The sequence below is a fragment of the Modestobacter excelsi genome, from assembly GCF_005930495.1.
GTDB lineage: Bacteria > Actinomycetota > Actinomycetes > Mycobacteriales > Geodermatophilaceae > Modestobacter > Modestobacter excelsi.
On sequence record NZ_SJEX01000022.1, the window covers coordinates 1 to 55,513 of the forward strand.

A 55,513-nucleotide genomic window follows, 5' to 3' on the forward strand; every position below is an offset into this window, starting at 1 on the left:
GGGGTGGACGGGGCGGGGGTGACCGTGCACCTGCGGCTGCCCACGTCGTTCTGCGCGCCGAACTTCGCCTGGCTGATGGTGTCCGACGCCCGGGATGCCGTCGTCGCGCTGCCCGGTGCCGGGCGGGTGGTGGTCGAGCTCGACGACCACCACGACTCCGACCTGATCAACCGGGGCCTGGCGGCGGACGCCGGCTACCGCGGCACGTTCGGGCACGAGGCCGACGACAGCCTCGACGAGCTGCGCGCGACGTTCCAGCGCAAGGCGCACACCGCCGCCATGGAGCGGGCGCTCACCGGCTGGCTGCGGGCCGACCCGTCCCGGACCGAGTCCGCGGTCCTCGACGTCACCCTCGGCGACCTGCCGGCCGGGCCGGTCACCGAGGCGCTGCGGCACCGCCGCGCCGTCCTCGGCCTGCCGGTGGAGGACACCGCCCCGGTGCTGCTGGCACCGGACGGCTCCCGGCCGACGGCGCAGACCGCAGCGCTCACCCTGCGCCGGGCCCGGTCGGTGCGCATCTCGGTCGACGGCAACGCGCACTTCTGCCGCGGGCTGCTGGCCACCCGCTACCCCGGCGCCGAGGGCGACCAGACCCCACGCGCCGACGACACACACCCGTTGCTCCCCCTGGAGGTCAGGTCGTGAAGGCAGTCCGCGTGCACGAGTACGGCAAGCCCCCCTCGGTCGACGACATCCCGGAGCCGACGCTGCAGGGCCCGCTCGACGTCCTGGTGCACGTCGACGCGGCCGGGGTGTGCCGGACCGACCTGCACATCATCGAGGGCCAGTGGGCCGAGGCGAGCGGCGTCGGCCTGCCCTACGTGATCGGCCACGAGAACGCCGGCACCGTCGTCGAGGTCGGCGACGCGGTGCGCAACGTCGCCGTCGGCGACAAGGTCATCCTGCACCCGCTGGTGACCTGCGGGCTGTGCCCGCCCTGCCGGCGCGGGGACGACGTGCACTGCGAGAACGGCGAGTTCCCCGGCATCAGCCGGGACGGCGGGATGGCCGAGCTGCTCCGCACCAACGCCCGGTCGGTGGTGACGCTCGCCGAGGGGCTGCAGCCGGTCGACGTCGCCGCGCTCGCCGACGCCGGGCTCACCGCGCAGCACGCCGTCCGCAAGGCCGTGCCGCTGCTGCCGGCCACCGCCCGGGCGGTGGTCATCGGCGCGGGCGGCCTCGGGCACATCGGCCTGCAGTGCCTGCTGGCGATGACCCCGGCCGAGGTCACCGTCGTCGACCGCTCGGCCGAGGCGCTCGCCAAGGCCGCCGAGCTCGGCGCGCACCGGACCGTCCAGGCCGGGGACGACACGGTGGCGGAGGTGCTGGACGCGCTGGGCGGCACGGGCGCGGAGGTCGTCTTCGACTTCGTCGGCGAGCACGGCACCGAGGCGGAGGGCGTGGCGATGACCCGGGACACCGGGTCCTACTACGTCATCGGCTACGGCGGCGCGGTCGAGGTGCCGACCCTGGAGATCATCAACCGGGAGATCAGCATCGTCGGCAACAAGGTCGGCTCGTACACCGACCTCCGCGAGCTGATGGCACTCGCTGCCCGCGGCCTGGTCACGCTGTCGACGAGGACGTACCCGCTGGCGTCGGCGCTGGAGGCGCTCGACGACCTCGACGGCGGCCGGCTCCCGGGGACCCGGGCGATCCTCGTGCCGTGAGGGGTGTGCGCCCCGCCCCCGGGCGGGGCGCACGCCCCCCGGCCCGAGCCGGCATCAGCCGAGGGGCGGTTGCACCCGGTCGACCCGGCGCTGCACCACCAGGGCGCGCTGCTGCCGGCGGCGGCGCTCGGCGACGGCCCGGCCGAGCCCCCGCGGCCGGCGCGGGTGCCGCGCCGCCTCGTCGGAGAGCTGCTGGGCGGCCAGCAGGACGGCGGACGGGCGGGCGGGGACGACGGGGAGGCCGACCACCACGAGGCGGTCACCGCCACCGTCGGTCACCGGCTCGGGCGCGGCCGGCAGCGCCGGACCGGCCGTCGTCGTCACCGGATCGGCGGTGCTGCCCGGCAGGGAGACGGGGACCGTCAGCACGGGCGGGGGTCCGAGGAGGTCACGGGTGCGGCAGCTCGCTGCCGGCGTCGGTGTCCGGGCCGGTCGCGCCGACCGGGCGGGCCACCAGCGGCGTCCGCTTCGGCACGTCCCGCGGGGTGGGACGCCGGGGACCGGCCCCGGGCTCGCCGGGAGCTGCTGCCGGAGCAGCGGGGGGACGTGCAGGGGTGGCCATGGAGGACGCGCCGATCTCCCGAGGGGCTGGACGCCGAGCGGCGCCACTGACGACGCTACCCAGCAGCGGGCCCGTTCATCCGTCGACGGGCCGGTCCGGGGTGTGGACCTCGCCGAGTTCCGTCACAGCCACCACCTGGGCGGTCGGGAACAGCTCGATGGGCCGGCCCGGGTCGGCACCGTCGGCGACGGTGAGCCAGCCGGGCGGCCCGAACCGGACCACCCGGTCGACGAGCTCGACCACCACCCCGGGGAGCGCGGGGTCCCGCAGCCGGACGGTGCCGGAGTACAGGTGCCGGTCGTTGACGGTCGTGATGTCCATCGCGCCAGCCTCCTCCCGGCATCGCCCCCGCGATGCGTCAGGCCGACGAGGCGGCGTCCGGCGGGGGCTCCCCGGCCGGCGGCTCGGCGTCCTCGTCGACGGCCGGCTCCTCCTCCACCAGCTCGTAGCCGTGCGCGTAGGTCTCCAGGACCGCCTGCACGGCGGCGACCACCGGGATGGAGACCAGCGCGCCCATCGGCCCGAACAGGGCCGCACCGGCGATGACCGCGCCGAAGGCCACGGCTGGGTGCACCGAGACCGTCAGCGCGGTGATCCGCGGTGCCAGCAGGTAGTTCTCGACCTGCTGGTACAGGGTGCCGAACAGCACGACCCACAGCGCGTCGACCGGCTGGTCCGACAGGGCGATGAGCGCCGGCAGCGCGATCGCCAGGTAGGTGCCCACGGTGGGGATGAACTGCGAGACGATCCCGGTCCAGATGGCCAGCGGCAGCCAGAAGGGGACGCCGATGGCCCACAGCAGCACCCCGGTCGCCGCGGCGTTGACCAGCGCGAGCACCAACCGCGACAGCAGGTAGCCGCCGGTCTTGTCCACCGCGATCTCCCACACCGTGGCGATCACCCGCTGGTGCCGCGGCGGGAACCAGGTGGAGACGATCGCCCGCAACCGCGGGCCCTCGGCGGACATGTAGAAGGCGAACAGCAGGAACGCCAGGAGCTGGAACAGCAACCCGACGAGCGAGGAGAGGATGCCGACCAGCCCGGGCGCGAGGTCCTGGACCAGCCCCTGGACCCGCTCCGACGTCAGGTTCAGTGAGTCCACGACGTCCGCGGCCCGGAAGTCGGTGTCGAACGTCCCGTTGACCCAGCGCACCACGTCGGCGACCGCGTCGGGCAGGACCGTCACCAGCTGGCTGAGCTGGTCGACCAGCAGGGCACCGAACACCGCCAGGAAGCCGATGGCGGCGGCGACGAGGCCGATCATCACCACGCCGGTGGCCGCCCCCCGCCGCAGCCCGCGGCGGACGAGTGCCTCCACGATCGGCTCGATGCCGACGGCGAACAGCCAGGCCAGGAAGAGCAGGCCCAGGAAGCCCCGGAGGTGGCCGAACAGCCACAGCGCGAGCTGGTAGCCGGTGACGACGGCGAGCACCAGCAGCACGCCGCGCCGCAGCCACGGCGGTTCCTGCCGTGGCCAGCCCGCCGAGTCGGTGGGCGCCCGCTGCAGGACCTTGGGGACGACGGGGCTGGGCACTGGCCGCGGGCGACGCAGACCGGGCACGGGGCCACCGCCTCTCCCCGGCGCCCCCGGGCGGGGCGGCCGGCTCAGCCGCGCAGCGCGCGCACCACCCGGCGCGCGCCCAGCACCATCACAGCACCACCGGCGACCCACGGGCCCGCCACGACCACCGGGTCGAGCACCTGGTGCCGCCGGTCGGAGCGTCCGCTGCGCGCCGTACCGCCGGCGGTCAGCTCGGTCCGCACGCCGGTCTCGGTGATCGGGTTGTCCGGGTGCAGCGAGGCGAACGACCGGAGGTGGCTGCCCCACGCGTCGACCCGGTCACCGGCGATGAGCAGCAGCCAGTGGGCCAGCCGGGCTTCGCTGAACCGCACGTAGGCGAGCCGGCGGATCGCGCCGGAGAGGCCGTGCAGCGGCTGCGCGGTGCCGAACACCGGGGTGACGAAGGCGTGCTCGATGGAGTGCTCGCGGCCCTCGGACCCGGGCTGCCGGTCGGGGAAGTCCCAGTGCGCGCCGGTGGTGCCCGGCGAGTACTGCAGCTTGGGGGAGGACGGCCGGTCGGCCGGGTCGAGGTCCGCGCCCCACCCGGGGATGCGGGCGCGCAGCTCCTCCCGGCTGGGCGGCGGGGTGCGCTTGTCGCTCACGTAGGCGCTGGGGATGTCGTCCTCGGCCATCGGGATGTCCCCTCTCAGGACGCGCTGGGCACGATGAGCGGCTTGATGCAGCCGTCGAGCTTGGCGGAGAACACGTGGTAGGCCTCGGAGATGTCCTCCAGCGGGAACCGGTGGGTGACCATCTCCCGCGGCGTGAGGTGGCCGTTGCGCACGTGCTCGAACATCCGCGGCCACTGCCGCTTCACCGGCGTCTGGTTCATCCGCAGCGTCAGGCCCTTGTTGAGCGCGTCGCCGAACTTGACCATGTTCGGGATCGGCCCGTAGGCGCCGACCACCGAGACGGTGCCGCCCTTGCGCACGCCGTCGATGGCCCAGTTCAGCGCGATCGGCGAGCCGCCCTGCAGCTTCAGCTTGGTGCCGGTCACGTGCATGAGCAGGTTCCCGTCGGCCTCCGCGCCCACGGCGTCGATGACGACGTCCGCGCCGAGGAAGTCGGTCTGCCGCTTCATCTCGAGCACCACGTCGTCGATCTCGTCGTAGTCCCACACCTCGGCGTGCGCCATGGTGCGGGCCTTCTCCAGCCGCTCGGTGAGGTGGTCGATGACGATCACCCGGCCGGCGCCCATCAGCCACGACGACTGCGCGGCGATCAGCCCGACCGGCCCGGCGCCCAGGACGACGACCGTGTCCCCCTCGGCGATCTCCCCGAGCTGCGCGCCGAAGTAGCCGGTGGCGGCGGCGTCGGTGAGCAGCACGGCGTCCTCGTCGTGCATCCAGTCCGGGATCCGCACCGGGCCGACGTCGGCGAAGGGCACCCGCACGTACTCCGCCTGCCCGCCGTCGTAGCCACCGGTGGTGTGCGAGTAGCCGTAGATGCCGCCCACCGCCGTGGCGTTGGGGTTGACGTTGTGGCAGTTGCTGTACAGCCCGCGGGAGCAGTACCAGCAGCTGCCGCAGAAGACGTTGAAGGGCACCATCACCCGGTCCCCGACCTGCAGGTCCTGCACGGAGGAGCCGATCTCGTCGACGACGCCGATGAACTCGTGGCCGAAGGTGTGGCCGACCCGGGTGTCCGGCATCAGGCCGTGGTACAGGTGCAGGTCCGAGCCGCAGATGGCGGCCAGCTGCACCTTCACGATCGCGTCGTTGGGGTGCTCGATCCGGGGCTTGTCCTTCTCCTCGACCCGCAGCTTGTACGGGCCGCGGTACGTCATGGCGCGCATGGGACCTCCTGGGGAACGGCTCGACTGCTGGCCAGTGCCCCGGGCCCGGCCCGGGCAACCCCGGCGGCGGCCGCGGCCGCGGGTCAGGGCAGCTGCACGGTCGTGGTCACCCGCACCACCGAGGGCCGCGGGGGCACCGAGCCGAAGCCGAAGGTGACCGGTGGCCGGACCGGGGTGAGGGCGCCCAGCGGCTCGCCGTCCCAGCGGGCGTCGACCTCGACGAGGGCGTGCAGGTCCTGCACCCCGTACCACTCGGTGCGCCCGTTGCCGGCCGACCCCGTCGTCCGCAGCCCGGTGGTGACCCGGGCCGGCAGGTCCAGCAGGCCGATCCAGGCCGGCCTGCGGGCCAGCCGGGCCGGCACCGCGTGCAGCAGCCGGCCCAGCACGGGCCGGGGCCCGGTCCGGGTCCGCAGGTCCAGCGGTCCGGCCTGCACCGACCACGTCCGGTCGTCCGGCCGGGCCACGGTCACCGGCACGATCCGCACCTCGTCGAAGGTGTACGTCGCGCCGACGAAGTCGGCGACCTCCGGGCCGGGCGCGAGCAGCACGCGGGAGCCGCCGGGCCGCTGCACCATCACGTCCGAGATCGGGCCGAGCGGGGAACGCGGCCAGTGCCCCACCACCACGCGGGTGCCCGAGACGGTGCCGAGCCCGAGGATCCAGCCGTCGAACGTCAGCCGCGTCGTCACCGCCGTCCTGTATCCGGCCGCCGTGCGGCCGAACCCGGGGCGCCGCCGTGACACGGGTGGGGCGCAGGGGGTGCGTCGGTGCGCGGACAGGGCGTGGCAGCCTTGATCACGCTCGTCGTGCTGCAGTACGAAGACAGCATCGTCCTCGACACCCCGGAAGGGGCAGCGTGTTCCGCGAATCGGTGTTCGGCACCCCGGACCGGTCGCACCGCCTGCGCACCGACCCGACGGCCCACGGCCGCCGGCAGGGCCACCGGGTGGCACCCGCGGTCAGGGCCCGCGCCCGTGCGCTGGCCGGCCGCCTGATCACCCGGCGCATCCAGCGCAAGGGCATCGACCTGTCGGCGATGACCTTCATCCCGGAGCGCTCGAAGGTCCCCCTGCAGCGGATCGGCACCGACCCGGTGCCCCGGCTGGCCCAGCTGCGGGCCACCGACCCGGTGCACCGGCTGAGGTTCCCGTTCGACTTCCGGGTCTACCTGGTCACCGGCCACGAGCAGGTGCGTGCCGTGCTCGCCGACCGGGAGAACTACAGCAACGACATCCGGCACCTGCTGCCCGGCACCGGCCCGGGCACCGGGGAGGACGTCGGCGGGCTGGGCTTCACCGACCCGCCGGTGCACACCCGGCTGCGCAAGATCGTCACCCCGGAGTTCACGATGCGCCGGCTGGCCCGGCTCGAGCCGATGATCGAGCGGATCGTGGCCCAGCAGCTCGACGAGCTCGCCGCCGCCGGTCCGACCGCCGACCTCGCCAGGCTGGTGTCCTTCCCGGTGCCGTTCCAGACCATCTGCGCGCTGCTGGGGCTGGACCTCGACGACCGCGAGGCCTTCGCCCGGCTCGGTGTGCAGCGCTTCGACGCCACCGGCGGCGCCGCGGGCGCCTTCGGTGCGGTCTCCGAGCAGCGGGAGTTCCTCTTCGACGCGGTGGCCCGGCAGCGCAAGGAGCCCGGGCCCGGCCTGATCGGCCAGATCATCCGGGACGAGGGTGACCTGATCTCCGACGTCGACCTGGCCGGGCTCGCCGACGGCGTCTTCACCGGCGGGTACGAGACGACCGCCGGGATGATCTCGCTGTCGACGATGGTGCTGCTGCGCGACCCGGCGCACGCCGAGCTGGTGCGCACCGGCAGCCGCGCCGACGTCGACCGCGTGGTCGAGGAGCTGCTGCGCCACCTCTCGGTCGTCCAGCTGGCCTTCCCCCGGTTCGCCAAGCGCGACACGGAGATCGCCGGGCAATCGCTGCGCGCCGGGGACGTCGTGCTCGCCTCGCTCAGCGGCGCCAACCGCGACCCGGCCACCGCAGGCGCCGACCCCGACGCCTTCGACCCGGCGCGGGTGCCCATCAGCGGTCACCTCGCCTTCGGGCACGGCATCCACCGCTGCATCGGCGCCGAACTGGCCCGGATGGAGCTGCGGATCCTGCTGCCGGCGCTGCTCCGGCGGTTCCCGGACCTCGCCGTCGCCGTCCCGTCCGAGCAGCTGGCCTTCCGGCCGCTGTCGTTCGTCTACGGCCTCGACGAGCTGCCCGTCCGGGTTGGCCCAGCGCTGACCGGGTAGCCGTCCGTCGACACGTCCACGTCGAGGAGGACCACATGACAGCGAGCACTCCGGGCAGCTCGACGGCCGACCTGGTGCAGTCCCTGACCAACGACGTCGGCGCGCTGGTGCGGCAGGAGCTGCGCCAGGCGCAGCAGGAGCTGGCCGACAAGGCCAAGCAGGTAGGCAGGGCCGGCGGGCTGCTCGGTGCAGCAGCGGTGCTCGGCACGCTGGCGGTCGGGACGTCGGGCGCGTTGGTCCTGCGGGTGCTCGAGCGGCGGTTCTCCCCCACCACGTCGGCGCTGCTGGCGACGGGGCTGTTCGGAGGTGCCGCCGGCGGGCTGGCGGTCACCGCCCTGCAGCAGCTCCGCGAGGCGGCGCCGCTGGTGCCGACGGGGACCGTCGCGAGCCTGCGCGAGGACGTGCGTGCCGCGACGGCCGCGACGCCGCCTGCGGACGGGACACCGCCGCAGCCCTGATCGGCGCGGACCGGCTCTCCGTCAGTGGGCGCCGGTGAGCTGCAGCTCCCGTGTCACGCGCCCGATCGCTGCGTCCAGCAGTGCCCGGACCTCCTCCAGCGAGCGCCCGGAGGTGTCGTTCCACCGGGTCAGGTCCTGCACCTGGAGCGTCCGGAGGGCGGGTGCGGGGCACCACCGGACGGGGCCCGGGTCGGTCGCCCGGTGGAGGGTGTGCCAGAGCAGGTCGAGGCTGCGCTGGGCCCGTTGCCCGCGGACGGCGGCCCGCCCCCCGGCAGCCAGGACCACCGCACCCACGAGACAGGCCGCCGGCTGCGCACCGGCACGCTCCTCCCCCGCTGCGGCGACCGCGGCGAGCGGCTGGGCGGTGAACCACGTCCCCTGCACCCAGCCTCGGCCGAGCAGGGCACGTGCCTCGACCAGGACCTCGAGGATCCCGTGCAGCTCCGCCCGGGCTGCCGCCGTCCGGCCGGCGCGCGCGGCGGCCCGTCGGTGCTGCCGCGCTCCCCGCCGGCCGGGCGGTCCCGGGCGCGCCGCAGGGAGGGCTTCGTCGACGCCCGGGTGGACAGGGGGCACCGCGACGATGACGGTCATGACAGGTCCTGGTGGCCGCTGGGAGGTCCGGGCAAGAACCGTAGGCCGCGTCCCGCCCGGGAGGAAGGGCCGCCGTCGCGTCAGCTCGGCTGGACGCGACCGGCGTCGATCGGCGTCCGGGGCCCCGGGCTCAGGGCAGCCCGGGCAGCAGCTCGTCCAGGGTGATCGGCAGCGACCGGACCCGGACGCCGGTGGCGTGGTGGACGGCTGGTGTTGCCCAGCCGCTCACGGAGCGCGTCCAGCAGCGTGGTGCGGGTGTCCACGGTGAGCCGGTGGCTCTCCCCGTCGACCCGCAGGGAGATCTCGGCGTCCATGACCCCCCCCCCGGTGCCCGCCGGATCGCTGCTGCCCAACGCACCCCGCGGTGCCCGGCCGACGTGACGGAACCAACACGCAGGTGGACGGCGTGCGGCATACCGGGAGCCGAGCCGGGTACTGGCTGGCGGAGCAGGGCGGCGTACGTGGAAGAGTCGGCCCTCCCGACGACTGGACCGCCCATGAGTGGCAATGCCACGCACCGTTTCCGCAACACCAGCGTCCTGACCGTGCAGACGGCCGACGCGTCGCAGGTGGTCACCTCCGACGACCTGGACGACCAGCTGGTCGACACCTACCGCCGGGTCGGGCTGCGCCCCGGCCTGCTCGAGCGGCTCTGCGGCATCCGCGAACGCCGCTGGTGGGCCGACGGCGTCACCTTCGTCGACGGCGCCGCGATGGCCGGCGCCAAGGCGATCAGCGAGAGCGGCGTCGACCCGGCCGGCATCGGCGTCATGATCAACACGTCGGTGAGCCGCAAGTACCTCGAGCCCTCCACCGCCGTCGCCGTGCACGACGCGCTCGGCCTGCCCCGCTCGGCGCAGAACTTCGACGTCACCAACGCCTGCCTGGGCTTCATGAACGGCATGGAGCTGGCCGGGGCGATGATCGACTCCGGGCTGGTCGACCACGCGCTGATCGTCAACGGTGAGGACGCCCGGTCGGTCCAGGAGCGCACCATCGACCGGCTCAACCGCCCGGAGACGGTGGCCCGGGACGTGCTGTCCCAGTTCGCCACGCTGACCCTCGGCTGCGGCGCGGTCGCCATGGTGCTCGGCCGGACCGACCAGCACCCCGAGGGCCACCGGATGGTCGGCTCGGTCAGCCGGGCCGGCACCGAGCACCACGAGCTGTGCGTCGGCGACAACGACATGATGCGCACCGACCTCAAGGGCCTGCTCGACGCCGGGATCGGGCTCGGCGTCGACATGTGGACCGAGGCCGGCGAGGAGTTCGACTGGCACGGCGGCATGTCGCGCTACGTCATGCACCAGGTCTCGAAGGTGCACACCGCCGCGATGTGCGAGAAGTTCGGCATCGACGAGTCGCGGGTGCCCAAGACCTTCCCGACCCGGGGCAACCTGGGCCCGGCGTCGGTGCCGTTCACCCTGGCGACCGAGTCCGACGCGCTGGACGACGGCGACCGGGTGCTGCTCATGGGCGTCGGCTCGGGGCTGAACACCGCGTGCCTCGAGATCGAATGGTGACCGCACCCTCCTCCGTCCCGCCGGGTCTGCCCGGGCTCGACCCCGCCTGGTCGCGGCACCTCACCGTCGCCGACGCCACCGGCACCAAGCACGAGTGGCACCTGCTCGACAACGGGGTGACCGAACCGGTCGGCACGCTGCTGTGCGTGCACGGCAACCCCACCTGGTCCTACCTGTGGCGCCGGCTGCTGACCGCCGCACCCCCCGGCTGGCGGGTCGTCGCCCCCGACCAGCTCGGCATGGGCTTCTCCGAGCGGCTGACCGGACCGCGGCCGCTGGCCCAGCGGGTCGCCGACCTCGGCGACCTCACCGCGGCCCTGGGCGTCACCGGCCCGGTCATCACCGTCGGCCACGACTGGGGCGGCGTCATCTCCCTCGGCTGGGCGCTGCAGCACCGCGAGCAGCTGCGCGGCGTCGTGCTCGGCAACACCGCCGTCGCCATGCCCGAGGGCGACCTCGGCCCCGCCCTGATCCGGCTGGCGCACGCCCCGGGTGTGCGCGCCGCCGTCACAGTCGGCACCCCGGTCTTCGTCCGGGCGACCACCGCACTGTCCTGGCCGTCGCTGCCCGCCGCCGTCCGGGACGCCTTCGCCGCTCCCTACGGCACGCCGGCCCGGCGGCGCTCGGTCGGCGACTTCGTGGCCGACATCCCCTTCTCCCCCGGCCACCCGTCGCGGGCGGCGCAGGAGCAGGTCGCCGCGGGGATCCGCGACCTCGACGTCCCGGCGCTGCTGATGTGGGGCCCGCGTGACCCGGTCTTCGGCGAGCGCTACCTGGCCGACCTGCGGGAGCGGCTGCCGCAGGCCCAGCTGCACCGCTTCGAGGGCGCCTCGCACCTCGTGCCGGAGGACGCACCGCAGTACGCGGACGCGATCGCGCAGTGGGTCACCGACCTCGGCACCGACCGCAGCGCCCCGGCTCCGGCCGCCGGGCTGCCCGGGCACCCCTGGTCGGCGCTGACCGAGCGGGCCGGTGACGACTCCCCCGCCGTGGTCGAGGTCGGTGGCGGCACCGTCAGCTGGGCGCAGCTGCACCGCCGGGTCGAGCACCTGGCCGCCGGGCTCGCCGACGCCGGCATCCGCCCCGGCTCCCGGGTGGCGCTGCTCGTCGAGCCCTCGGCCGACCTCACCGCCTGCGTCTACGCGGTGTGGCGGGCCGGCGCGGTCATCGTCGTGGCCGACAAGGGACTCGGCCTGCGCGGCATGCGCGGGGCGCTGCGCAGCGCGGACGTCGACGCCGTCATCGGCAGCGCCCCCGGCCTCGCCGCCGCCCGGGTCATGCGGCTGCCCGGCCTCCGGATCGCCACCGGCCGGGTGCCGGGCGCCCGGCACACCCTGTCCGAGCTGGAGGCGCGCGGGGCCACAGCACCTCCGCCGCCGGAGTCCCCGGCCGACGCCGACTGCGCCGTGCTGTTCACCTCCGGGGCGACGGGGCCGGCCAAGGGCGTCGTCTACACCCAGCGGCAGGCCCTGGCCCAGCTGGACCTGGTGCGCAGCACCTACCGGCTCTCACCCGAGGACCGGCTGGTCGCCGCCTTTGCGCCGTTCGCGATCCTCGGGCCGGCGCTGGGCATCGGCTCCGCGGTGCCCGACATCGACGTGACCCAGCCGGCGTCGCTCACCGCCGCGAAGCTGGCCGACGCAGCCGCGGCGGTCGGCGGCACGGTCGTCTTCGCCTCACCGGCCGCACTGCGCCGGGTGGTCGCCACCGCCGCGGAGCTGACCGCCGAGCAGCGGACGGCGCTGGGCCGGGTGCGGCTGCTCATGTCGGCCGGCGCACCGGTACCACTGCCGTTGCTCACCGAGCTGCGGGCGGTGCTGCCGGCCGCCGAGGCGCACACCCCCTACGGGATGACCGAGGCGCTGCCGGTCACCGACGTGACCGCCGAGGAGATCGCGGCCGCCGGACCCGGCGACGGCGTCTGCGTCGGCCGGCCGCTGACCGGGGTCGAGGTGCGGGTCAGCCCGCTCACCGCGCTCGGCGCCGCCGACGGGCCGCTGACTGCCGACCCGGGCACGACCGGCGAGGTGTGCGTGCGCGCCGCCCACGTCAAGGACCGCTACGACGCGCTCTGGATCACCGAGCGCGCCTCGTCCCGGGACCCGGGCTGGCACCGCACCGGCGACGTCGGGCACCTCGACGACGCCGGCCGGCTGTGGATCGGGGGCCGGTTGCCGCACGTGGTCACCACCGCGGCGGGCGTGGTCACCCCGGTCGGGGTGGAGCAGCGGGTCGAGGCGCTGGACGCCGTCTCCGCCGCGGCCGTGGTCGGCGTCGGCCCGGCCGGTGCGCAGGTGGTCGTGGCCGTCGTCGTCCCGACGGCGGGTGGTCCCCGGCGCCCGGCCCTGGCCGACCCGGACCTGGCCGACGCGGTGCGGGCGGCCGCGGGGTCCGAGGTCGCGGCGGTGCTGGTCGCCCGCCGGCTGCCGGTGGACATCCGGCACCAGTCGAAGGTCGACCGGCGCGCGGTGGCCGGGCAGGCGGCCCAGCTGCTGGCGGGCGCCCGCCGGTGAGGGTGCTGGTCACCGGCGCCAGCGGGATGCTGGGCCGGGCCACCGCGACCGCGCTGGCCGACCGCGGCGACGACGTCACCGTGCTGCAGCGGCGGCCGGCCGGGCTGCCCTGCCGGGAGGTGCTCGGCGACGTCGCCGACCCGGCGGTGGTCGGGGCCGCGGCGGCCGGGCAGGACGCCGTGCTGCACCTGGCCGCCAAGGTCGACGTGACCGGGCGCTGGGCCGAGTACGCGCGCGCCAACATCGAGGGCACCCGCACCGTGCTCGCCGCCTGCCGGCGGGCCGGGGTCCGCCGGCTGGTGCACGTCTCCTCGCCCTCGGTGGCGCACGGCGGGTCGGCGCTGGTGGGCGTGGGCGCCGGGCCCGCCGACCCGGAGCGGGCCCGGGGGCACTACTCCCGGTCCAAGGCGGTCGCCGAGACCGAGGCGCTGGGCGCGGACTCCGCCGACCTCGCGGTGCTGGTGGTCCGGCCGCACCTGGTCTGGGGGCCAGGTGACACCCAGCTCGTCGAGCGGGTGGTGGAGCGGGCCCGCGCCGGGCGGCTGCCGGTGATCGGCTCCGGCGCCGCCCTGATCGACACCACCTACGTGGACAACGCCGTCGACGCCCTGGTCGCCGCCGTCGACGCACCGGCGCACGGTGAGGCGCTGGTCGTCTCCAACGGCGAACCGCGGCCGGTGGCCGAGGTCATCGCCCGGCTGTGCCGGGCCGCCGGGGTCCCCGCGCCGCGCCGCCGGCTGCCCGTCCCGGTCGCCTGGGCGGCCGGGGCCGCGGTCGAGGGGGTCTGGGCGGTGACGCAGCGCCGCGACACCCCTCCGCTGACCCGCTTCCTCGCCGAGCAGCTGTCCACCGCGCACTGGTTCGACCAGCGCCGCACCCGCTCGGCGCTGCGCTGGACGCCCCGGGTGACCCTGGACGAGGGCTTCACCCGACTGGCCGCCGCCTACGCCGGCTGACCGGTCAGCCGGTCCAGGGCGGCGCGACACCCCAGCCCCAGTGCGGCACCGGCGCGTTCCGCACCACCTCGGCCCCGGGCTGGGAGTTGGTCAGCGCCAGCCGGGTGCCCCACTCCGCGTAGCCGACGAACGCCGCCCGGAACTCCGGGTCGGCCGGCAGCCCGGCCTCGTCGAGGGAGTCCAGCAGCAGGGCGACCCAGCGCCGGCGCTGCGGCTCGGTGATCGCCTTGCCCAGGTGGTGCCCGAGCATCGCCGGGTAGCCGCCGCGCTCCCGCGTGTAGCGGTCGGGGCCGCCGAACACCTCGGCGAGCCACATCGCCACGTGCCGCGGGTGCTCGTCGTCCATGTGCGCGAAGAGCGGGCCGACGAGGTCGTCGGCGAGGACGTGCCGGTAGAAGACCCGGGTCAGCCGTTCGAGCGCCGCCGCCCCGCCCGCCCAGTCGTACAGCGTCGGCACCGACGCGCCGGGGCCGCGCACCGCCGTGGGTGCGTAGTGCCGCATCTCCTCGATGTCCCCGACGTAGGGCCGGACGGCGGCGAGGAACTCACCGAACAGCTCCCCGCCGCGGAAGCCCTGCAGGTGGTCCGCCGCCGAGGTCCAGGTGATCCGCAGGACCCAGCAGGCGGGTTCGTCGACGCTGCGGCTGAGCTCGTAGTCGACGCACTGCGGCGCGCGGGCGAGCACCCCCGCCGCGCGTGCGTAGTCGTGGGGGAACGCTGCCTGACGCTCCTCGGGCACCCGGTACCGGATGTACTCGACGATCATGTCGGCTCCCGCCGTCGGTCCTCTGATTACATTGTTACAGGGCTGTCCGGTCAAGAACGCCGCGGATGACGGACCATGGGGACGAACCGGCTGCCGTCCCGGGTCCGAACACCCCACCACCGAGGCGAGGAGGACGGGTGGACGACGTTGCCCGCTCCGTCGCCGACGGGCGGCCCGCGCTGCTGCGCACCGCGCTGCTGCTCACCGGCGACCGGACCACCGCCGAGGAGCTGGTCCAGCGCGCGCTCACCCGGGCCCGCCGACGTGCCGGCGACCCGGGGTCGGCCGTCCTGGCGTCCGTGGTGCGCGGGACGACCAGCCGGTGGGCGCGGCTCGGCCGCGCCGAGCAGGTGATCGAGACCCTGCCCGACCCGTTCCGCCCGGCCGCCGCCCCGGACCAGGGGCCCGACCTCGCCGGGGCGCTGCGCGATCTGCCGCCGCGCACCCGGGCCGTGGTCGTGCTGCGCTGGCACGACCGCCTCCCGGACACGCGGATCGCCGGCCTGCTGCGCTGCCCGGTGGCGGAGGTGGCCGCCGAGGCCGCCCGCGGGCTGGCGCAGCTGGGCCCGGCGCTGGCACCGAGCGCCTTCGAGCGGGCCGTTCCCGACGTGCCGGCCGAGCAGCGGCTGGCCGACCAGCTCACCCAGCTCACCCGGCTCGCCGACGCGCCCGGGGCGTGGCGGCTGGACCCGGCCGCCGCCGTCGCCGATGTGCAGACCCGCCGGACCGGCATCCGGCGACGGCTGGCCGGCACCGCCGTCGCGGCGCTGGCGGTGGTCGGCGTGGCCGTCCCGCTCGCCCGCTGGGCGCCCGATCCCCCGCCGACCACGGCGACCGCGCCGTCTCCCGCGCCCGCTGCCCCGACGACGCCGGCCGTGCCCAGCGTGCCGGTGCTGACCGGGCCGACCCGGGGCTCGCTGGCCGGCGACGCGGCGTTCCTCGACGCGGTGCGCTCGGTGGGCTGGGGCGCCCAGGAGGCCCCGCCGCCGGCCGACCGCGAGGTGGTCTTCGCCGCCGACACCCCGCACGGCCGGGTCGCGCTCGTGGTCGGCACCGTCCTGGAGGACTTCCGCGGCGTGTGGCTGACCGGACCGGACGGCGCGGCCGCCGCGGACCTGGCGCCGCACCTGCCCGTCCAGCTCGGCCGGGACCGCCCGCTGGCCCTGCTGCTCGGCGGCCCGGGGGACGCGACGCTGGTCGTCGTCGCCGCGCCGGGTGACGCGGTGGCGGTGTCCGAGCGGCTGATGACCGGACCGCGCGGCACCGTCGGCCGCACCTACACCCCGCTCGACGCCGCCGACGGGGTGGCCGTCGTCCCGGCCCGCACCACCAGGGCGGGCTCGGCGGTCAGCGTCCGGGTGCAACGCGACGGCCGGGAGGTCTACCGCTCCGCCGCGGACTGGCTGGGCGCGGGCACCCTCCAGGCGGCGCCGGTGACCGGGCTGTCCCCGCTCCGCCCGGGTACGCCGCCTGCCGACGGGCACCTGGTGGACGCCGCCCTCCTGGACGTCGCCGTGCCGCTCGGCGTCGAACCGGCCGGTCTGCAGCCGGACCTGCTGTGGTCGGCCGAGGTGGACCTGGCCCGGGGCACCGGCCGGGTGGCCGTCCTGGTCGCGCACAGCCCGGGCGGGGCGCTGGTGGTGACCACCTGGGCGGGGGTGGGCAGCGGCGCGGTCTCCTGCGGCGTGCAGACACCGCCCGGGACGACGGACGTGTCCACCCTGACCGTCGCCCGGATCTGCGACGTCGCCCTCCCCGGCCTCGGCCAGACCGACGACGGCCGGTGGCTGGTGGTCACCGCGCCGCCGGCCGCCGCCTCCGCGCAGCTGCTGGGCAGCCGCGGCCAGCTGCTCCGGCCGCTCCCGCTGACCGACGGCGGCACCGTGGTGCCGATGACCGACGGCGCCCGGTCGGTGCGCACGCTGGACGCGGCGGGCCGGTCGCTGAGCGAGACCCCGATCGCCCCCGTGCCGACCGCTCCGTTCGGTGACTTCGGGGCCGGCCCGGCCCGCTGAGCCCTCCAGGAGCCCGGGCGCTCAGAAGGCCTCGCCGGTCCGCCAGGGCATCTCCTGCAGGGTCAGGGTGTTGCCGTCCGGGTCCTCGATCGAGGCGTACAGCACCCCGCCGCCGACGTCGGTGACCGCGCCGACGTCGACGCCGCGGCCCACCAGCTCGGCGCGGGCCGCCGTGATGTCGGTGACGACCAGGTGCAGGCCGCGGAGCGACCCGGGCGGCGCCTCGTAGGCGGCGAGGCCGGTGCCCAGGCCGATCGAGCAGGCCGAGCCCGGCGGGGTCAGCTGCACCACCCGCACCCCGTCGGCCGGGCGGACGTCGACGTCGACGACGAACCCCAGCTGCTCGGCGTAGAAGGCCAGGGCCCGGTCGACGTCGGTGACCGGGACCGGCACCAGTTCCAGCTTCATCTCCATCACGTGCTCCTCTGCACCGTGCGGCCGGCACCTCCTGGACCGGGCCCGCGAGGTGCGAACACTAGGCTGCCCGCCGTGCCGGACCCGGTGACCGACCAGCCCGGGCAGCCGCGCGCCGGCACGCCCCGGCCCGGGGTGCCCGCGGCCCGGCAGGTGCTGGCGCTGCTGCAGGCGCTGGCCCGGCAGCCCGGCGCGGTACCGGCCGCCGCCCTGGCCCGCGACCTCGGCCTGCCCCGGTCCACGACCTACTCGCTCCTCGCCGAGCTGGTCGATGCCGGCTTCGTCGTCCACCTGCCCGAGGAGCGGCGCTACGGGCTGGGCGTGAGCGCCTTCGAGATCGGCAGCGCGTACTCCCGGCAGGAGCCGCTGGCCCGGCTGGCGCGCCCGGTGCTGGCCCGGCTGGTCGACGCGGTCGGCCACTCCGCCCACCTGGCCGTGCTGCACGGCCGGGAGGTGCTCTACGTCGTCGAGCAGCGCGCTCCCGGCCGTCCGCCGCTGGTCACCGACGTGGGCGTCCGGCTGCCCGCCCAGCTCACCGCGAGCGGCCGCGCGATGCTGGCCGGCCTGCCGCCGGCCCAGGTCCGGGCGCTCTTCCCGGACGGGACCGCCTTCGTCGACCGGCACGGCTCCGGGCCGCGACGGCTCTCCGAACTGCGCCGGCTGCTGGCCGACGTCCGCCGGGCCGGGCACGCCGGCGAGGACGGCGAGGTGACCCCCGGCTTCGCCTCGGTCGCCGCCGCGGTGCACGACCACGCCGCCCGGCCGGCGGCCGCCGTCGCGGTCACCTTCCCCGCCGGGGACGTCGACGAGGGCGGCCGGGTCGAGCTGGCCCGCCGGGTGGGCCGGGCCGCGGCGGAGCTGACCCGGCGGATCAACGGCCACCCGCCCGGCTGAACTGTCCGGGATCCCGGACACCAGTGGCCCTCCGGCTCTGGTGACCAGGTCCCCCCAGCGTGTGCGATGGGTCCATGGGCACCCCGCAGGTCGTCGTCGGCACCGGTCCGGTCTCCCCGGAGGACGTCGTCCGGGTGGCCCGGGACGGCTGGGGCGTCCGGCTGGCCGACGAGGCGCTGACCGCGATCGCCGCCAGCCGCGACGTCGTCGACGAGCTCGCGGGTGACGAACGGCCGCACTACGGCATCTCCACCGGCTTCGGCGCGCTGGCCACCCGGCACATCCCGGTCGAGCAGCGCGCCCAGCTGCAGCGCAGCCTCATCCGCTCGCACGCGGCGGGCTCGGGCCCCGAGGTGGAGCGGGAGGTGGTGCGCGCGCTGGTGCTGCTGCGGCTGTCGACGCTGGCGACCGGCCGGACCGGCGTCCGCCCGGAGACCGCCTGCGCGTACGCCGCGCTGCTCGACGCCGGCCTCACCCCCGTCGTGCACGAGTACGGGTCGCTGGGCTGCTCGGGCGACCTCGCCCCGCTGTCGGCCGTGGCGCTGGCGGTGATGGGCGAGGGCACCGTGCGCGACCCGGCCGGCGCCCTACACCCGGCCGCCGAGGCGCTGGCCGAGGCCGGCATCGCCCCGGTGCAGCTGGCCGAGAAGGAGGGGCTGGCGCTGGTCAACGGCACCGACGGGATGCTCGGCATGCTGCTGCTGGCCCTCGGCGACCTCCGCCGGCTGCTGGCCACCGCCGACGTCGCCGCCGCGATGAGCGTCGAGGCGCTGCTGGGCACCGACGCCGTCTTCGCCGCCGACCTGCAGGCGCTGCGCCCGCACCCCGGGCAGGCCGCGTCCGCGGCCAACCTGCGGGCGCTGCTGGCCGGCAGCGGCGTGATGGCCAGCCACCGCGGACCGGAGTGCACCCGGGTGCAGGACGCCTACTCGCTGCGCTGCGCGCCGCAGGTGCACGGCGCCGCCCGGGACACCCTCGCCCACGCGGCCGCCGTCGCCGACCGCGAGCTCGCCGCCGCCGTCGACAACCCGGTGGTCACCCCCGACGGGCGGGTGGAGTCCAACGGCAACTTCCACGGCGCCCCGGTCGGCTACGTGCTGGACTTCCTGGCGATCGCGGTGGCCGACGTGGCGAGCATGAGCGAGCGGCGCACCGACCGGTTCCTCGACGCCGCCCGCAGCCACGGGCTGCCGCCCTTCCTGGCGCACGACGCCGGCGTCGACTCCGGGCACATGATCGCCCAGTACACTGCCGCGGGGATCGTCAGCGAGCTCAAGCGGCTCGCGGTGCCGGCCAGCGTCGACTCGATCCCCTCCTCGGCGATGCAGGAGGACCACGTCTCGATGGGCTGGCACGCGGCTCGCAAGCTGCGCCGCGCGCTCGACGGCCTGACCCGGGTGCTGGCGATCGAGGTGCTCACCGCCGCCCGGGCGCTGGACCTGCGGGCCCCGCTCGCACCTGCCCCGGCCACCGGCGCGGTGCGGGACGCCGTCCGGGCCGCCGGGGTGCCCGGTCCCGGTCCCGACCGGCACCTGGCCCCGGAGATCGAGGCGGTGGTCGGGCTGGTCTCGACCGGCGCCGTCCTGACCGCCACCGCACTCGACCTGCACTGAGGAGAACACCATGGACGGCGCACGACCGGTCCGGTCCCCGCGGGGGACGACGCTCACCGCCCGCAGCTGGCAGACCGAGGCGCCGCTGCGGATGCTGCAGAACAACCTCGACCCGGAGGTCGCCGAGCGCCCCGACGACCTCGTCGTCTACGGCGGCACCGGCCGCGCGGCGCGGGACTGGCGGAGCTTCGACGCCATGGTCCGCACGCTGACCACCCTCGCCGAGGACGAGACGATGCTGGTGCAGTCCGGCCGGCCGGTCGGGGTGCTCCGTACGCACGAGTGGGCGCCGCGGGTGCTCATCGCCAACTCCAACCTGGTCGGCGACTGGGCGACCTGGCCGGAGTTCCGCCGGCTGGAGCAGCTCGGCCTCACGATGTACGGCCAGATGACCGCCGGGTCGTGGATCTACATCGGCACCCAGGGCATCCTGCAGGGCACCTACGAGACCTTCGCCGCGGTCGCCGACAAGCGGTTCGGCGGCACGCTGGCCGGCACGCTCACCCTCACCGGCGGGTGCGGCGGGATGGGCGGCGCGCAGCCGCTCGCCGTCACCCTCAACGGCGGGGTCTGCCTGGTGGTCGACGTCGACGGGACCCGGCTGCGCCGGCGGGTGGAGCACCGGTACCTCGACGAGGTGGCCGACGACCTGGACGACGCCGTCCGCCGCTGCCTGGACGCGAAGGCCGGCCGCCGGGCGCTGTCGGTCGGGCTGGTCGGCAACGCGGCGACGGTCTTCCCGGAGCTGCTGCGCCGCGGCGTGGAGGTCGACGTCGTCACCGACCAGACCTCCGCGCACGACCCGCTGTCCTACCTGCCTGAGGGCGTCGACCCCGCCGACTGGCACGACCACGCCGCCGCCAAGCCCGAGGAGTTCACCGACCGGGCGCGGACGTCGATGGCCCGGCACGTGGAGGCGATGGTCGGCTTCCTCGACGGCGGCGCCGAGGTCTTCGACTACGGCAACTCCATCCGGGACGAGGCCCGGCAGGGCGGGTACTCCCGGGCCTTCGCCTTCCCCGGCTTCGTGCCGGCCTACATCCGGCCGCTGTTCTGCGAGGGCAAGGGCCCGTTCCGGTGGGCCGCGCTGTCCGGCGACCCGGCCGACATCGCCGCGACCGACCGCGCCGTCCTCGAGCTGTTCCCCGACGACGACCGGCTGCAGCGCTGGATCCGGGCAGCCCAGGAGAAGGTCGCCTTCCAAGGGCTGCCGGCGCGGATCTGCTGGCTGGGCCAGGGCGAGCGGGACGTCGCGGGGCTGCGGTTCAACGAGATGGTCGCCAGCGGCGAGCTGTCCGCGCCGGTGGTCATCGGCCGCGACCACCTGGACACCGGCTCGGTGGCCTCGCCCTACCGGGAGACCGAGGCGATGGCCGACGGCTCGGACGCGATCGCCGACTGGCCGCTGCTCAACGCCCTGGTCAACACCGCCTCGGGGGCCACCTGGGTGTCCATCCACCACGGCGGTGGGGTGGGCATCGGCCGGTCGCTGCACGCCGGGCAGGTGAGCGTCGCCGACGGCACGCCGCTGGCCGCGCAGAAGCTGGCCCGGGTGCTCAGCAACGACCCGGGCACCGGCGTGCTGCGGCACGTGGACGCCGGCTACGACCGCGCCGCCGAGGTGGCGCACGAGCAGGGCATCCGCGTCCCGATGACCGAACTCCCGTGACCGCCAAGAGCATGCTCTTGGCGGTGGGGAAGTCGTGACCTTCGCCGGGATGTGGGCGGAGCTCGCGGCAATCGGGCGCGCGCCGTCCGGCGGGTACCGGCGGTTCGCCTGGACCCGCACGGACGCCGTCCTGCGGGAGTGGTTCACCGCCTCGGCGCAGGCCCGTGGGCTCGACGTCGTCGGCGACCGGGCCGGCAACCTCTGGGCCTGGACGGCGGACCCGGACGCGCACGGGCCCGGGCTGGTGCTCGGCAGCCACCTGGACTCGGTCCCGGACGGCGGCGCCTTCGACGGACCGCTGGGCGTCGTGTCGGCGTTCGCGGCGCTGGACCTGCTGCGCGCCTCCGGCCGGGCCCCGACCCGCCCGCTCGGCATCGCCTGCTTCTCCGACGAGGAGGGCGCCCGGTTCGGCGTCGCCTGCGCCGGGTCCAAGCTGCTCACCGGCGCACTGGACGCCGACCGGGCCCGCGCGCTCACCGACGCCGACGGCACCTGGATGGCCGAGGCGATGCGCGATTCCCTGGACGTGGCAGCCGTGGGCCGGGACGAGGAGACGCTGCGCCGCGTCGGCACGTTCGTCGAACTGCACGTCGAGCAGGGCCGCTCCCTCGTCGACTTCGACGCCGCGGTCGGGGTCGCCTCGTCGATCTGGCCGCACGGCCGCTGGCGGCTGGACCTGCGCGGCCGGGCCGACCACGCCGGCACCACCCGGCTGGCCGACCGCGAGGACCCGATGCTCGCCCTGGCCGCCGCCGTGCTCGCCGCGCGGTCCGCCGCGGAGCAGGCCGGCACGGTGGCCACCATCGGCAAGCTCGCCGTGGCCCCCAACGGCGTCAACGCGATCCCGTCGTCGGTGACCGCCTGGCTGGACGCCCGCGGCGGTCGCGAGGCCGACGTCCGGGCGGTGGTCGCCGCCGTGGGGGACGCGGCCGGCGCCGAGCCGGTCGAGGAGTCCTGGACCGGGCCGACGGTGTTCGACCCCGCGCTGCGGGACCGGCTGGCCACGGCGCTGGGCACGGACGGCGTCCCCGCGCCGGTGCTGCCCACCGGGGCCGGCCACGACGCCGGCGTCCTCGCCGCCGCCGGCGTGCCGACCGCGATGCTGTTCGTCCGCAACCCGACCGGGGTCTCGCACTCCCCCGCCGAGCACGCCGAGGAGGCCGACTGCCTGGCCGGGGTCGCCGCCCTGGCCCGCGTGGTGCAGGAGCTGGCATGACCACCTGGTGGTGCGAGTCGGCGTGGCTCGACGGACCGGTGGACGGCGTCCGGGTGACCGAGGCGGGCGGCGTCATCACCGCTGTCGAGGTCGCGGACCCGGGCCCCGGGGACCGGCGGCTGGCCGGGCTGGTGCTGCCGGGGCTGGCCGACGCGCACTCGCACGCCTTCCACCGCGCGCTGCGCGGCCGCACGCACGACGGCGGCGGCAGCTTCTGGACCTGGCGCCGGCAGATGTACGCCGTGGCCGCCCGGCTGGACCCCGACCAGTACCTGGCGCTCGCCCGGGCGACGTACGCGGAGCTGGCGCTGGCCGGCGTCACCTGCGTCGGCGAGTTCTCCTACCTGCACCACCCACCCGGCGGCGGGCGGTACGCCGACCCCAACACGATGTCCGAGGCTCTCGTCCACGCCGCGGCCGACGCCGGGGTGCGGCTCACCCTGCTCGACACCTGCTACCTCACCGGCGGACTCGACGGCACCCCGCTGGACGACGTGCAGCAGCGCTTCTCCGACGGCGACGCCGAGGCCTGGGCCGCCCGGGTCGCCGCTCTCGCCCCGCGTCCCGGCCTGCGGATCGGCGCGGCGGTGCACTCGGTCCGCGCCGTCCCGGCCGACCAGCTGGCCACCGTCGCCGCGGCCGCGCAGGGCCGCCCGCTGCACGTGCACCTGTCCGAGCAGCCCGCGGAGAACGCGGCCGCGCTGGCCGCGACCGGCCGGACACCCACGGCGCTGCTCGCCGAGCACGGCGTGCTGGGCCCGGGCACCACGGCGGTGCACGCCGTCCACCTGACCGCCGACGACATCGCGACCCTGGCCGCCACCGGCACCGGTGTCTGCGCCTGCCCGAGCACCGAGGCCGACCTGGCCGACGGGATCGGCCCGTTCCGCCGGCTGGCCGACGCCGGGGTGCCGCTGTGCCTGGGCAGCGACCAGCACGTCCGCGGCGACCTGCTCGGCGAGGCCCGGGCGCTGGAGGAGCACCAGCGGCTGGTCTCCGGCGAGCGCGGCCGGTTCACCCCCGCCGAGCTGGTCACCGCGCTGACCGCCGCCGGGCACCGGGCGCTGGGCTGGCCGGACGCCGGGCGGATCGCGGTCGGGCAGCGGGCCGACCTCGTCGCCGTCCGGCCGCACTCGGTGCGCACGGCGGGCTGCGCGCCGGGCGAGCTGCCGCTGGTCGCCACCGCCGCGGACGTCGGCACCGTCGTCGTCGGCGGCCGGGTGGTCGTCGAGGACGGCCGGCACGCGCTCGGCGACGTCGGCGCGCTGCTGGCCGCGGCGATCGGGGACCTGCGGTGAGCACGCTGGTCACCGGGATCGGCGAGCTGGTCACCAACGACGAGGCCTTCGGCCCCGGTCCGCTGGGCACGGTCCCCGACGCCGCGCTCGTGGTCGCCGACGGGGTGGTGACCTGGGTGGGTCCGGCGACGAGCGCCCCCGACGCGGACAGGCTCGTCGACCTGGCCGGCCGCGCGGTCGTGCCCGGCTTCGTCGACAGCCACGCGCACCTGGTCTTCGCCGGCGACCGGGCCGCGGAGTTCGCCGCCCGGATGACCGGCGCCCGGTACGACGGCGGCGGGATCGCCTCGACGGTGGCGGCGACCCGGGCCGCGACCGACGAGCAGCTGCGGGCCCGGCTGGCTGCGCTGGTCGCGGAGATGCGCGCGCAGGGGACGACGACCGTGGAGGTCAAGAGCGGGTACGGGCTCACCGTCGCCGACGAGGCCCGCAGCCTGCGGCTGGCCGCGGAGGTCACCCCGGAGACGACGTTCCTCGGCGCGCACGTGGTCCCGCCCGGTGCCGACCGGGCCGACTACCTGGCGCTGGTCACCGGGCCGATGCTCACGGCCTGCGCGCCGCACGCCCGGTGGGCCGACGTCTTCTGCGAGCCGGCCTCGCCGCACGCCTTCGACGGCGACGAGGCCCGGGCCGTGCTGACCGCCGGGCGGGCCGCCGGGCTGGGGCTGCGGGTGCACGCCAACCAGCTGTCCGCCGGCCCCGGCGTGCAGCTGGCGGTGGAGCTCGGTGCGGCCAGCGCCGACCACTGCACCCACCTCACCGGCGCCGACGTCGACGCGCTGGCCGGCGGGACGACGGTGGCGACGCTGCTGCCCGGCGTGGAGTTCTCCACCCGCTCGCCGTACCCGGACGCCCGGGCGCTGCTGGCCGCCGGGGTGACCGTCTCGCTGGCCACCGACTGCAACCCGGGAAGCTGCTTCACCTCGTCGATGGCGTTCTGCCTGGCGCTGGCCGTCCGGGAGATGGCGATGACCCCGGCCGAGGCGCTGTGGTCGGCGACCGCGGGCGGTGCGGCGGCGTTGCGGCGAGCCGACGTCGGGCGGCTCTCCCCGGGCGCACGGGCAGACCTGGCGGTGGTCGACGCGCCGTCCTGGCTGCACCTGGTCTACCGGCCCGGCGTCCCGCTGGTGCGCTCGCTCGAGGTCAGCTGAGCAGCCCGCGCAGCTCCTCGGCGTTGCGGACGGCGTGCCCGTACCCGTCGTTGTTGAAGTAGACGTACACGTCCCGGCCGGCGTCGGACCACTCCCGCACCCGGTCGGCCCACCAGCGCAGGTCCGCGCTGGAGTACGAGCCGGCGTACAGGTGCGTGGGGTCCGGGCCGTGCATCCGCACGTACACGAACGGTGCGGTGGCCCGCAGCACGCACGGCAGCCCGGCGCCGCTCATCACGGTGTAGGCGGCGCCGTGCCGCTCGAGGAGCGCGTACACCGCCTCGTCGTGCCAGCTGGGGTGCCGGAACTCGACCGCCACCCGCATCCAGCCGGGCAGCAGGCCGAGGAACCAGTCCAGCCGGGCGTCGTCCCGCTGGTGGCCGGGGTGCAGCTGGACCAGCAGCACGGCGCGCCGGTCGCCCAGCTCGTGCCAGCAGGCCACCAGCCGGTCGACCCACACCTCCGGCGCGTACAGCCGCTTGGCGTGGGTCAGCCCCCGTGGCGCCTTGACCGACAGGCCGAACCCCGGCGGCAGCCGGCGCCGCCAGCTCGCGAACGTCGCCGTCCGCGGCCAGCGGTAGAAGCTGGCGTTGAGCTCGACGGTGCCGAAGCGCCGCACGTAGTGCGCGAGCCGGTCCCGGGACGGCGTGCCCGGTGGGTACAGCACGCCGTCCCAGTGGTCGTAGCTCCAGCCCGACGTCCCGACGTGGACCGTCATGCGGCGCTCAGGTCAGAGCGGGTCCACCGAGTCGGCCTGCAGGCCCTTCTGGCCGGGGCTGGCGGTGTACTCGACCCGCTGGCCCTCGTCCAGGCTGCGATAGCCACCCCGGTCGGCGATCGCCGAGTAGTGCACGAACACGTCGTCCCCGCCGTCGTCGGGCTCGATGAACCCGAAGCCCTTCTCGGCGTTGAAGAACCGGACGGTGCCCTGCCCACCACCGCCGCCACCACCGCGCGGTGCGCGCGGCGCGCGGTCCCGGTCGCGCGGGGCGCTCTGCCGGCGGTCGTCCCGGGCCGGGGGCCGGCCACCGCCACCACTGCCCAGCGGCTGCACCGAGTCGGCCTGCAGCCCGCGCTGACCCGGGCTCGCGGAGTACTCGACCCGCTGGCCCTCGTCCAGGCTGCGGTAGCCACCGTCGTCGACGATCGCGGAGAAGTGCACGAACACGTCGTCCCCGCCCTCGTCGGGCTCGATGAAGCCGAACCCCTTCTCGGCGTTGAAGAAGCGCACCGTGCCCTGCGAGCCGCCACCGCCGCGCGGAGCGCGGTCGTTCCCGCGGTCGCGCGGCGCGGACTGCCGGCGGTCGTCGCGGGCCGGCGACCGGCCCCCGCCACCGAGCGGCTGGACGGAGTCGGCCTGCAGCCCGCGCTGACCCGGGCTGGCGGTGAACTCGACCCGCTGGCCCTCGTCCAGGCTGCGGTAGCCGCCGTCGTCGGCGATCGCGGAGAAGTGGACGAAGACGTCGTCCCCGCCGTCGTCGGGCTCGATGAACCCGAAGCCCTTCTCGGCGTTGAACCAGCGGACCGTGCCCTCGGACCCGCTCCCGCCGCCGCCCCGGCCGGCCCGCGGCGCGCGGACCTGCCGCGGGTCGTCGCGGTGCCCGCGCTCCTCGCGGGCCGGCGCGCGACCGCCGCCGCCACCGAGGGGCTGGATGGAGTCGGCCTGCGGGCCGCGGTCCCCCGGGCTGGCGGTGTACTCGACCCGCTGCCCCTCGTCGAGGCTGCGGTAGCCCCCGTCGTCGGCGATCGCGGAGAAGTGCGCGAACACGTCCTGCCCGCCGTCGTCGGGCTCGATGAACCCGAACCCCTTCTCCGCGTTGAACCACTTGACCGTGCCCTGGGGCATCCTGCGACTCCTGCACATCTCGACGTCCTCGGCCCCGTGCCGGAGCCGATGGCACCCATTGTCCCAGCCTCCTGCCCGTCCGTGCCGGGCGGCGGCCGATCAGCCGCCGCGGTGCCCCGGGGCGCGGGCCGGGGGCGCGCTCTCGGACGTCAGCAGCGGCAGCGTGCGCAGCGGCACCAGCTCGGACAACGCGACCACGCTCGTCGACCGCACCACCGACCCGGAGCGGCCCAGCTGCAGCAGGATCTGCTGCAGGTCGCCGTGCGAGCGGGCCGCCACCCGGCACAGCACGTCACCCGACCCGGTCGTCGCGTGCGCCTCCAGCACGCCGGGCATCGCCGCCAGCTCCGCGGTCAGGTCCGCCAGCGCGCCCTGGGCGATCTCCAGGGTGACGAACGCCTGCACGCCGAAGCCGGCGGCGGCCAGGTCGACGTCCGGGCCGTAGCCGGTGACGACGCCGGTGTCCTCCAGCCGCTGCAGCCGGGCCTGCACGGTGCCGCGGGCCACGCCGAGCCGGCGGGACAGCTCCAGCGCCCCGGCCTTCGGGTGCTCGGTCAGCGCCCGGAGCAGCGCCAGGTCCAGGGTGTCCAGCCGGGTCCCGTCGGTCGCCATGCGGGCCCCCCGGGGTGATCGCGATCACAACTGGTCGATCTGCACAGTACCGGCGCGGTCGGGCCGTACGGGGTGGACCGGTTGCCCACCCGTCGCCCTGCTCGTTGCGCAGCAGGGCGCCGATGCGGTGCGCTCTCCCCACCCCGAGCCGAGGAGGCGCGCCGTGAGCATCGAGCAGACCCTCACCGACGACGAGAAGCTGGCCGAGCTGAGCCTGGAGCAGCTCCAGCAGCTGGTCGGCCTCGTCGAGCACGACCCCTCGCGCGACCCGTTCCCGGTCAGTGGCTGGGACGCGCTGGTGTGGGTCGTCGGCAACGCCACCCAGGCCGCGCACTTCTTCCAGTCCGCGTACGGCATGGAGCTCGTCGCCTACTCCGGACCGGAGACCGGCAACCGGGACCACCACGCCTACGTGCTCACCAGCGGCGCTGCGCGGTTCGTCGTCACCGGCGCCTACGACCCGGCCAGCCCGCTGGCCGACCACCACCGCCGGCACGGCGACGGCATCGCCGACATCGCGCTGAGCGTGCCCGACGTCGACGTCTGCACAGCACACGCCCGGGCGACCGGGGCGACGGTGCTCAGCGAGCCGCACGACCTCACCGACGAGCACGGCACCGTGCGGCTGGCCGCGATCGCCACCTACGGCGACACCCGGCACACCCTGGTCGACCGGTCCCGCTACTCCGGTCCCTACCTGCCCGGCTTCGTCGCCCGGACGTCGTCCCTCGTGAAGCGGCCGGGTGCCCCGCGGCGGCTGTTCCAGGCCATCGACCACGTGGTGGGCAACGTCGAGCTCGGCGCCATGGACCAGTGGGTGGCCTTCTACAACCGGGTCATGGGGTTCACCAACATGGCCGAGTTCGTCGGTGAGGACATCGCCACCGACTACTCGGCACTGATGAGCAAGGTGGTGTCCAACGGCAACCACCGGGTCAAGTTCCCGCTCAACGAGCCGGCCGCCGGCAAGAAGAAGTCGCAGATCGACGAGTACCTCGAGTTCTACGGCGGCCCCGGCGCGCAGCACGTCGCGCTGGCCACCGACGACATCGTCGGCACGGTCGACGCGCTGCGCGCCGAGGGCGTCGCCTTCCTCACCACGCCGGACTCCTACTACTCCGACCCCGCGCTGCGGGCCCGGATCGGCGAGGTCCGGGTGCCGATCGAGGAGCTGCAACGGCGCGGGATCCTCGTCGACCGGGACGAGGACGGCTACCTGCTGCAGATCTTCACCAAGCCCCTCGGCGACCGGCCGACGGTGTTCTTCGAGCTGATCGAGCGGCACGGGTCGCTCGGGTTCGGGATCGGCAACTTCAAGGCCCTGTTCCAGGCGATCGAGCGCGAGCAGGAGCTCCGCGGCAACTTCTGACGATCTGGCAGGAACGGCGCGGTGGACGCCACCGCGGCCATGGACGCCGACCGGCCGGACGGCCAGGCTCGGGGCATGACCGACAGACTCTCCCGGCTGCTCCGCACGCAGGAGCAGCTCTGGGACCGCTACCTCACCAGTTTCGGGACGTCCGGCCGCGAGGCCCGGGCTGCGCTGGGCGAGCCCCCGCTGCGCTGGAGCGGCGGACGGCTGCGCGGGTGCGTGCTGCCGCCGTCCTGATCAGCTCCGTCGGTCGGCCAGGCCCCGTCGATCTTTCAAGAACTGGAACCGGTCCCGGGTGGCGGCGACCTCGGCCGGGTCGACGTCGGCGATCACGATGGTCTCCACGCCCGACGCGGTGGCCAGCAGCTCCCCCATCGGGTCGATGATGCGGCTGTCCCCGGTGTGCTCGGTGCCGTCGCCGGCGGTGCCCACCCGGTTGCAGCCGACCACGTACGCCTGGTTCTCGATGGCCCGGGCCTGCAGCAGCGTCGTCCAGTGGTGCCGGCGCGCGCTGGGCCAGTTGGCCGGCACCAGGAAGACGTCGGTGTCCGGTCCGGTCTGCCAGAAGATGTCGGCGAAGCGCAGGTCGTAGCAGATGAACGGGGTGACCCGCAGGTCGCCGACCTGCACGGTCACCGGCCCCTCGCCGGAGCGGAAGCGGTCCCGCTCGGAGGCGAAGGGGTGCAGCTTGCGGTAGCGGTGGGTGCTGCCGTCGGGTCCGGCGAGGACGAAGGAGTTGTAGGGCAGTTCCTCGCCGTCGGCGACCTCCGGGCAGGTGCCGGCCACCCACACGTCGTGCTCCTTCGCCTGGGCGGCGAGGAACTGCGAGGACGGACCGCCCTCGGGCTCACCGATGCCCGGGGTCATCGAGAAGCCGGTGGAGAAGGTCTCGGTGAGCAGCACCAGCTCCGCGCCGGCGCCCACCGCCCGGGCCACCTGCGGGGCCAGCCGGGCGACGTTGGCTTCCCGGTCCTCCCAGACGATGTCGTGCTGGACGGCGGCGATCTTCAACGCATCCTCCTCAACCGGGCCACGGCCTCGCCGAGGACCTCCTCACGCTTGCAGAACGCGAACCGCACCAGGGGCCGGCCCATCGCGGCGTGCTCCGGGGCGTAGAACACCTCGGTCGGGACGGCGACCACCCCGGCCCGGTCGGGCAGCGACCGGCAGAACGCCCAGCCGTCGCCGTCGGGCTGCACCGGCCGGACATCGACGGTCGCGAAGTAGGTGGCCTGCGGGCTGATGACCGGCAGCCCCGCCTCGGCCAGCCCGGTGACCAGCAGGTCGCGGTGCTGCTCCAGGTCGTGCGCGACGTGCCGGAAGTACTCGTCGGGCAGCCGCAGCCCGGCCGCGATCGCCGGCTGGAAGGGCCCGCCGTTGACGTAGGTGAGGAACTGCTTGGCGGTGCGGACGGCGGCCACCAGCGGTGCCGGGCCGCAGACCCAGCCGGTCTTCCAGCCGGTGGTGTTGAACGTCTTGCCACCGCTGCTGACCACCAGCGTGCGCTCCCGCATCCCCGGCAACGTGGCCGGTGAGACGTGCTCGGCGCCGGTGAAGACCAGGTGTTCGTACACCTCGTCGGTCAGCACCAGCAGGTCGGCGGCCTGCGCCACGTCGGCCAGCACCGCCAGCTCAGCGGCGGTGAAGACCTTGCCGGTCGGGTTGTGCGGCGTGTTGAGCAGCAGCAGCCGGGCCCGCGGGCCGACCGCCGCCTGCAGGTCGGCCTCGTCGAAGGTCCACGGCTCGGTGGACACCTCGCCCGAGGCGACCGGCGGCGGGCGCAGCGGCACCGGGCGGAGCACGCCACCGGCCATGGCGACCGCGGCGGCGTAGCTGTCGTACATCGGCTCGAACAGCACGACCTCGTCACCGGGCTCGAGCAGCGCGATGAGCGCGGCGGTCAGCGCCTCGGTTGCCCCCGCCGTCACCAGCACCTCGTCGGCCGGGTCGTAGCTCAGCCCGCGGAAGCGCTGCTGGTGCTCCGCGACGGCGGTGCGCAGGTCGAGCTGGCCGGGGCCCGGCGGGTACTGGTCGTGGGCGGTGCCGATCGCCGCGCGGGCGACGTCGAGCACCGCGGCGGGGCCGGGTTCGTCGGGGAAGCCCTGCCCGAGGTTGATCGAACCGGTGGTCACCGCCAGGGCGCTCATCTCGGCGAAGACCGTCGTCCCGAAGCCCTGCAGGCGGCTGGACAGGTACGGCGCGCGGGTCACGCCGACATCCTGCCGTCTCCCGTGCCCGCCACGGCGTCCGGGCGGGCGTCCGGACGCTCAGACCGCGTCGACCTCGAGGTCGCCGGTCGCCCGCTGCACGGTGCCGACGACGATCACCGCGACCAGCAGGGCCGCCAGCGCCCCGACGACCACCACCGCCGGCAGGTCGAGCACGAGGTCCAGCGCGGCGAGCGCCGCGGCCAGCACCGGCCACCACCACCCGTGGCTGCCACCGGTCGCCATCCCGCTGTTCCGCACGCTGACCGACGTCAGGTACAGCGCCACCCCACCGGCGAGCAGCACCCGGGTGCCCAGCGGCACGTCGCCCTGCCCGCTCTCCAGCACGGCCAACTGGATCCCCGCACCGATCCCGGCGAGGGCGAGGGCGACGGGCAGCTGCCCGAAGACGTACACGTCGTGGGCCCGCTCGCTGCGCTCGCCCCCCGCCTCGGCCAGCAGCCGCCTGGCGCCGGCGCCGGCCAGGTCGAAGTGGCTCCACCACAACCCGGCGGCGAGCAGGAACGACACCGCGCCCACGGCCACCGCCTCGGCCGTCCAGTGCGCCTCGTACAGACCGTGCGCCACCGCGGCGACGGACTCGCCGAGCACCAGGATGACGAACAGCGCGAACCGCTCGGGCAGGTGCTCCATGTGCAGCGGGACCCCGGCCGACGCCGCCGTGGCCCGCAGCGGCGCGACGACCTCCACGGCGACGGCCAGCCCCCAGAGGACGAAGCAGACCGGCACGGGCACGACGATGGACACCGCCCACAGCACGGCGCCGACGGTGAAGGCCACCAGGTAGGTGCGGGCCAGCGGCCGCGCCTCCTCGACGTGCCGGTGCACGCGGCCGTACTGCAGCAGCAGCACCACCCGCAGCAGCACCTGGCAGCCGGCGAAGAGGGCCGGCCGCCCGCCGGTGGCCTCCGACGCCGTGGCGGCCAGCCCGACCACCGCGGCCATGCTCGCCAGCTTGAGCAACCGGAAGACGACGTCGTCGTGGTCGAAGCGGTTGGCGTACAGCGTGGAGCTGACCCAGGCCCACCAGACGGTGGCGAACAGGCCGGCGAAGACCGCCACCCCGTGCGCGGACACGTCCTCGCGGAGGGCGCCGGCCAGCTCGGCGACGACGAGGACGAAGGCCAGGTCGAAGAACAGCTCCAACCGGGACGCCGTCCGGTCCTCACCGGTGGTCAGGCTCGGTGGCCGCACCAGCCCGGCGGAGCGCACCGCGCGGAGGGACCTGCGGACAGCGCCCGGGTCGGCCATCTCCCTGCCCTACCCCCGCGGGGCCTCCCTCACCACCTCGGCGAGCGTCCGGGCCGGGTGCCCGGTCAGCTCGGGCACGGCCGCGCTGACGGTCGCGAGCTCCCCCGCGGCGATCGCGGTGTAGGTGGAGACCCAGGCGTCGACCTGCCAGTCGGGCGCGCCGTAGGAGGCCCGCGAGGCACGGGCCTCCTCGAGGGTCTCCGGCTGGTACCGGACCTCCCGCCCGGTGACCGCGGTGATCGTCGCCGCGGCCTCGGCGAGGGTCAGCGCCGCGGGGCCGGTGAGATCGTAGGTCGCCCCGGCGTGCGGCGCCGGGTCGCGCAGCACGGCGACGGCGGCGTCGGCGATGTCGTCCTGGGCGACCGCCGCGACCCGCCCCTCGCCCGCCGGGCCGCGGATCACCCCGTCCGCGCCGACCAGCTGGGGGAGGAAGTCGGCGTAGAGGGAGTCCCGCAGGAACGTCGCGCGCAGGCCACGCGCACGGATGTGCTCCTCGGTGGCCCAGTGGTCGCGGGCCAGCGTGAACGTCGCGTCGGGTGCGGCACCCTGGAAGGAGACGTAGACCAGGTGCTCGACGCCGGCGGCGGCCGCCGCGTCGACGAAGGTGCGGTGCTGCCCGAGCCGGTCGGGGTGCTCGGCAGCCGACACCATCAGCACGACCGGGCTCCCGGCCAGGGCCGCACGCACCGCTGCCCCGTCGTCGTAGGAGGCGACCGCCACGGTGCTGCCCGGCAGCTCCGGCGCCCGCGCCGGGTCGCGGACCACGAGCCGCTGGGGCACTCCGGCCGCGGCGAGCCGGCGGGCGATGCGCCTGCCGAGCTGCCCGGACGAGCCGGTGACGGTGAGGGGAGGAGGGAGGGACGTCACGGTGCGATCCTCGTCGATCGCGCGGCCGGGCACGATCGGCCGACGCACCGGCTCCCTTCCTGGCAGGCTCACGGTGTGGTCACCCCGACGTCGAGCAGCACCTCTCCGGCCGACCCGTCCCCCGCCGTCCTCACCGTGCTGGGCGAGCTGGTCGTCGACCTCATCCCCGACCGGTCGGCCGACGCCGGCCCGGAGGGGACCGCGCCGCGGTTCGTCGCCCGGCCCGGCGGCAACGCGCTCAACGTCGCCGTGGCAGCCGGCCGGCTCGGCCAGCCGGTGCGACTGATGGCCCGGTTCGGTCGCGGGCCGCTGGCGGGCAACCTGCGCCGGCACGCCGAGCTGTCCGGCGTCGACCTCGACGGCGCGGTGGACTCCACCGACCCGGTCAGCCTCGCCGTCGTCGGGCTGGCCCCGGACGGCTCCGCCGACTACGGGTTCCACGTCCTCGGCGCGGCCGACTGGCAGTGGACCGACGCCGAGCTGGAGGCCGGGTGGTCGGCCGACTCCCGGGCGGTGCACGTCGGGTCGATCTCCAGCTGGACGGCGCCGGGCTGCGAGCCGATCGCCGCCCTGGTCGAGCGGCTGCGGGCCGGTGGGACGGCGCTGGTCAGCGTCGACCCCAACATCCGGCCGATGCTCGCCGAGGGGTTCGGCAACACCGCCGCCGACGTCCGCCGCCGGCTCGACCGGCTGGTCGCCACCGCCGACGTGGTGAAGGTCAGCGCCGAGGACCTCGCCTGGCTGGAGCCGGGGACCACCGACCTCGACGACGCGGCCCGCCGCTGGGCCGAGCGCGGACCCGCCGTGGTGCTCCTCACCGACGGCGGCGCACCCCTGCGGGTGGCCCGCCCCGGGGGCCGGCTGCGGCACCTGACCCCACCGGCCGTGCAGATCGTGGACACCGTGGGGGCCGGCGACTCGCTGGCCGCCGGCTTCCTCTCCGGCCTGCTCCGGTCCGGCGTCACCGACCGCGCCGCGCTCGAGCAGCTGACCGACGAGGCACTCGAGCCGATCGTGGCGGAGGCCGCCCTGGTCGCCGCGCTGGCCTGCACCCGGGTCGGCGCCGACCCGCCGACCCGCGCCGAGGTGGACGCCGCCCGCAGCTGAGCAGGTCAGCGGGTCAGCAGGTCAGCGGGCCGTCGGCTCCGGCGGCAGGTCGGCGAGCCAGCCGAGCACGAGGGCGGCCAGCTCCTCGGGCACCTCCAGCTGCGGGGTGTGCCCCACGCCGGGCAGCTCCGCGTAGCGCCAGTCCGGGTTGCGGGCGGCGACGTCCCGGGCGTTGTGCACCGACACCAGCCGGTCGCTGTCCCCGTGCACCAGCAGCACCGGCGCGTCGATCGCCGCCATCGCCTCCCGGTAGCGCCGGGGGTCGGCGAGCACGCGCAGCAGCGAGCGGGCCGCGGCCAGGAACGCCCGGTCCATGCCCGCGACGTCGCGCCGCTGCTCCACCAGCGCCACCGAGCGGTCGACCAGCGCCGCCGGGACGGTGGCCGGGTCCACACCGCAGAGCCGGAGCATGTCCAGCACCTGGGTGCGCGCCCCGGCCCGCAGCCGGCGTGCCCGCAGGGCGTACTCCCCCACCCCGGGCATCGCGTACGTCGCGAAGGTGAGGCCGACCAGCGGGTCGGGGCGCCGGAGCGGGCCGGGGACGGCGGGGTCGAGCAGCACCAGCGCGCGCACCAGGTGCGGTGCGGCCGCCGCCGTCAGGATCGAGATCATCCCGCCCATCGAGTTCCCCACCAGGACCACCGGGGGCCCGGCGACCTCGCGGAGGAACCGGTCCAGCACCGCCACGTTGGCCTGCACGGTGGCCCGGCGGGTGCCGGGCTCGCTGCCGCCGAAACCCGGCAGGTCCAGCGCCAGCACCCGGGCGTGCGGCGTGAGCAGCGGGGCGAACAGGTCCCAGTTCAGGTGGGAGCCGCCGAGCCCGTGCACCAGGACGACGGTCGACCCGTCGGCGGCACCCCCGTGGTCGACGACGTGCACCGGCCCGCCCAGGTCCACCGTCCGGCCGTCCCCGACCGTCCCGTCCGGTCCCGCATCCGTCATCGCTCCGGGTCTCCCCCCGCCGGCGCCCCCGCTGACCGGTGGACTCGCGCCCCCAGTCTGCGGTCGGCCCCCCGCGGTCGCGATCGGCGGGTGCCCGCTCAGCTGGTGAGCAGGCCGCCCTCGACCGGCAGCGTGGTGCCGGTGACGTAGCCGCCCGCGTCGCTGACCAGGAACACCAGTGCCGCGGCCAGCTCCTCCGGGTTCCCCGGCCGGTTCATCAGCACCCGGCCCAACTGCGACTCGAGGTAGCCCTCGGCGTAGCTGTCGGTCATCTCGGAGGCGAAGAACCCCGGGGCCAGGGCGTTGACCCGGATGCCCTTGCGACCGGTCCACTGCTGGGCCAGGTCGCGGGTCAGCCCGATCAGCCCGGCCTTGCTGGCGGCGTAGGCGGCCTGCGGCAGCCCGGCGGTGGTCAGCCCGAGGATGCTGGAGATGTTGACGATGGAGCTGCCCGGCAGCATCACCCGGCCGCAGGCCTGCGCCATCCAGTAGCAGCCGTTGAGGTTGACGTCGATGACCGAGCGGAACTGCTCCGGGGTCTCCCGGGTGGCCGGGACGGCGGTGCCGACGCCGGCGTTGTTGACCAGGACGTCGACCTTCCCGAACTCGGCCACGGCCCGGTCCACCAGCGCCTGGCAGTCCTCCGGCACCGACACGTCGGTGCGCACCGGGACCGCCCGCCGGCCGGCGCGCTCGACCGCCGCCCGGGTGTCGGCCAGCCGGTCCTCCCGCCGGGCGGCGATCACCACGTCGGCACCGGCCTCGGCCAGCGCGCGGGCGAACACCGCACCCAGCCCCGAGGAGGCCCCGGTCACGATCGCCACGCGGTCGTCGAGGGAGAACATGTCCAGGATCCTGCGGTCCGCCACGGGTACCTGCTCCTCCGCCACCGAGGGGGTCCGGCCCGCTGCCGGACGGTGTCCCGTCGATCTCCGGAACGCTATCGGGGATGTGCGGTAGATCACCGCCCGGGCGGGTAGGCGGGGGGCCGGTACCCGAGGGGGAGAACTCGACGATGAGCAACCTGGCACAGAACCTGCTGGACACCGCGGAGCGGGAGGGCGACCGCACGGCGCTGCGGATGGACGAGGCGTCGCTGACGTACCGCGAGTTCCGGGACGCCGCGTTCCGCGTCGCCGCGGGGCTCCGGGCGCGCGGCGTGGAGCCCGGCGACCGGGTGGGCATGGTCCTGCCCAACGTGCTGGCCTTCCCGGTGGTCTTCTACGGCGCACTGCTGGCCGGCGCGGTGGTCGTGCCGATGAACCCGCTGCTGAAGGCGCGCGAGGTCGAGTACTACCTGGAGGACTCCGGGGCGCGGGTCGTCGTGACCGGTGAGCAGGCGGCGGCCGCCGTCACCGAGGCCGCCGGCACGGTGGGGATCGACGCGGTGACCGTCGGCGCCGCGTTCCCCGAGGAGCTCATGGGCCCGGCCGGCGAGGTCACCCCCGCGGTCGAGCGGGCCGACGGGGACACCGCGGTGATCCTCTACACCTCCGGCACCACCGGGAAGCCCAAGGGCGCGGAGCTCACCCACGCGGGGCTGGGCAGCAACGCCCGCACCACCGAGGAGACCCTGCTGGAGGCCACCCCGGACGACGTGGTCATGGGCTGCCTGCCGCTGTTCCACGTCTTCGGGCTCACCTGCTCGCTCAACGCCGGGGTGCTGGCCGGCGCGTGCCTGACGCTGATCCCGCGCTTCGACGGGGCCAAGGCGCTGGCGGTCATCGAGCGCGACTCGGTCACCGTGTTCGAGGGCGTGCCCACCATGTTCTCCGCGATGCTGCACGCGCCCGACCGCGACGGCGTCGACGTCTCGACGTTGCGGCTGTGCGTGTCCGGCGGGTCGGCGATGCCGGTGGAGGTGATGCGGTCCTTCGAGGAGACCTTCGGCTGCATCGTGCTGGAGGGCTACGGGTTGTCCGAGACCTCGCCGGTGGCCGCGTTCAACCACCCGCACGCCGAGCGGAAGCCCGGGTCCATCGGCGTGCCGATCCGCGGCGTGGAGCAGCGACTGGTCGACGACGACGGCAAGGACGTCGCGGCGGGCGAGGTCGGCGAGATCGCCATCCGCGGCGAGAACGTGATGAAGGGCTACTGGCAGCGGCCCGAGGAGACGGCGAAGGCCATCCCGGACGGCTGGTTCCGCACCGGCGACCTGGCCCGGCAGGACGAGGACGGCTACTACTTCATCGTCGACCGCAAGAAGGAGATGATCATCCGCGGGGGCTACAACGTCTACCCGCGGGAGATCGAGGAGGCCCTCTACGAGCACCCGGCGGTGGCCGAGGTCGCCTGCATCGGGATCAAGCACCCCGAGCTCGGCGAGGAGGTCGCCGCGGCGGTCGCCCTGAAGCCCGGCGCCAGCGCCGACCCCGACGAGCTGCGCGACTTCGCCAAGGCGCGGGTCGCGGCGTACAAGTACCCCCGTCACGTGTGGCTGGTCGACGCGCTGCCCAAGGGCCCGACCGGCAAGATCCTGCGCCGTGCGGTGGAGGTGCCCGCGCAGGAGGGGACGCGATGACGGAGTCCCCGCTGTGGCGTCAGGCCTACGACGCCGCCGAGCGCCGGGTCACCCCGCACGCCGACCGGCTGGTCCGGACGCCGTCCTTCGCCGTCGGCACCGCCGTGCTGCGGCGGGCCCAGGCGCTGGCCCGCAGCTCGGCGGAGGGCGTCACCGCCCGCGCCTGGCACCTGCTCAACCTCCCTGCCGGCAGCGACGTGAGCCGGCTGCGCACCCAGATCGGCGCGCTGGACCGGGAGGTCCGGCGGCTAACCGTGCAGCTGGAGCTCGAACGGCGCCGGCCCGCCGCACGTCAGCCCGACGCCGAGGAGCCCCATGCCGAACCTGCCGACCCCCCAGACGGTGCTGGACCGCGTCCGGCGCGACGTCGAACGCAACGCCCGGCGGGCGCGTAACGGCATCCGGCTGGCCGCCGGCGCCGACCGCCCGGGCGTCGGCCAGACCCCGAAGGACGTCGTCTGGCAGCGGGGCCGCACGCAGCTGTGGCACTACCGCAACGACGACGTCCGGCACTCCCCACCGCTGCTGGTCGTGTTCAGCCTGATCAGCCGGAGCTACATCCTCGACCTGACCCCGGGCAACAGCTTCGTGGAGCAGCTGCTCGCGGCGGGGTTCGACGTGTACCTCCTGGACTGGGGCGAGCCCGACGACCGGGACGCCCAGAACCAGCTCGAGGACTACGTCGACGACTACATCCCAGCCGCCGTCGCCCGGGTGCTGGAACGGTCCGGGACCGAGGAGCTGACCATGGTCGGCTACTGCTTCGGCGGGGACCTCGCGCTGCTCCACGCCGCGCACCACCCCGACGCGCCGGTGCGCAGCCTCACCGTGCTGGCCACCCCGGTCGACTTCCGGCACCTGGGTCCGCTCGCCGACGTGTTCGCCTCCGGCCGTCTGGACGTCGACGACGTGGTCGACAGCGCGGGCAACGTGCCGCCGCAGGTCGTCCTGCAGGGGTTCAAGGCGCTGACCCCGGTGGCCGAGGTGACCCGGTACGTGACCCTGTGGGAGCGGCTGTGGGACGACCAGTACGTCGCCGCCTACCAGGCGATGACCGGCTGGTCGGACGACCACGTGCCCTTCCCCGGCGCCGCGGCACGCCAGACGGTGCGGATGCTGCTGCGCGACAACGGGTTGCTCACCGACCGGCTGGTCCTCGGCGGTGACACCGTGCACCTGCGGGACGTCACGCTGCCCTTCCTGACGGTCCGGGCGACCCGGGACCACATCGTGCCGACCGCCGCGACCGCCCCGCTGATCGACCTGGTCGGTTCCGCGGACAAGCACGAGCTGGCTCTCGACGCCGGGCACATGGGGCTGGTCGTCGGCCGGACGGCGGCCCGGACCACGGTGCCCACGATCATCGACTTCCTCCGCCGGCGCAGCGACGACGTCGGCCGGGCGAGCGCCTCCTGACGCCGGCGCGCCGTGCAGGGCGCGCATGTTTGCAGTTCGTGCACGATTCGGCCACGATGAGCCGGTGACGTCGGGGCTGCGCGAACGCAAGAAGCTCGCCACCCGGCTGGCGCTGCACGAGGCCGCCCTGCGGCTGGTCGCCGAGCGCGGCCTCGAGCACGTGTCGATCGAGGACATCACCGCCCGGGCCGACGTCTCCCCGCGCACGTTCTTCAACTACTTCGCCTCCAAGGACGACGCGGTGGTCGGGCTGGACCCGGCGGCCGCGGCCCGGCAGGCCGAGGCGTTGATCGCCCGGCCGGCGGGCGAGCCGGCCGTCACGGCGATGCGCGCGCTGGCCCGCGACCAGGCGACCGAGATGGCCGAGGACCGGCAGCTGTGGCCGCTCCGGGTGCAGGTCATCGAGGCGCACCCGGCGCTGGTCGGCCGACTGGTCGCCGCCTTCGGCGAGTCCGACCGGGTGCTGGCGGCGGCGATCGCCGAGCGCACCGGCACGCACGTGGACGACGTCCTGCCGATGCTGCTGGCCGCCGTGGCCGCCGCGGCGATGCGCACCTCGCTGCACCGCTGGTTCGCCAGCGACTTCACCGCCTCCCTGCCCGACCTCGTCGACGAGGCCTGGGACGCGGTGGGCGCCGGGCTGCCCGGCTGAAGAAGGACCTCGTCCTCCCCGCACCACCCGGTGCCGCGCGCCCGCGGCACCGACGAACGAGTGAGGAGCACGACCATGCAGGCCCCGCCCACCGACGCCCGGCCGGTCGACAGCACGGCACCCGTCATCGTGCTGACCCGGCGCCGGATCAACATCATCTTCTCGGCGCTGATCGCCGGGATGCTCATGGCGGCGCTGGACCAGACGATCGTCTCGACCGCCATGCCGACGATCGTCGGCGACCTCGGCGGCGTCTCGCACATGGCCTGGATGACCACCGCCTACCTGCTGGCGACCACGCTGGTCATGCCGGTCTACGGCAAGTTCGGTGACCTGTGGGGCCGCCGGAACCTGTTCCTCATCGCCATCGGGCTGTTCACGGTGGCCAGCCTCGGCGCCGCGCTGTCGCCGTCGTTCGGGTGGCTCGTGGTCTGGCGCGGCGTGCAGGGCCTCGGTGGTGGCGGGCTGATGATCCTGTCCCAGGCGATCATCGCCGACATCGTCCCGGCCCGGGAGCGGGCCAGGTACATGGGCCCGATCGGTGCGCTGTTCGGGCTCTCCGCGGTGGCCGGCCCGCTGGTGGGCGGCTTCTTCACCGACTCGGCCGCCCTGGGCTGGCAGTGGTGCTTCTGGGTCAACGTGCCGGTCGGCCTGATCGCGTTCGGCATCGGCTGGTCAGCCCTCACGCTGCCGCGCAAGCGGAACAGCACGCCGCTGGACCACTTCGGCATCGTCGCGCTGTCGGCGACGACGACCTCGCTGGTCCTGTTCACCGACTTCGGCGGGAGCGACGGCTGGGGTGCGCCGCGGACGCTGCTGTCCATCGCCGCCTTCGTCGTCTCGGTGCTGGTCTTCGTGCTCGTGGAGCGGCGCGCGGTCGAGCCGATCGTCCCGCTGTCGCTGTTCCGCAACCCGACCTTCGTCGTCGCGACCGCGCTGGGCATGGCGGTGGGTCTCGGCATGTTCGCCGCGATCGCGTTCATGCCGACCTACCTGCAGATGAGCTCGGGGCTGTCGGCGGCGAACTCGGGCCTGCTCATGCTGCCGATGACCGCCGGCATCATCCTGACCATCCAGGGCTCGGCCGGCCTCATCCAGCGGACCGGCCGGTACAAGGTGTTCACCGTCGCCGGGGTGGCGCTGATCCTGGCCGCGATGCTCTGGATGACCACGCTGTCCGGCGGCACCTCGCTGTGGACCGTCGGCGCGATGTTCTTCCTGCTCGGGGCCGGCCTGGGGCTGATCATGCAGAACGTCGTGCTCGCCGCCCAGAACGCCGTCCCGGCCGGGCAGATCGGCACCGCGACCTCGACGAACAACTACTTCCGCGAGGTCGGCGCCACGCTCGGCGTCGCGGTGTTCGGCACGCTGTTCACCAGCCGGCTGGCCGACAGCCTGACCTCCGCGCTGTCCGGCAACGCTGAGCAGGCGGTGCGGGCCGGGATCACCTCACCGGAGACCCTCGTGCCCTCCGCCGTGCAGGCCGCCGGGGAGCCGCTGCGCACCGCGATCGTGGACGCCTACGCCGACGCCCTGGCGCCGGTGTTCTGGTACCTGGTGCCGATCCTCGTGGTGGCGCTGCTGCTGGCCTTCGCGCTGCGCGAGGTGCCGCTGTCCGACGTGGCCGGCATGGTGGCCCGCGGCGAGGCGGTGGAGCGCGAGGAGGACCTCCCCGTCGTCCCGCCGGTCACCCTCGTCGCCGACCAGCCGGCCGCCACGACCGGGACGTCGGAGGCGCCACCCGCCGTCGTCAGCTGAGGTGCGCGACCAGCAGGTCGGCGACGGCGCGCATGCCGGCGGCGTTCGGGTGGTAGGGCGCGACGCCGCCGGCGAGCAGGTCGCCGAACTCCCAGCCGGTGAGCCACGGGTCGCCCGAGCCGACCGCGTGCTCCCGGGACACCGCCGAGGCGGCCACCAGCTCCGCTCCGGCGTCCCGGGCGGCCGTGGCGGTGGCCGCCTCCAGCCGCCGGCCGATCCCGGCGCACAGCACCCGGTGCTCCTCGCTCATCGGGAACGCGGCGGTGCCCTGCTCGGGCACCACGGTGACGTAGTCGACGAGGACGACCCGCGCCCGCGGCGCGCGCTGCCGGACGGCGTCGACCAGCCCGGCCAACCGGGCCGGCAGCGCGGCCAGCGCCGCGTCGACGGCGGCGGCGTCGATCGACGTCCCGAAGAACGCCCCGGCCGCCTCGGGCGCACCGGCCGGGTCGGCGCGGTACGAGCAGCGCAGCAGGGTCAGCAGGTAGTCGACGTCGTTGCCGCCGACGGTCACGGTGACCAGGTCGGCGTCCGGCACCAGCGCGTCCAGCTGCGGGGGAACGCTGCCGCCGGTCAGCAGCGGCTGCGGCCGGCTGAGGACGTCGTCCACGGTCGCGCCCCCGGAGGTGACGTCGACCAGGTCGTACCCGAGCCGTTCGGCGGCGAGGGCCGGGTAGTTGCGCGCCGACCGGCCGCAGGCCGGGACGACGATCGGGTCGACGCCGGGGCCGGCGGCGAACGAGCTGCCCAGGGCGACGTAGGTGGTCACCGGGCCGCCTCCGCGGCCGCCATCAGCCGGTCGAGCTCCGCGGCGGGGATGGCGGAGCCGAAGTCGGCCGTGAACCGGCGCATCGGCATGGACCCGATCATCTGCAGCATCCCCTCGTGCATCTCCGCCGCGCCGTCGGGCATCGTCGCCAGGAAGCCCTCGAGCAGCTGCGGGCCGGCCACCGGGTGGGCGAACCACTCGGCGACGGAGGACTGCATCGTCAGCTCCGGCACGAGGTCGTCGCCCGCCAGCGTCACGGTCCGCTCGTCGAGGACGTCGGCGGCGCTGGCGCCGACCTGCACCGTGTACTCCCCCGGCGCGACGACCCAGTCGTGCTCCCGGACGTCCCAGTAGGCGAAGGCCCGGCGGTCCAGCTCGAACGCCACCGTCGTCGACTCGCCGGCGGCGAGGGACACCTTGGTGAACGCCCGCAGCTCCCGGGCCGGGCGGCGGACCGGGCCGGCGGTCGTGGCGACGTAGACCTGCACCACGTGCCGGCCGGCCCGCTCGCCGGTGTTGGTCACCGTTCCGGTGACCGTCGCGCCGTCGGCACCTCGGGTGCGGACCTGCAGGTCGGCGGTCTCGAACGTGGTGAAGCTGAGCCCGTGGCCGAACGGGTACCGCACCGGCTGCTCGGCGGTCTCGAAGTGCCGGTAGCCGACCATCACGCCCTCGCCGTAGCGGACGTGCCCCTGCTCGCCGGGGAAGTTCAGGTACGACGGGGTGTCCTGCAGCCGGAGCGGGATCGTCTCGGCCAGCCGGCCGGAGGGGTCGACCGCGCCGGTGAGCAGGTCGGCGAGCGCGCTGCCGCCGGCCTGGCCGAGCAGGAAGCCGGCCAGCACGGCGTCGACGTCGTCGTGCCAGCCCTCCAGGGAGACGACGCTGCCGGCGGAGAGGACGACGACGGTGCGCAGGCTGACCGCGGCCACGGCCCGGATCAGGTCGACCTGGGCGGCGGGCAGGTCCAGGGTGGTGCGGTCGAAGCCCTCGGACTCGTCGGACTCGGCCAGCCCGGCGAAGACGACGGTGACCTCGGCGCCGCGGGCGGCGGCGAGCGCCTCCTCGCGCAGTGCCGCCGCGTCCCCGGAGCCGTCGAGGGTGAACCCGGGGGCGAAGGTCACCTCGACCGACTGCTGGAGGGCGGTGAGCGCGTCGTCGACCCGGGTGGCGTTGACGTGCGAGCTGCCGCCGCCCTGGAAGCGCGGGGTGCGGGCGAACTCGCCGACCACGGTGACCCGGGCGCCGGCGGCCAGCGGCAGGGTGCTGCCGTCGTTCTTCAGCAGCACGGCGCAGCCGGCGGCGAGTTCGCGGGCCAGCGCGTGGTGGGCATCGGCGTCGAAGCCGGCCGTGGGTTCGCCCACCAGCCCGGCGAGGGCGGCGACCCGCCGGACGCTGCGGTCGACGACCGCCTCGTCCAGCCGGCCGGCCCGGACGGCGTCGACGACGAGGGCGTTGCCGGCGCCGGAGTCGCCGGGCATCTGCAGGTCCAGCCCGGCCTCCAGCGCCGCCACCCGGTCGTCGACCGCGCCCCAGTCGGAGACGACGACGCCGCGGAAGCCCCACTCCTCGCGGAGCACCTCGGTGAGCAGCCAGTGGTGCTGGGAGGCGTAGACGCCGTTGACCTTGTTGTAGGCGCACATCACGGTGGCCGGCCGGGACCCGGTGACCACCCGCTCGAAGGCCGGCAGGTAGATCTCGCGCAGCGTCCGCTCGTCGACGTCGGCGCTGACCTGCATGCGCTGGGTCTCCTGGTTGTTGGCCGCGAAGTGCTTCACCGAGGCGCCGACGCCCTCGCCCTGCTGGCCGCGCACGTGGGCGGCGCCGAGCACGCCTGCCAGCAGCGGGTCCTCGGAGTAGTACTCGAAGTTGCGCCCGCCCAGCGGCGACCGCTTGATGTTCACCCCCGGGCCCAGGACGACGGGGACCCCGATCGCCCGGGCCTCGACGCCGACCGCGGCACCGATCCGCTCGGCCACCTCGGGGTCCCAGCTGGAGCCGACGGCGACCGCGGGCGGGAAGCAGGTGGCCGGGACGCTCTCCAGCAGCCCGATCCGGTCGAGGTCGCCCTGCTGGCGGCGGACGCCGTGCGGCCCGTCGGTGAGCACGACCGACGGCAGCCCGGCCTCCTCGACCGGCGGGGTGGACCAGAAGTCCTGGCCGGAGAGGAGCTGCACCTTCCGCTCGAGGGGCAGCGCGGTCGGGTCCGGCGGGGTGGTGGCGGTCACTCCCCGATCCTGCCGACTGCTCCGTGTCCCGGTGAAGCCGCTGCCATTGACCGGCAACGCACTCGGCTCCGGGGATGCCGCGGGTCACAGTGCCCTCGTGACACCTGCGCCGTACGACGACCTGAGCGCCGAGCTGCGGCTGCCCGGGAAGGTGCGCCTTCCCCGGCTGCCGCAGACCCGACCACGCGATGACGACCCGCCACCGTTCTGACCCGGCGTTCCGCCGGGAACCGCAGGAGCGCCACGATCCGCGCGCTACCGGGTCGCCCCCGTCGGCGACGACACCGAGGCCGGTCCGGTCGACGTCGCCCGTCTCACCACGGCTACTGCTCCGAGCCCGCGTACCCCAGCTCGGCGAAGGTGACCGTCCCGTCGACGGCGTACAGCCCGAGGACGCGACCGGTGAAGGACACCGCGGCCTCGGCGGTCCAGTGCCGGCCGTCGAGTTCGGTCAGCTGCACCTCGTCGTCCCCGCTGACCGCGGTCAGCCGGATGCGGTCGCCGCCGAGCGCCTTCGGGTCGAATCCGGTCGGGGGTGGGGACATCTCCATCCGCAGCTCCACCTCGCCGGCGGGGAAGGTGTGCTCCCAGGTCTGGGTGAGGCCGGTGACGACAGCTCGTGCGGTCACGGTGACGTGATCGCCGTGACCGCGGGCCTCGAGCTCGAGGTGCTGGGCCTCGGAGTACCGCGCGGCGAGCCCCCCGGTGCCGCGGCTGGCGTCCACCCGGGTCGAGATGGTGGCGGTCAGGTGCCGCTGCCGGCGCCCCAGGAAGCAGGGGGCGGTCGCGTCCAGCGTCGAGCCGTTCCCGGTGATGGCGAGCCGCCCGGGCGTGGCGGTCAGCGAAGCGACGTCGGCCGGAGTCCGGCGGACCCCCAGCCACCCCGGGTCATCCAGCGCAGCCGGGTCGGTGAAGTCGAAGACGACCTCCTCCACGCCCAGGCGGGGCGCGAGCTCGAGCGGAGCCGGCAGCGGCCAGTCGTCGACCCACTCGACGTCGGTCAGGAAGGTCTCCCGACCCAGCGGGGAGAACGCGCGGGTCAGACCCAGCGGCCGGACGCCGAGGAGGACCAGCGCCGAGCCGCCGTCGGGGGTGGCGACCAGGTCGGCGTGGCCGGTGTTCTGGACCGGCCGCTTGGTGCCGCGGGCGGTGAGCACCGGGTTGGCCGGACACGGCTCGAACGGCCCCTGCGGAGAACGGCTGCGGGCGACGCTGACGGCGTGACCGCGCTCGGTGCCACCCTCGGCGATCATCAGGTACCACCAGTCACCGCGCCGGTGCAGGTGCGGGGCTTCCGGGAACATCGAGCCGGTCCCCGACCACAGCGACCGGGGCGGCTCCAGCGCCGTGCCGGTGTCCAGGTCGACGCGGACCTGCTGGATGCCGTGGTGGGCCCCGATGTCCTCCCCCGTCGTGCCCAGACCGGAGTAGGTGACGTAGGCAGTGCCGTCGTCGTCCCAGGCCAGGTCGGGGTCGATGCCGTCGATCCCGTCGATCGTCGTCCCGTCGCTCCACAGGCCGGCCGGGTCGGTGGCGGTGAACACCACGCAGCCGCGCGGGCTCATCGCGACGGTGACGATCACGTGGAAGACGCCGTCGCGGTACCGGATCGTGGGTGCCCACACGCCGCAGCCGGTGACGACGCCCTGGATCTCCACCTGCTCGGGGCGGGTGGCGACGTTGCCGATGTGCGTCCACTCCACCAGGTCGGTGCTGCGGTACACCGGCATCCCGGGCAGGTACTCGAACGTGGACGTGACCAGGAAGTAGGCGCCGTCGGCGAACACCACGCTGGGATCGGGGTTGAAGCCCGGGATCAACGGGTTGGGACGGACGGGCATGCCGGTGGTCATCGTGCCTCCACGGAGACGGTCACCGGCGCGCACCCGTCCGCCACGGCGGTCAGGGTGATCACACCGGGGCCGGCGGGCCGGACGACGGCGAGCGCGCGGCCGTCGAAGGTGGTGTGCACAGCGTCGAGGTAGGACTCCTCGGTCGCCGGCGCGGCGCTGCCGAACCCGGCGAGCGCTCCCGGCCCGTCCACGGACACGGTCACCTCGCGGTCCCGCCCCAGGAACACCGTGCCCTCGGCGTCGGTGAGCGCGAGGTCCACGTACGCCAGGTCGGCGTCGCCGGCCCGGATGACGCCGCGGTCGGCGACCGCCGTCAGCTGCACCGGCCCGGACGCCGACCGGAGCGAGCACCGGCCGGTCTCGGCACCGCCGCTGCGGCCGACCGCGGTCAGCTCGCCGGGGGCGTAGGGCACCTCGAACTGCGCCCGGAACCGCTGGGCCTCCCCTGCCTTGGCGGTGCCCAGCGAGCGCCCGTCGAGCAGCAGCTCGACCTCCTCGGCGTCGCTGTAGACCTCGACGGTCAAGGGTGTGCCCGCTGCACCGGCGAAGCTCCAGCTGCCCACCGAGTCGGTCCACGCCCACGGCGGCGCCGTGGTCTCCCGGCCCGACCGCTCGGGCCGCACGACCGCGAGGTAGGGGTCGCTGCGCCGGCCGAACACGATCTCCCGGTAGTAGGACGCCGGCCGGCGGTGGCCGGTGACGTCGATGTCGCCGCACCAGGCGAGCAGCCACGGGTAGGGGCCGGCCAGACCGCGTGCGTCCGGGTCCTCGACGTCCGACGTCCGACCGATGCCGGCCTCGCCGAGGTAGTCCCACCCGGTCCAGGTGAAGTCGCCGATGACGTGCGGGTTGTCCTGCACGAGCCGCCACAGCCGGTCGATCTCGGCGGCGAAGGTCTCGCTGCCCACGACGACCCGGTTCGGGAAGGTCGCCCGGTCGGTCTCGTAGCGGGCGTCCATGTAGTTCATGCCGGCCACGTCGAGCACGGCGAAGGACTCCGCGGTGCGCCGGCCGACCAGCTCGGAGCCGGACAGCTCCCGCATGAAGCCGCCCATGTTCGACAGCATCGTGTTGATGCCGCCCTCGGCGGCCGCGAGGTCGGCCGTCGCCTCACCGATGACCGCGAGGGCACCGTTCACCCCGTTGGTGACCAGCCGGGTCGGGTCGAGCCGGCGCACCTCCTCGGCCAGCCGCCGCGACCACAGCGCGCCGTGCGGGGTGCCGACCTCGGGGATCTCGTTGCCGATCGAGTACAGGACGACGCTGGGGTGGTTCACGTCCTTGGCCACCATCGCCGCGACGTCGCGCTGCCACCACTCCGGGAAGTCCAGGGCGGCGTCGAAGTCGGACTTGCTCTCGGTCCACATGTCGGTGAGCTCGTCCATGACCAGGACACCGAGCCGGTCGCAGGCCTCCAGGGCCGCGCGGCTGATGGGGTTGTGCGAGCTGCGGACCGCGTTGAACCCGGCGGCCTGCAGCAGCTCGATCCGGCGCTCGTCGGCCCGGTCGACGGTCGCCGCGCCCAGCACCCCGTTGTCGGAGTGGATGCAGGCGCCCCGGAGCAGCACCGGCTCACCGTTGACCCGCAGGCCGCGGACCGGATCGACGGAGAGCGTGCGGATGCCCACCGTGACCGTCTCGTCGTCGACCGGTCCGTTGCCCTCGTGCAGCGTCACGGTCGCGGTGTACAGCGACGGGGAGTCCGGCCCCCACAGCGCCGGGTCCGGCACGACCAGCCGCTGCCGCACCACCGCCGGCTGGCCTGGACGCACGCTCACCGGCGCCCGGTCACGAGCCACCACGTCGCCGTCGGGGCCGCGCAGTTCGGTGACCGCCTCCACCGTCGCCATCCGGGGCCGGTCGTTCTCGACGGTGGTCACCACCTCGACGACGGCGAGGTCGCGGTCGGCGTCCACGGTGGTGACCCGGACGCCGTCCCGGGCGACGTGCAGCAGCGGGCCGACGACGAGGTGCACCGGCCGGGTGATGCCGGCACCGGCGTACCACCGGGAGTCGGCGGAGGAGCGGCAGACCACCCGGACCTCGTTCTGCTCGCCGTACCGCAGGTGGTCGTCGAGGGCGACGGCAAAGCCGGTGTAGCCCGTGGCCCAGTGCCCGGCCAGCGCGCCGTTGACGTAGACCATGGCCGAGCGGTAGACCGCCTCGAACTCCAGCAGCCAGCGCTGTCCGGCGGCCTCGGCGGGGACGTCGAAGAGCTTCCGGTACTCGTGCACGCCGCCCGGGAAGTAGCCGGACGCGGCGCCGTGCGCCGCGTCGCGCGGCTGCCCCAGGGTCGCGTCGTGCGGCAGCGTCACGTCCTGCCAGGGTGCGGCGGCACCGACGATCTCGGCGAAGGAATTGGCGTGCCGGCGGGTCGACCAGCCGGCGGTGAACGGGGTGCGGCGCATGGCCGTCCTTCCATCGAGGGCACGAGAGGGAAGCACGCGACGGATGGCGTCCTGGCTGGAGCGCCCCATGCTGACGCGGGTCCCGGCTCGAGGCGACCGGCCGTCCGCTGGGTCGCCGCCAGAGCCCGCGGACCGATCCTCCGCGATCCGCACGTCCCGGCGACACCGGTGTGCCGGTGGATGGCAGCAGGTCTCCGACGGATCGCGACGCCCGCCAGACTGCCGACGTGAGTGGACGACTGGCAGGGAAGACGGCGCTGGTCACCGGGGCTGCGGCCGGCATCGGCCGAGCAGTGGCCGACAGGTTCGTCGCCGAGGGAGCACAGGTCGCCTACGCCGACCGCGACGCCGCCGGCGCCGAGGCGGCCGCCACGGCGTCGGGCGGGCGGGCGGTGCGCATGGACGTCACCGACGAGGACAGCGTGGCCGACGGTTTCGCCGAGCTGGCCGAGGCCGGCTGGGTCCCCGACGTCGTGGTCGTCAACGCCGGCGTCCAGCTGTTCGGGCAGGACGCCGAGATCGCCGACCTGGACCTCGACGTCTGGCGGCGCACCCACGACGTGAACCTGACCGGCGCGTTCCTGACCATCAAGCACGCCGTGCGGGCCATGCTGACCGTCGGTGGCGGGTCGATCGTGCTCACCGGCAGCCCCACCGCGATCCGCGGCGAGGGCGCGGAGTTCACCGCCTACGCCTCGTCGAAGGCCGGCATGCTCGGGCTGGGCCGCACGGTCGCCGCTGCCTACGCCCGCCGCGGCATCCGGGTGAACAGCGTCGTCCCGCCCTACACCGAGACCGGTCTGGTCAGCACCATCACCGACGATCCCGAGGCGCGGGCCGCGATCGTCGGCCGGATCCCGATGGGGCGGGCCGGCACGACCCGCGACCTCGAGGGCGTGATGGTGTTCCTCGCCAGCGACGAGTCGGCCTTCGCCACCGGCGCGACGTTCGCCGTCGACGGGGGCATGACCACGCTCTGACCCGGCCCCCGGCTCAGCCGGTGCGGCGCTCGTGCAGCCGCAGCCGGGCGAGCAGGTCGGCGACCAGCAGCCGGACGTCGACGTCGGTGTAGACCCGGCGGGTCGGCGAGCCGGTCCACGTGCTGGAGGCGTCGTCCAGCGCGGTGACCAGGACCGGCGGGCTGTCACCCAGCGGCCACACCTCGCCGAGCTGCACGAAGTCGGGCAGCGGCAGCTCGAGGAAGCGCTGCCAGAGCCACGCGCCCAGCCGTCCGGCGCCGCCAAGGTCGTGCTCCAGCTCGGCGACCGAGTACGAGCACCGGCGGTAGGTCTCCAGCGGGAACTGCCAGACCGGGAGCTCGCCCCGACCCAGCACCTCCTCGGCCGCCTGGAGGTCGGTGTCCCGGTTGTACTCGTCCGCGTCGGGGTCCAGCGACCCGCCGATCCACACCAAGGTCAGCCGCCCGGCGATGTCCGGGGCCTGCCGCAGCGCCTGGGCGACGTTGGTCAGGGGGCCGGCGCAGACCAGGAAGAGCGGCAGCGGGTCGGCCCGCCGCGCCTCGGCGACGATGGCGTCCGCGGCGGCCGACGTGGTGTCGCCCCCGCCGATCGGGACGTCGCACCCGGCGGCCACGACCGGCCGGTGGGTGCCGACCAGGTCGACGAGCTCCTGGGCGAGCCGCGCGCCGGCGGCGGCCGTGCCCGCGGGCGGGCCGAAGACAGGGCTGTTCTGCGAGCCGGTCACCGCCACCACCCGGTTTGCCGGGCTGAGCAGGTGGTGGGCCAGTGCCACCAGCCCGTCCGGGTCGCCGGCCCAGTCGTTGTCGATGACGACCCGGCAGCGTTCCGCGATCCGCAAGCTCATGAGGTGTCCTTCCCGGAGTAGGTGGACGAGCGGACGATGAGAGAACCCGACGAGCACCAGACGCCGGCCAGCCGGCCGGTCATCCCGCCGGCGACCTCGGTGGAGACGTAGCGGCCGTCCAGCCGGCCGAGCTCGGTGAACTCCCCGTCCACGACGACGCCGGCCAGCAGCTGGTCCGGACCGAGCGCGGTCGAGGAGAAGTGGCCCTCGTCCGGCACCGCGCGGATCTCCAGGGTCACGTCACCGGCCGGGACGTCGGCCGAGCCGAGCACCGAGCGCAGCCCGCCGACCTGGGCCACCGCCCGCACCGTCCCACCGGACAGCTCCAGGTCGAGGTGGTGCCGGCCGTCCATCCGCATCGACAGCCCGCCGACGCCCCCGCTCGCGTCCACCACCGCCCGCACCGAGCAGGTCAGGTGCTCCTGCCGGCGGCCCACGAAGGCCCGGTCCTCGGATGTGGGGTCGTCCGACGCCGGGTGGGCGTCCACGGCCTCGAGCCGCCAGCCACCGTCGGTGCGGGTCAAGACGTCGGCCGGGAACCGGCGGGGCGAGACCCAGGAGACCGGCAGCTCGTCGCCGGTCAGCTCCTCGATCGACACGGGGCCGGCGGCCGGCGCGAGCCAGGCACCCAGCCGCGGCCAGCCGTCGACCCACTCGACCTCGGCGGCGAAGGTCTCCCGGCCGAGGACGTGGAACTGGGGGCTGGTGCCGCGGATCCGGACACCGTGGAAGACGATCGCCCAGCTGCCGTCGGGTCGCTGGACCAGGTCGGCGTGGCCGGTGTTTTGCACCGGCGACTCGACGCCTCGGTGGGTGAGCAGCGGGTTGCCCGGGCCCGCTTCCCACGGCCCGGACGGCGAGGGCCCGCGGGCGATCGTCACGGCGTGGCCGCGCTCGGTGCCGCCCTCGGCGATCAGCAGGTACCACCACTCGCCCACCCGGTACAGGTGCGGGCCCTCGGGGAACCGGCCGCCGGTGCCCTGCCAGAGGTGCTGTCGCTCGGTGAGCGCCGCGCCGGTGACCGGGTCGACGGCCTGCTGCACCAGCCCGGCCGGGCCACCCGCGCCGAACCCGGCGTAGCTGACCAGCAGGGTGCCGTCGTCGTCCCAGGCCAGGTCGGGGTCGATGCCGCGCACCTCGGGAAGCCGCACCGGCTCCGACCACTCCCCCAGCGGGTCATCGGCGGTGACCAGCGTCTGCCAGCCACCGTCGGCGAGATTGGTGGTGATCATCCAGAACCGGCCGTCGTGGTGGCGGATCGTGCACGCCGTGATGCCACCCGACCCGGGGGCGGCCGAGACGTCGAGCTGCGGCGGCCGGGCCAGCACGTGCCCGACCTGCTCCCAGGAGAGCAGGTCGGTCGACCGGAAGAGCGGCACACCGGGGGCGTACTCGAAGCTGGAGTGCACCATCCAGTAGGTGTCGCCGACCCGGCAGATGCTCGGGTCCGGGTGGAAGCCCGGGACGACGGGCGTGAGCGTCACTCGTGCCCACCGAGGAACGGGTTGACCGGCAGTTCGACCCGGGTCGGCGCCGCTATGGTGCAGTCGAAGCGGTGCCGGCCCGAGCCGGCCTCCACCAGGCCACTCCCGTCGGGCAGGGCCACCTCCGCCGTGGTGTTCGGCGGCACGGTGACGTCCAGCGTGAACGCCGTCCCGTCCAGCGACCAGGACAGGGCCGCCGTCCCGTACGGGGTCTCGTGCGTGGCCGCCGCCGAGGTGATGCCCGGGCCCGGCTGCGGCGCGAAGCGCAGCCGCCGGTAGCCCGGCGCCGCTGGCGCGAGGCCGGCAACGGTGCGGTGCAACCAGTCGGCGACCGAGCCGAGGGCGTAGTGGTTGAACGACGTCATGTCGCCGGGGTTGATCGAGCCGTCGGGGAGCATCGAGTCCCAGCGCTCCCAGATCGTCGTCGCGCCCATCGTCACCGGGTACAGCCACGACGGGTTCTCGCGCTGCAGCAGCAGCTCGTAGGCGGTGGCCAGCTCGCCGGCGTCGGTCAGCGCGTCAGTCACCAGCGGCGTGCCGAGGAAGCCCGACGCGATGTGGAACCCGTCCTTGAGCACCTGCTCGGCCAGCAACTGCCCGGCGTGCCCCCGCTGCGCGGGCGTCAGCAGGTCGAACTCCAGGGCCAGCGAGTAGGCGGTCTGCGAGGGGTAGGACACCCGCCCGCTCGGCGTCACGTACTCCCCGCGGAACCGCTCGGCGGCCCGCTCGGCGAGGTCGGCGAACCGGGCGCCGTCCCGGCCGAGCACCTCGGCCGCCTGCGCGACGGTGCGCGCCGAGCGGGCCAGGTAGGCGGTCGCCACGCACTGCCAGGGCGTCCGTGCCGCGGCCGGGTCGTCCGGCGGCGCGGCGGCGTCCAGCCAGTCACCGAAGGAGAACCCGCCCTCGGGGAAGTCCAGGTCGGCGCCGGCCCGCGCCGCGAAGACGTCCATCCAGGCGGTCATCGAGTCCCACTGGGCGGCCAGCACGTCCGCGTCCCCGGTGCGCTGGTACAGCACCCACGGGACGACGACGGCGGCGTCGCCCCAGCCGACCTCGGCCTGCTGCGGGAACGGCATCAGCTCCAGGAACGGGACGTACATCGGCACGAGGCCGCCGTGGTCGGTCAGCTGCTCGACAGCCAGGTCGGTCAGCCAGGAGCGGAGCATGCCGGCGGTGTCGTAGAGGAACGACGCGGTGGGCGCGAACACCTGCAGGTCACCGGTCCAACCCAGCCGCTCGTCACGCTGTGGGCAGTCGGTCGGGACGTCGAGGAAGTTGCCGCGCATCCCCCACACGACGTTCTCGTGCAGCCGCTCGACGTCGGGGTCGGAGCAGGCGAACGTGCCGGTGCGCCGCAGGTCGGTGTGCACGACGACGGCCTCGAGCGCGTCCGGCGTGAGCTCGCCCGGCCAGCCGGAGACCTCGGCGTAGCGGAAGCCGTGGAAGGTGAAGCGCGGCTCCCACGTCCGCGGGCCGGTGCCGTCGAACACCACCACGTCCGTGGCGTCGGCGGCCCGCAGCGGCCGGGTGCCCAGCTCGCCGTGCTCGAGGACCTCGGCGTGTCGGACGGTGATCGTGGTGCCGGCCGGGGCGTCGGGCAGCGAGAACCGGATCCGGCCGACCAGGTTCTGGCCGAAGTCGACCAGCGTCGCGCCGGACGGCGACGTGCTGATGGTCTGCACGGGCAGGACCTCGGTGCGCCGAACCGGCGGCCCGGTCGGGGCGATCAGCGTCCCGACGTCGAGGGACCCGGTCTCGACGGGCGCCCAGTCGGCGTCGTCGAACGACGGCGTCGACCAGCCCGGCAGGGCGCGGGTGAAGTCGACCGTCTCGCCCTTGTAGAGGCCGGCGCGGGTCAGCGGGCTGGGTGCCGACCGCCAAGAGCCGTCGCTGCTCACCGTCGTCCGGGAGCCGTCGGGGTGCTCGACCTCCAGCTGCACGAACGCGCCGGTGCGGTCGCCGTACCAACGCCGCTTGCCGGTGAAGCCGAGGTACCCGGCGAACCAGCCGTCGGCCAGGTGCACGCCGATGGCGTTGGCGCCCTCGGCGACCAGGTCGGTGACGTCGTACGTCTGGTACCGCAGCCGGTGGCGATAGCTGGTCCAGCCGGGGGCGAGCACCTGGTCGCCGACGACGGCGCCGTTCAGCTCGGCCTCGTAGACACCCTGCGCGGTCGCGTACAGCCGGGCCCGGACGACGGGCCGGTCGAGCACGAACTCGCGGCGGAGCAGCGCGGCCGGCTCCTCACCGGCGTCGGCCGGGAGCACCGGGTGGACCAGGGTCGCCGTCCAGTCGGCGGGGTCGAGCAGGCCGGCCTCGACGACCGAGTCCTCGCTCCACGCCGACGGCTGGTCGCTGTCGGTGCCCCACACCCGCACCCGCACGGTCCGGCGCTCCCGGCTGGTCAGCGGCGGCGCGCCCCACGGCACGAGCACCGACTCCTTGCTCTCGATGCGGCCCGAGGTCCAGTCGCCGATCTCGAGTTCGTACGCCGCCTGGCACCAGTCCGGCAGGTCGGTGCGGGAGACCCACGACAGCCGGGGCGTGGTCTCACCGATGCCCAGCTGCTCACGGTGGTGCTCGATCGTGACCGGATCGACCGTCAGGTCGCTCATGCCAGCGCCTCCGCCAGGTGGTCCACGGTCAGCGCGACGAGGGCATCGACATCGTCGTGCCCGTCGAAGATGTGCTGCGCTCCCTCGACCGGCACCAGCCGGGCCTCGACCCCCGCGGCGGTCAGCGCGGCGTGCAGCTGCTCGCTCTGCGCGTAGGGCACCACCCAGTCGGCGGTGCCGTGCACCAGCAGGAACGGGGGCGAGGCCGGCGTCACATGGGTGATGGGGCTGGCATCGGCCAGCGCGGCGCCCGTGAGCCCGCGGGTCAGGTGCTCCTCCGGCGGTGTGGCCATCTCCGGCGGCAGCTTCGCCGCGATCTGCGGCGGCAGCTCCATCCGCGGCATGGTCGTCAGGTCGGCCGGGCCGTACCAGTCGACGACGACGTCCACCGCGCTGGATGGGCCGACGACCCCGTGAGTGCCCTCCAGGTCGGGACGGTGCGCGGTCAGTCCGACGAGGGCGGCGATGTGCGCGCCCGCCGACTCACCGGCGACCGCCATCCGCTCGGTGGAGATGCCGAGTTCGTCGGCGTGCGCCCGCAGGTAACGGACGGCGGCCTTGGCGTCGTGCAGCTGCGCCGGGAACGGCGCCTCGAGCGCGTGCCGGTAGTCGATGGTGGCGACGGCCAGGCCCGCGTCGACCAGCGCCTGGAAGAGCTGGTCGGGCCGCAGCGTCTCCGGCAGGTACCGGCGGTCGCCGAACATGAACCCGCCGCCGTGCACCCAGACCACCACCGGCGCGGGCGGCCCGGAGGGCACCCACAGGTCCAGCTGCAGCGGCCGGTAGCCGACCGCGACGGCGTAGGTGACGCCGGCGACGTGCCGCACCCCGTCGTCCCGCAGGGTGGGCT

The 55,513-nt window shown here is 75.2% G+C and carries 50 protein-coding genes; 23 read left to right on the forward strand and 27 right to left on the reverse strand.

Annotation, left to right across the window (positions count from 1 at the left end):
* Together FHL80_RS09800 and FHL80_RS09805 are read left to right on the forward strand one after the other, a co-directional pair.
* A partial coding sequence (locus FHL80_RS09800; protein ID WP_138733238.1) for a metal-sulfur cluster biosynthetic enzyme occupies positions 1–645 on the forward strand: 645 nt, incomplete at its 5' end.
* Positions 642–1,670 carry an NAD(P)-dependent alcohol dehydrogenase gene (locus FHL80_RS09805; protein ID WP_138733239.1) on the forward strand — a complete coding sequence of 343 codons (1,029 nt, stop codon included), beginning with the start codon at positions 642–644 and terminating at the stop codon, positions 1,668–1,670. The genes FHL80_RS09800 and FHL80_RS09805, both read left to right, overlap by 4 nt.
* 54 nt (positions 1,671–1,724) lie before the next feature.
* Here FHL80_RS09805 and FHL80_RS09810 read toward each other — a convergent pair whose 3' ends face one another.
* The 7 genes from FHL80_RS09810 to FHL80_RS09835 form a co-directional block, all read right to left on the reverse strand.
* Positions 1,725–2,039, reverse strand: a complete 315-nt coding sequence (locus tag FHL80_RS09810; RefSeq protein WP_138733240.1) for a hypothetical protein — start codon at positions 2,037–2,039, stop codon at positions 1,725–1,727.
* Between the two features lie 19 nt (positions 2,040–2,058).
* A complete protein-coding gene (locus FHL80_RS25390; protein ID WP_216870571.1) occupies positions 2,059–2,232 on the reverse strand; it encodes a hypothetical protein in 174 nt (57 codons plus the stop codon).
* A 75-nt stretch (positions 2,233–2,307) separates the two neighbouring features.
* Entirely contained in the window at positions 2,308–2,553 is a 246-nt protein-coding gene (locus FHL80_RS09815; RefSeq protein ID WP_138733241.1) for a hypothetical protein, read from the reverse strand.
* A 37-nt stretch (positions 2,554–2,590) separates the two neighbouring features.
* The gene (locus tag FHL80_RS09820) at positions 2,591–3,766 is read right to left on the reverse strand and encodes an AI-2E family transporter (protein WP_246078585.1); all 1,176 of its coding nucleotides are present in this window, start codon (positions 3,764–3,766) and stop codon (positions 2,591–2,593) included.
* Between the two features lie 71 nt (positions 3,767–3,837).
* On the reverse strand, positions 3,838–4,425 hold the full coding sequence (locus tag FHL80_RS09825; protein ID WP_138733242.1) for a hypothetical protein: 588 nt from the start codon (positions 4,423–4,425) through the stop codon (positions 3,838–3,840).
* A 14-nt stretch (positions 4,426–4,439) separates the two neighbouring features.
* A complete protein-coding gene (locus tag FHL80_RS09830) occupies positions 4,440–5,588 on the reverse strand; it encodes a zinc-dependent alcohol dehydrogenase (RefSeq protein WP_138733243.1) in 1,149 nt (382 codons plus the stop codon).
* An 83-nt stretch (positions 5,589–5,671) separates the two neighbouring features.
* Positions 5,672–6,277: a hypothetical protein gene (locus FHL80_RS09835; protein ID WP_138733244.1), complete on the reverse strand. Its 606-nt coding sequence runs from the start codon at positions 6,275–6,277 to the stop codon at positions 5,672–5,674.
* A gap of 167 nt (positions 6,278–6,444) precedes the next feature.
* Between FHL80_RS09835 and FHL80_RS09840 the strand changes: the two genes are divergently transcribed.
* The gene (locus FHL80_RS09840; protein ID WP_246078586.1) at positions 6,445–7,836 is read left to right on the forward strand and encodes a cytochrome P450; all 1,392 of its coding nucleotides are present in this window, start codon (positions 6,445–6,447) and stop codon (positions 7,834–7,836) included.
* Positions 7,837–7,871: 35 nt separating this feature from the next.
* Entirely contained in the window at positions 7,872–8,294 is a 423-nt protein-coding gene (locus FHL80_RS09845; RefSeq protein ID WP_138733245.1) for a phage holin family protein, read from the forward strand.
* Positions 8,295–8,315: 21 nt separating this feature from the next.
* Here FHL80_RS09845 and FHL80_RS09850 read toward each other — a convergent pair whose 3' ends face one another.
* Entirely contained in the window at positions 8,316–8,885 is a 570-nt protein-coding gene (locus FHL80_RS09850) for a DUF6197 family protein (protein WP_138733246.1), read from the reverse strand.
* 497 nt (positions 8,886–9,382) lie between these two features.
* Between FHL80_RS09850 and FHL80_RS09860 the strand changes: the two genes are divergently transcribed.
* Genes FHL80_RS09860 through FHL80_RS09870 form a run of 3 tightly spaced genes read left to right on the forward strand, consistent with a single transcriptional unit; the run spans position 9,383 to position 13,877 of the window.
* Positions 9,383–10,408, forward strand: a complete 1,026-nt coding sequence (locus FHL80_RS09860; RefSeq protein WP_138733247.1) for a 3-oxoacyl-ACP synthase III — start codon at positions 9,383–9,385, stop codon at positions 10,406–10,408.
* On the forward strand, positions 10,402–12,921 hold the full coding sequence (locus FHL80_RS09865) for an alpha/beta fold hydrolase (RefSeq protein ID WP_138733248.1): 2,520 nt from the start codon (positions 10,402–10,404) through the stop codon (positions 12,919–12,921). The genes FHL80_RS09860 and FHL80_RS09865 overlap by 7 nt, the downstream gene beginning before the upstream one ends.
* Positions 12,918–13,877 (forward strand): NAD-dependent epimerase/dehydratase family protein, encoded by a 960-nt coding sequence (locus tag FHL80_RS09870; protein WP_138733249.1) that lies wholly within the window; start codon positions 12,918–12,920, stop codon positions 13,875–13,877. The genes FHL80_RS09865 and FHL80_RS09870 overlap by 4 nt, the downstream gene beginning before the upstream one ends.
* Positions 13,878–13,881: 4 nt before the next feature.
* On the opposite strand, the gene FHL80_RS09875 is transcribed toward FHL80_RS09870, so the two are convergent.
* On the reverse strand, positions 13,882–14,643 hold the full coding sequence (locus FHL80_RS09875) for a globin domain-containing protein (RefSeq protein WP_138733250.1): 762 nt from the start codon (positions 14,641–14,643) through the stop codon (positions 13,882–13,884).
* A 137-nt stretch (positions 14,644–14,780) separates the two neighbouring features.
* Between FHL80_RS09875 and FHL80_RS09880 the strand changes: the two genes are divergently transcribed.
* The gene (locus tag FHL80_RS09880) at positions 14,781–16,658 is read left to right on the forward strand and encodes a SigE family RNA polymerase sigma factor (RefSeq protein ID WP_138733251.1); all 1,878 of its coding nucleotides are present in this window, start codon (positions 14,781–14,783) and stop codon (positions 16,656–16,658) included.
* A 21-nt stretch (positions 16,659–16,679) separates the two neighbouring features.
* Here the strand turns inward: FHL80_RS09880 and FHL80_RS09885 are convergent, their stop codons facing one another.
* Positions 16,680–17,072: a VOC family protein gene (locus tag FHL80_RS09885; RefSeq protein WP_138733252.1), complete on the reverse strand. Its 393-nt coding sequence runs from the start codon at positions 17,070–17,072 to the stop codon at positions 16,680–16,682.
* 75 nt (positions 17,073–17,147) lie between these two features.
* On the opposite strand from FHL80_RS09885, the gene FHL80_RS09890 reads away from it, so the two are divergent.
* The 6 genes from FHL80_RS09890 (at position 17,148) to hutI (ending at position 24,913) form a co-directional block, all read left to right on the forward strand.
* Entirely contained in the window at positions 17,148–17,966 is an 819-nt protein-coding gene (locus tag FHL80_RS09890) for an IclR family transcriptional regulator (protein ID WP_138733253.1), read from the forward strand.
* 74 nt (positions 17,967–18,040) lie between these two features.
* On the forward strand, positions 18,041–19,579 hold the full coding sequence (hutH, locus tag FHL80_RS09895; protein ID WP_138733254.1) for a histidine ammonia-lyase: 1,539 nt from the start codon (positions 18,041–18,043) through the stop codon (positions 19,577–19,579).
* A 10-nt stretch (positions 19,580–19,589) separates the two neighbouring features.
* Entirely contained in the window at positions 19,590–21,248 is a 1,659-nt protein-coding gene (gene hutU, locus FHL80_RS09900) for a urocanate hydratase (RefSeq protein WP_138733255.1), read from the forward strand.
* A 34-nt stretch (positions 21,249–21,282) separates the two neighbouring features.
* Positions 21,283–22,464, forward strand: a complete 1,182-nt coding sequence (locus FHL80_RS09905) for an allantoate amidohydrolase (RefSeq protein WP_216870573.1) — start codon at positions 21,283–21,285, stop codon at positions 22,462–22,464.
* Complete coding sequence (locus tag FHL80_RS09910; protein WP_138733256.1) at positions 22,461–23,762, forward strand: formimidoylglutamate deiminase; 1,302 nt, start codon at positions 22,461–22,463, stop codon at positions 23,760–23,762. Before FHL80_RS09905 ends, FHL80_RS09910 begins: the two co-directional genes overlap by 4 nt.
* Positions 23,759–24,913: an imidazolonepropionase gene (gene hutI / locus FHL80_RS09915; protein WP_138733257.1), complete on the forward strand. Its 1,155-nt coding sequence runs from the start codon at positions 23,759–23,761 to the stop codon at positions 24,911–24,913. The genes FHL80_RS09910 and hutI overlap by 4 nt, the downstream gene beginning before the upstream one ends.
* Here the strand turns inward: hutI and FHL80_RS09920 are convergent.
* From FHL80_RS09920 to FHL80_RS09935, 3 genes are all read right to left on the reverse strand, one after another.
* On the reverse strand, positions 24,906–25,631 hold the full coding sequence (locus FHL80_RS09920) for a DUF72 domain-containing protein (RefSeq protein WP_138733258.1): 726 nt from the start codon (positions 25,629–25,631) through the stop codon (positions 24,906–24,908). The genes hutI and FHL80_RS09920 overlap by 8 nt on opposite strands.
* Positions 25,632–25,643: 12 nt before the next feature.
* Entirely contained in the window at positions 25,644–26,759 is a 1,116-nt protein-coding gene (locus FHL80_RS27210) for a cold-shock protein (protein WP_439331089.1), read from the reverse strand.
* Positions 26,760–26,858: 99 nt separating this feature from the next.
* Entirely contained in the window at positions 26,859–27,371 is a 513-nt protein-coding gene (locus FHL80_RS09935) for an Lrp/AsnC family transcriptional regulator (RefSeq protein WP_138733259.1), read from the reverse strand.
* A 163-nt stretch (positions 27,372–27,534) separates the two neighbouring features.
* On the opposite strand from FHL80_RS09935, the gene hppD reads away from it, so the two are divergent.
* Positions 27,535–28,740: a 4-hydroxyphenylpyruvate dioxygenase gene (hppD, locus tag FHL80_RS09940; protein ID WP_138733260.1), complete on the forward strand. Its 1,206-nt coding sequence runs from the start codon at positions 27,535–27,537 to the stop codon at positions 28,738–28,740.
* Positions 28,741–28,815: 75 nt separating this feature from the next.
* Positions 28,816–28,980, forward strand: a complete 165-nt coding sequence (locus FHL80_RS25405) for a hypothetical protein (RefSeq protein WP_216870574.1) — start codon at positions 28,816–28,818, stop codon at positions 28,978–28,980.
* Here FHL80_RS25405 and FHL80_RS09945 read toward each other — a convergent pair whose 3' ends face one another.
* The 4 genes from FHL80_RS09945 to FHL80_RS09960 are packed head-to-tail and all read right to left on the reverse strand — an operon-like array spanning position 28,981 to position 33,089.
* Positions 28,981–29,754 carry a nitrilase-related carbon-nitrogen hydrolase gene (locus FHL80_RS09945; protein ID WP_138733261.1) on the reverse strand — a complete coding sequence of 258 codons (774 nt, stop codon included), beginning with the start codon at positions 29,752–29,754 and terminating at the stop codon, positions 28,981–28,983.
* Positions 29,751–30,953, reverse strand: a complete 1,203-nt coding sequence (locus FHL80_RS09950) for a pyridoxal phosphate-dependent aminotransferase (RefSeq protein WP_138733262.1) — start codon at positions 30,951–30,953, stop codon at positions 29,751–29,753. Before FHL80_RS09950 ends, FHL80_RS09945 begins: the two co-directional genes overlap by 4 nt.
* Positions 30,954–31,010: 57 nt before the next feature.
* The gene (locus tag FHL80_RS09955; protein ID WP_138733263.1) at positions 31,011–32,222 is read right to left on the reverse strand and encodes a low temperature requirement protein A; all 1,212 of its coding nucleotides are present in this window, start codon (positions 32,220–32,222) and stop codon (positions 31,011–31,013) included.
* Positions 32,223–32,231: 9 nt separating this feature from the next.
* A complete protein-coding gene (locus FHL80_RS09960) occupies positions 32,232–33,089 on the reverse strand; it encodes an SDR family oxidoreductase (protein ID WP_138733264.1) in 858 nt (285 codons plus the stop codon).
* 75 nt (positions 33,090–33,164) lie between these two features.
* Between FHL80_RS09960 and FHL80_RS09965 the strand changes: the two genes are divergently transcribed.
* The gene (locus FHL80_RS09965) at positions 33,165–34,196 is read left to right on the forward strand and encodes a carbohydrate kinase family protein (RefSeq protein WP_138733265.1); all 1,032 of its coding nucleotides are present in this window, start codon (positions 33,165–33,167) and stop codon (positions 34,194–34,196) included.
* Positions 34,197–34,217: 21 nt separating this feature from the next.
* On the opposite strand, the gene FHL80_RS09970 is transcribed toward FHL80_RS09965, so the two are convergent.
* Both FHL80_RS09970 and FHL80_RS09975 read right to left on the reverse strand, forming a co-directional pair.
* Positions 34,218–35,138 carry an alpha/beta fold hydrolase gene (locus FHL80_RS09970; RefSeq protein ID WP_246078587.1) on the reverse strand — a complete coding sequence of 307 codons (921 nt, stop codon included), beginning with the start codon at positions 35,136–35,138 and terminating at the stop codon, positions 34,218–34,220.
* A 98-nt stretch (positions 35,139–35,236) separates the two neighbouring features.
* Positions 35,237–36,007, reverse strand: a complete 771-nt coding sequence (locus tag FHL80_RS09975) for an SDR family NAD(P)-dependent oxidoreductase (protein ID WP_246078588.1) — start codon at positions 36,005–36,007, stop codon at positions 35,237–35,239.
* Between the two features lie 146 nt (positions 36,008–36,153).
* On the opposite strand from FHL80_RS09975, the gene FHL80_RS09980 reads away from it, so the two are divergent.
* The 5 genes from FHL80_RS09980 (at position 36,154) to FHL80_RS10000 (ending at position 41,485) form a co-directional block, all read left to right on the forward strand.
* A complete protein-coding gene (locus FHL80_RS09980; RefSeq protein ID WP_138733266.1) occupies positions 36,154–37,659 on the forward strand; it encodes a long-chain-fatty-acid--CoA ligase in 1,506 nt (501 codons plus the stop codon).
* Positions 37,656–38,054 carry a hypothetical protein gene (locus FHL80_RS09985; protein WP_138733267.1) on the forward strand — a complete coding sequence of 133 codons (399 nt, stop codon included), beginning with the start codon at positions 37,656–37,658 and terminating at the stop codon, positions 38,052–38,054. Before FHL80_RS09980 ends, FHL80_RS09985 begins: the two co-directional genes overlap by 4 nt.
* A complete protein-coding gene (locus FHL80_RS09990) occupies positions 37,975–39,075 on the forward strand; it encodes an alpha/beta fold hydrolase (RefSeq protein WP_138733268.1) in 1,101 nt (366 codons plus the stop codon). The genes FHL80_RS09985 and FHL80_RS09990 overlap by 80 nt, the downstream gene beginning before the upstream one ends.
* Positions 39,076–39,139: 64 nt before the next feature.
* Complete coding sequence (locus FHL80_RS09995; RefSeq protein WP_216870575.1) at positions 39,140–39,727, forward strand: TetR/AcrR family transcriptional regulator; 588 nt, start codon at positions 39,140–39,142, stop codon at positions 39,725–39,727.
* Between the two features lie 75 nt (positions 39,728–39,802).
* Entirely contained in the window at positions 39,803–41,485 is a 1,683-nt protein-coding gene (locus FHL80_RS10000) for an MDR family MFS transporter (RefSeq protein ID WP_138733270.1), read from the forward strand.
* Here FHL80_RS10000 and FHL80_RS10005 read toward each other — a convergent pair.
* The 4 genes from FHL80_RS10005 to FHL80_RS10020 form a co-directional block, all read right to left on the reverse strand.
* Positions 41,478–42,254: an SGNH/GDSL hydrolase family protein gene (locus FHL80_RS10005; RefSeq protein WP_138733271.1), complete on the reverse strand. Its 777-nt coding sequence runs from the start codon at positions 42,252–42,254 to the stop codon at positions 41,478–41,480. The genes FHL80_RS10000 and FHL80_RS10005 overlap by 8 nt on opposite strands.
* Complete coding sequence (locus FHL80_RS10010) at positions 42,251–44,479, reverse strand: glycoside hydrolase family 3 C-terminal domain-containing protein (protein ID WP_138733272.1); 2,229 nt, start codon at positions 44,477–44,479, stop codon at positions 42,251–42,253. The genes FHL80_RS10005 and FHL80_RS10010 overlap by 4 nt, the downstream gene beginning before the upstream one ends.
* A gap of 323 nt (positions 44,480–44,802) precedes the next feature.
* Positions 44,803–46,332, reverse strand: coding sequence for a glycoside hydrolase family 43 protein (locus tag FHL80_RS10015; protein ID WP_246078589.1), 1,530 nt, complete (start codon positions 46,330–46,332; stop codon positions 44,803–44,805).
* On the reverse strand, positions 46,329–48,740 hold the full coding sequence (locus FHL80_RS10020; RefSeq protein ID WP_138733273.1) for a glycoside hydrolase family 2 TIM barrel-domain containing protein: 2,412 nt from the start codon (positions 48,738–48,740) through the stop codon (positions 46,329–46,331). The genes FHL80_RS10015 and FHL80_RS10020 overlap by 4 nt, the downstream gene beginning before the upstream one ends.
* Before the next feature lie 227 nt (positions 48,741–48,967).
* On the opposite strand from FHL80_RS10020, the gene FHL80_RS10025 reads away from it, so the two are divergent.
* Entirely contained in the window at positions 48,968–49,720 is a 753-nt protein-coding gene (locus tag FHL80_RS10025; protein WP_138733274.1) for an SDR family NAD(P)-dependent oxidoreductase, read from the forward strand.
* 13 nt (positions 49,721–49,733) lie between these two features.
* Here the strand turns inward: FHL80_RS10025 and FHL80_RS10030 are convergent, their stop codons facing one another.
* The 4 genes from FHL80_RS10030 to FHL80_RS10045 all read right to left on the reverse strand — a co-directional run.
* Positions 49,734–50,564, reverse strand: coding sequence for a nucleoside hydrolase (locus FHL80_RS10030; RefSeq protein ID WP_138733275.1), 831 nt, complete (start codon positions 50,562–50,564; stop codon positions 49,734–49,736).
* Positions 50,561–52,048 (reverse strand): glycoside hydrolase family 43 protein, encoded by a 1,488-nt coding sequence (locus FHL80_RS10035; RefSeq protein ID WP_138733276.1) that lies wholly within the window; start codon positions 52,046–52,048, stop codon positions 50,561–50,563. The genes FHL80_RS10030 and FHL80_RS10035 overlap by 4 nt, the downstream gene beginning before the upstream one ends.
* Positions 52,045–54,663 (reverse strand): glycoside hydrolase family 78 protein, encoded by a 2,619-nt coding sequence (locus FHL80_RS10040; RefSeq protein WP_138733277.1) that lies wholly within the window; start codon positions 54,661–54,663, stop codon positions 52,045–52,047. Before FHL80_RS10040 ends, FHL80_RS10035 begins: the two co-directional genes overlap by 4 nt.
* Positions 54,660–55,513 (reverse strand): alpha/beta hydrolase fold domain-containing protein (locus FHL80_RS10045; RefSeq protein WP_138733278.1); only part of this gene is annotated, 854 nt, incomplete at its 5' end. The genes FHL80_RS10045 and FHL80_RS10040, both read right to left, overlap by 4 nt.

Coding starts and splice junctions, on each gene's coding strand:
- FHL80_RS25390 (WP_216870571.1), bottom strand. CDS start 2,232: ATGGCCACCCCTGCACGTCCCCCCGCTGCTCCGGCAGCAGCTCCCGGC.
- FHL80_RS09815 (WP_138733241.1), bottom strand. CDS start 2,553: ATGGACATCACGACCGTCAACGACCGGCACCTGTACTCCGGCACCGTC.
- FHL80_RS09825 (WP_138733242.1), bottom strand. CDS start 4,425: ATGGCCGAGGACGACATCCCCAGCGCCTACGTGAGCGACAAGCGCACC.
- FHL80_RS09830 (WP_138733243.1), bottom strand. CDS start 5,588: ATGCGCGCCATGACGTACCGCGGCCCGTACAAGCTGCGGGTCGAGGAG.
- FHL80_RS09845 (WP_138733245.1), top strand. CDS start 7,872: ATGACAGCGAGCACTCCGGGCAGCTCGACGGCCGACCTGGTGCAGTCC.
- FHL80_RS09850 (WP_138733246.1), bottom strand. CDS start 8,885: ATGACCGTCATCGTCGCGGTGCCCCCTGTCCACCCGGGCGTCGACGAA.
- FHL80_RS09860 (WP_138733247.1), top strand. CDS start 9,383: ATGAGTGGCAATGCCACGCACCGTTTCCGCAACACCAGCGTCCTGACC.
- FHL80_RS09865 (WP_138733248.1), top strand. CDS start 10,402: ATGGTGACCGCACCCTCCTCCGTCCCGCCGGGTCTGCCCGGGCTCGAC.
- FHL80_RS09875 (WP_138733250.1), bottom strand. CDS start 14,643: ATGATCGTCGAGTACATCCGGTACCGGGTGCCCGAGGAGCGTCAGGCA.
- FHL80_RS09885 (WP_138733252.1), bottom strand. CDS start 17,072: ATGGAGATGAAGCTGGAACTGGTGCCGGTCCCGGTCACCGACGTCGAC.
- hutH (WP_138733254.1), top strand. CDS start 18,041: ATGGGCACCCCGCAGGTCGTCGTCGGCACCGGTCCGGTCTCCCCGGAG.
- hutU (WP_138733255.1), top strand. CDS start 19,590: ATGGACGGCGCACGACCGGTCCGGTCCCCGCGGGGGACGACGCTCACC.
- FHL80_RS09910 (WP_138733256.1), top strand. CDS start 22,461: ATGACCACCTGGTGGTGCGAGTCGGCGTGGCTCGACGGACCGGTGGAC.
- FHL80_RS09920 (WP_138733258.1), bottom strand. CDS start 25,631: ATGACGGTCCACGTCGGGACGTCGGGCTGGAGCTACGACCACTGGGAC.
- FHL80_RS27210 (WP_439331089.1), bottom strand. CDS start 26,759: ATGCCCCAGGGCACGGTCAAGTGGTTCAACGCGGAGAAGGGGTTCGGG.
- FHL80_RS09935 (WP_138733259.1), bottom strand. CDS start 27,371: ATGGCGACCGACGGGACCCGGCTGGACACCCTGGACCTGGCGCTGCTC.
- FHL80_RS25405 (WP_216870574.1), top strand. CDS start 28,816: ATGACCGACAGACTCTCCCGGCTGCTCCGCACGCAGGAGCAGCTCTGG.
- FHL80_RS09955 (WP_138733263.1), bottom strand. CDS start 32,222: ATGGCCGACCCGGGCGCTGTCCGCAGGTCCCTCCGCGCGGTGCGCTCC.
- FHL80_RS09970 (WP_246078587.1), bottom strand. CDS start 35,138: ATGACGGATGCGGGACCGGACGGGACGGTCGGGGACGGCCGGACGGTG.
- FHL80_RS09980 (WP_138733266.1), top strand. CDS start 36,154: ATGAGCAACCTGGCACAGAACCTGCTGGACACCGCGGAGCGGGAGGGC.
- FHL80_RS09985 (WP_138733267.1), top strand. CDS start 37,656: ATGACGGAGTCCCCGCTGTGGCGTCAGGCCTACGACGCCGCCGAGCGC.
- FHL80_RS09990 (WP_138733268.1), top strand. CDS start 37,975: ATGCCGAACCTGCCGACCCCCCAGACGGTGCTGGACCGCGTCCGGCGC.
- FHL80_RS10000 (WP_138733270.1), top strand. CDS start 39,803: ATGCAGGCCCCGCCCACCGACGCCCGGCCGGTCGACAGCACGGCACCC.
- FHL80_RS10015 (WP_246078589.1), bottom strand. CDS start 46,332: ATGACCACCGGCATGCCCGTCCGTCCCAACCCGTTGATCCCGGGCTTC.
- FHL80_RS10020 (WP_138733273.1), bottom strand. CDS start 48,740: ATGCGCCGCACCCCGTTCACCGCCGGCTGGTCGACCCGCCGGCACGCC.
- FHL80_RS10030 (WP_138733275.1), bottom strand. CDS start 50,564: ATGAGCTTGCGGATCGCGGAACGCTGCCGGGTCGTCATCGACAACGAC.
- FHL80_RS10040 (WP_138733277.1), bottom strand. CDS start 54,663: ATGAGCGACCTGACGGTCGATCCGGTCACGATCGAGCACCACCGTGAG.